Genomic DNA, 56,312 nt, shown 5'->3' with positions numbered 1-56,312 from the left:
GTTGGCGTGGGCGGTGGCCGCGCCGAGCCGTTCGGCCTGGGTGGCGACGCGTACGGCGTCCGGGTGCGCGTCCCACTCCCGTCCTCCCCCGTACGGCCGCAACTGCACGTAGGGACCCTCGTGGCCCATGACGATGCCCAGCCGTCCGGTACGGGTGTCGACGGCGCAGGAGCCGATGGGGAGGTTCATCGCGTTCACCTCACCTGGCTCCCCCGCCCCCGGGAATTTCACGCTTCGCATCACCGGTGTGGCGCTGCGTGCCTAGACTCGGCCGGAGTCTGTCACGTCACGCGCGGAGGGCCGGGGCGGCTCCTACATCAGTCCCGCGCCCGCGAGGTACTTCGCCACGCACTCGGTCTCCTCCTGCGACAGCGGCACCTGCGGCTCGGCGGTGGCCGGGCAGTCGATCACCCCGCGCAGGTGCAGCGCCGCCTTGAACGCCCCCAGCCCCGCCGAGCTGCCGCCCATCCGGGCCGGGTCGCCGACGCCGGTCATCCGGAAGAGGCCGCACAGCCGCTCCTGCTCGGCCCGCGCCCGCTCCCAGTCGCCCGCCCGGCAGAGCCGGTCCAGGCGGACGTAGCCGTCCGGGTCGACGTTGGCGAGCCCCGGCACCGCCCCGTCGGCGCCCAGCGCGAGGGCCGAGTCGACGGTCAGCTCGGACCCCGTCAGCGCGCTGAAGCCGGCCAGGCCCCTGCTGCCCGTGACGACCTCGCGGAAGCCCGCCAGGTCGCCGCTGGAGTCCTTCAGGCCGGCCAGCACCCCCTCGGCGGCCAGTTCGAGCACCAGGCCGGCGGGGAGCTTGCTGTGGACGGCGACCGGGATGTCGTACGCGATCACCGGTACCGGCGACCGGCCGGCCACCAGGCGGTAGTGGCGGGCGATCTCGGCGGGGTGGGTGCGGGTGTAGAAGGGGGCGGTGACGACGACCGCGTCCGCGCCGGCCGCGGTGACGGACGCGACGTGGTCCAGGACCCGGGGGGTCGTCATGTCGATGACGCCCGCCAGGACCGGGAGCCGGCCGGCCACGTGGGCGACCACCGTCTCGGTGACCAGCCTGCGCTGCCGGTCCGTCAGGTACGCCACCTCCGACGTCGACCCCAGCACGAACAGCCCGTCCACCCCGGCCGCCGCCAGATGGTCGACGAGCCTGCGCAGGGAGGCGACGTCCACCTCGCGGTCCGGTGTCAGGGGCGTGCAGACGGGCGGTACGACACCGGTGAGCGGGGTGGGCAGCGTCATCAGGGCTCCCTGGGCAGGCTGTGGCTCGGCTGGTCCTCCTCCACAGGATCCATCGGGTGGTGACAGCGGTAGCGGTGACCGGGCCGTGGCGCGGCCGAGAAGTCAGGCATGCGGACGGCACACTCGTCGTCCGCCCGCCAGCAACGGGTGCGGAACGGGCACCCGGACGGCGGCCGGGTCGCCGAGGGCACCGGCCCCGTGAGCGGGATGGGGTCGATCGGGTTCAGCAGGCCCGGGGTGGCCGAGAACAGGGCCCGGGTGTACGGATGCCGGGCGTGGTCGGTGACGTCGGCGGCCGGGGCGTCCTCGACGATCCGGCCCAGGTACATGGTGATCACCCGGTCGCTCATCCGCCGTACCGTCTGGATGTCGTGGGAGACGAAGACCATGGCGAGGCCGAGGCGTTCGCGCAGGTCGAGCAGGAGGTTGAGGATCTGGGCGCGGACCGAGACGTCCAGGGCGCTGGTCGGTTCGTCCGCCACCACCAGGTCGGGGTCCAGGGCGAGGGCGCGGGCGATCGCGACGCGCTGGCGCTGGCCGCCGGAGAGCTGGCCGGGCAGCGCCTCGGCGAGCGCCCGGGGCAGGCCGACGAGGCCCATCAGCTCCCGCACCCTGTCCTCCCGTTCGGCCTTGCTGCCGCGGTCGTGGACGTCCAGCGGGTCGCGCAGGATGCGGCGTACCGGCAGGCGGCGGTTGAGGGCCGTCGACGGGTCCTGGAAGACCATGCCGGTGCTCGCGCCGACGGTCGTCCGGCGTTCGCCCGGCGGCATCGCCCACAGGTCGCGGCCGTGGAAGGTGACCGTGCCGGCCGTCGGCCGCTGGATGCCGACCAGCACCTTCGCCAGCGTCGACTTCCCGCACCCGGACTCCCCGACCACGCCGACCGTCTCGCCGGGTGCCACGGTGAGGTCGGCGCCGGTCAGCGCGTACACCCGGTCCCGGCCGAACACGCCTCCGCCGCGGGCCCGGTGGACCACGTGGACGCCGGTCAGCTGCACCGCGCTCACGTCACCGCCTCCGTGCTCGCCGCCAGGTCGACGGCCGGGTGGTGGCAGGCCGCGGTGTGGGTGGGGGTGCCGGTGAGGCCGGGTGGTGTCGTACGGCAGATCTCGCTCGCGGCCGGGCAGCGGTCGCTGAAGCGGCACCCTGCGGGGAAGTCGGCGGGGGACGGCACCACGCCGCTGATCTGGGTGAGCCGCTCGGCCCCGGACTCCAGCGACAGCACGCTGCCGAGCAGGCCGCGCGTGTAGTGGTGGGTGGGGGCGCCGACCAGTTCGGCGGTGACGCCGCTCTCGGCGATCTGGCCGCCGTACATCACCACCACCCGGTCGGTGACGTCGGCGACGAGGGCGAGGTCGTGGGAGACGAGGATCAGCGCGAAGCCGAGTTCCTCGCGAAGGCGGAGGAGGAGTTCCATCACCTGGGCCTGGACGGTGACGTCGAGGGCGGTGGTCGGTTCGTCGGCGATGATCAGGCGGGGGTCGCGGGAGAGGGCCATCGCGATGAGGACGCGTTGGCGCTGGCCGCCGGAGAGTTCGTGGGGATGGCTCCGCAGGGTGCGGGTGGGGTCCAGGCCGACGAGGGTGAGGAGTTCGGCGGGTGGGCGGTGGCCGCCGCGCCGGGTGAGTTGCCTGAGCTGGGCGTTGACCGTCATGGAGGGGTTCAGGGAGGACAGCGCGTCCTGGTAGACCATCGCGATCTCGTGGCCGAGGAGGCGGCGGTGGGGGGTGGTGAGGTCGACGGGCGGGTGCGGGTGGTCTGTGGCTGGTCGCGCCCGCGCGGCGGTAGCCGCATATTCAGTACAGCCCCGCGCCCCTGACGGGGCGCTTCGGCCGACGGCGCTGAAGAGGATCCGGCCTGTCGCCCTTGCCGTCTTCGGCTGCAGACCCATGATCGTCAGGGCCGTCAGGGACTTTCCGCAGCCCGACTCCCCCACCAGGCCCAGGACTTCGCCCGGGTGGATGTCGAAGCTGATGCCGTTCACGATGTTCACGCCCCGGTGGCGGTCCGGGAAGGCGATCGTGAGGTTCTCCACGGACAGGACCGGCGGGCCCTCTCGGGAGGGGAGGGGACGGGCACGCCGTCGTAGCCGGTCGGCCGCCTCGGTCAGGGACGGCAGCTCCGGGGCCTCGCCCGGCTCGGGAGCCGCTACGGGGTCCGGGGCCGGCTCCGGCTCCCTCCCCGACGGTGATGCCCACGCGTCCGAGACGCCCTCGGAGAGCATGTTGAGGGAGAGGACGGTGAGGAGGATGAGCAGGCCGGGGAAGAGGGTGGCCCACCAGCCGCCGGTCAGGACCATGTTCTTGCCGTCGGCGATGACGCTGCCCCAGGACGGGTCGGGGGGCCGTACGCCCGCGCCGATGAAGGACAGGGACGCCTCGAAGACGATGGCCTCGGCGACCTGGACGGTGCAGAAGACGAGGACGGGGGCGAGGCAGTTGACCGCCACGTGGCGGACGACGATGTGCGGGGTGCGGGCGCCGATCACGCGTTCCGCGGTGACGTAGTCCTCGCCGTACTGGTCGAGGACGTTCGCGCGGACGACCCGGGCCACCGGCGGGGTGAAGAGGAAGGCGATCGCGCAGATCAGGACCGTGATGCCGCCGCCGAATACGGCTACCAGGACGGCGGCGAGGGCGATGCCGGGGAACGCCATCACCACGTCCAGGCAGCGCATCAGGGTTTCGTCGACGGCCTTGCGGGAGGTGGCCGCGAGGGCCCCGAGGAGGGCGCCGGCGACCAGGGCGAGGCCGGTCGCGCCGAGGCCGATGGCGAGGGACCAGCGGGCGCCGTACATCAGCCGGCTGAGGATGTCCCGGCCGAGGCTGTCCTGGCCCATCCAGTGGCCGGCGGAGGGGTGGCCGGTGCCGTCGGCGGGGGCCTGCTGGGCGAGCGGGTCGTCGGGTGCCAGGAGGGGGGCGAACACCGCCACCAGGACGATCACGGTCAGGAAGGCGAGGGCCGCCTTCGACAGCGGTGGCAGTCTGCGCAGTCGTACGCCGGGGCGGGCGAGGGCGGTGGTGAGGGCCGCGCGGGTGAACGTCGTCATGTGGCCTCCCTCAGCCGTGGGTTGACCAGCAGGTAGAGGATGTCGATGACGAGGTTGACGACGACGAAGCCGGTCGCGGTGGTGAGGACGACGCCCTGGACGACGGCGGGGTCGCCGTTCTGGACGGCGTCGATCATCAGCTTGCCCATGCCGGGCAGGGCGAAGACGGTCTCGATGACGACGGCGCCGCCGAGCAGGTAGCCGACCCGCAGGCCCAGCACGGTCAGGGGGTTGACCAGGGCGTTGCGCAGGACGTTGCGGCCGACGACGACGTGGGGTGGCAGGCCGCTGCCGATCGCGGTGCGGACGTAGTCCTTGTCGAGTTCCTCGACCACCGAGGTGCGGACGATCCTGGTGAGCTGGGCCGCCACCGGGAGGGAGAGCGCGAGGGCGGGCAGGGCCATGGTCCTCAGCCAGCCGGTGACGGAGTCCTCGGGGTTGATGTAGCCGCCGGACGGGAACCAGCCGCGGTCGACGGCGAGGTACTGGATCATCAGCAGGGCCAGCCAGAAGGCGGGGGCGGCGACGCCGACCAGGGAGAGCACGCGGATGGTCTGGTCCGGCCAGCGGTCGCGGTGGATGGCCGCGGTGACGCCTCCGGCGAGGGCCAGGACGACGGCGATGCCAAGGCCCAGGAAGGTCAGCTGGAGGGTGAGCGGCAGGGCGGTGAGGACCTGGTCGAGGACCGGGGTGCGGGTGAGGGCGCTGGTGCCGAGGTCGCCGTGGAGCAGGCCGCCGACGAAGTGGACGTAGCGCAGGGGCAGGGGGTCCAGGAGGCCGTTGCGTTCACGGAAGTCGTGGAGCTGCTGCGGGGTGGGGTTGGCGCCCTGGAAGAACGCGGACGCCGGGTCGACGTCGGAGAACCGCATCACCAGGAACACGAACAGGGCGATGCCGAGCAGCAGCGGCACCAGCAGGGCGGTACGGCGCAGCAGGATGCGCAGGACGGCGGTCATGCGGTCAGGCCCACTTGGCGGTGAGGACGTTGATGCCCGGGTAGGGCTGGGCCCTTATGCCGGTGAGCCTACGCGGGTCCCAGGCGGTGATCAGCTCGTTGTGGACGACCGGGTAGAGGACGGCCTGTTCGGCGACGACGTCGATGTACTCCTGGATCATCGTCCTCTTCTTGTCCGGGTCCGGTTCGCGGGTGGCCGCGTCCATGTCCTTGAAGAGCTGCTTCGCGACAGCGTTGCCGGCCCAGCGGGCGTAGCCCATCCACAGGTTCCGGGGGCCGTAGTTGTAGTGCATGATCAGGTCGGCGTCGAGGCCGAACTGGTTGGGGTTCGAGACGGCGGCGACGACCTGGTAGTCCTGTTTCTGGTCCATCTTGGTGAACACGGCCGTGGTCTCCTGCGGGGACAGGGTCGTGGCGACGCCGATCGCGTCCCAGGACGACTTGATGGTGGGCAGGCAGTCGACGAGCCAGCTCACGTTGGCCGCGAGGATGTTCACCCGCAGGCCGCTGACTCCGGCGGCCCTCAGGAGCGCCTTGGCCCTGTCGGGGTCGTGGTCGTAGACCGTCTTCGCCGGACGGTAGGCGGGGTTGGTCTCGTTCAGGAACGAACTCGCCGGTTTTCCGCGGCCCTTGAGGGCGACCTCGACGATCTTCGCCTTGTCGATGGCGTAGTGCAGGGCCTGGCGGACCCGGACGTCGTCGAAGGGCCTGTGCTGCGTGTTGAACATCAGGAACGCGTTGTTCATCCCGGCGCCGCCGCCGACCGACAGGCCGCCCTGTTCGAGGCGGGGGATGTTGGCGTAGGGGATGTTGTCGGAGATCTGGGCGCCGGCGTCGGTCCCGGAGATCCGCGCCACGCGGGAGGCGGCGTCGACGATCGTCAGCCAGTTCATCTGCCGGAAGGCGGGTCTGCGGGGGCCGTTGTAGCGGTCGTACGCGGCGAAGGTGGTGTTCGACTTCGGGTGGTGCCCGGTCTGCCGGTACGGTCCGGAGCCGACCGCCAGTCCCTTGATCGCGTCGTCCCAGGCGCCGGGCCGGGAGAACACGTGCGCCGGCATGATCTTGGCGAGGGTGAGGCGGGCGACGCCGTCCGGGAAGGGGAACCTCAGCACCAGGTCGACGGTCCGGGTGTCGATCTTCCGGGCCTCCTTCAGCCAGCTCGCGAAGAAGCCCTGGGCCAGGGTCTGGGTGCCCGGGTCGAGGATCCGGTCGAAGACGAAGACCACGTCGTCGGCGGTGACCGGTTTCCCGTCGTGGAAGGTGGCGCCCTGGCGCAGGGTGAACCGCCAGGTGGTGGCGTTCGCGTCGGCGGGCAGCCGGGTCGCCAGCGCCGGGTAGGGGGCGCGGGTGATCGGGTCGGTGTCGGCCAGGCCCTCGTAGATGTGGTTGTTGGCGGCCATCGCGAACGCGGACGCGGTCTGGGTGGGGTCCCAGCTGCCGTCGTTGCCGTAGCCGATCACGGCGGTGAGGGTGCGGTCGGAGCCGCTGCCGCCGAGGTCGATCGTGGACTTGGGGCCGCACGCCGTGAGCGAGGACAGAGCGGCCGCCGCGCCGAGCGCGCCGGTGTGCGCCAGGAACGTCCTGCGGCCGTGGGTCGCCTCGTCGCGCACGGTGCCTCCAGCGTGGGGGAAAGGAGACGTCGGACGTACGGTGTTTCAGCGCGACCATAAGAGGGGGTTCAGGGCCGGTCAAGGCAAGGCGCGCGAATGGCGTAAACCACCAGAGGTGGGACCAATGACGCCACCGCCGCGCCCCGCAGGGGCGCGAGGAACTGCGCGACCAGCCACGACGGCGCCGCGGTCGGTGGGCGGTGGCGCGGGAGCCGGATGGTGGACGCGGCGTCCATATGTCACAGTGAGTGGTCGGCGGACATGACCAGGAGCACGGTCGGGAGGCAGCACGTGGAGCAGCGGACGGAAGGGACGCCGGTGCGGCGGGGGCGCGGGCGGCGGCCCGCGGACGAGGTGCGGGCGGACGTGCTCGCCGCCGCCGGGGCGCTGCTCCTGCGCGACGGCATGGCGGCCTTCACCTTCGAGCGGGTCGCCCAGGAGGCCGGGGTCAGCAAGACGACCCTGCACAAGTGGTGGCCCTCGCGCGGCACACTCGCACTCGACGGCTACTTCCACGCCGTCGAGTCCGTCCTCGCCTTCCCCGACACCGGCGACATCGGGGCCGACCTGACGGCCCAGGTCCGCGCGTTCGTCCGGCTGCTCACCGGGACACCGGCCGGGCGGGTCATCGGCGGGCTCATCGGCCAGGCGCAGACCGACCCCGACCTGTCCGCCGCCCTCCTCCAGCGCTACTCCGGGCCGCGCCGCGAACTGGCCGTGGCGGCGATGCGGCGCGCCCAGGACCGCGGGCAGCTGCGCGCCGACGCCGACCCCCAGATCCTGGTCGACCAGCTCTGGGGGGCCTGCTACCACCGCCTGCTGCTGCCCGACGAACCCCTCACCGAGGAGTTCGCGGACCGGCTGGTGGCCAACCTGCTGCACGGGGTCGGCACCGGCTGAGCCGTCGGCTAGGGCAGCGTCTTCTCGTACGACGCGTCCTGGTCGGAGTCGTAGACGAGCTTGCCCGCCGCGTCGTAGCCCTTCAGGTGCGGGGCCGCGGTGACCTGCTTGGCCAGGGTGCCGGTGGCGACGAACCAGCCGTGGTCGAGGACCACCTCGCCCGCGCTGTCGCCGTAGGAGACCGTCATCGCGGCCACCGAGGCGCGGTAGCCGCCGATGATCCCCCAGCGGAACGGCAGCTTCCAGTTGCCCTTGTCGATGACCGACTGCTGGTAGAGCTTGCCGCTGTTGATGTCCGGGACCACGGGTGTCCCCGCGTCGCCGAAGGGGTCCCCGATGCTGGTGTTCAGGCCGGAGGCCGCGCCGTCCTTGACGCTGCAGATGAGCCGGGCCGCCACCGGCTTCTCCCGCACCGCGACCACGAAGTAGCCGTCGCCGGGGGCGTTGGAGTCCCCGGTGCTCCGCATCGCCAGGATGATCCGGTAGTCGGCCGGCTTGCCGAGGTCGGTGTAGGCCGGGTCCTGGCGCTGCGCCTTGTTGTAGTCGAGGCACTTGCCGAGTCCGGCGGCGGCCTGGTCGAAGGTGATCCCGTCCAGCAGCTGGTGCGCCGCGGACGCCGGGCGCGCCGGCGCCGTGGCGGTGGCCGACGGTGTGGAGGCCGAAGGGGCCGAGGGGGACGTAGGGGCCGCGGGGCCCGTCGGGGACCCGGACGGTGCCGGGGCTGTCGCGGTGGGCGACAGGGTCGGGGCCGGGCTCTCGCTGGCCAGCACGGTGGGGCTGGGCCCGGCCGGGCTCGTCGTGGTGCTGCCGCCGCCCAGCGCGTACGCGCCGACCGGCACCGCCGCCAGCGCCGCCAGCGCCGCCCCGCCCACGGCCAGGCGCCGCCGCCGCTCCAGCACGCCCCGGCGCCGGATCTCCGGGTACGGCACCGGTGACGGCCGGACCAGGGACGCGTCCCCCGCCAGCAGCACCCGCACCCGGTCCTCGAACTCCGGCTCGGGCGCCCCGCCCTGCTTCTGACCGCTCACCTGCTGCCTCCCTGCACGGGCGCCGCGTGGCTCATGGCCTGCGCGAGCCCCGGAACCGTACGCAACTTCGCCAGGCCCTTGGACGCCTGGCTCTTGACCGTGCCCTGGGAGCAGCCGAGCACCTCGGCGACCTCCCCCTCGGACAGGTCCTCCCAGTACCGCAGCACCACCACCGCGCGCTGCCTCGGCGGCAGCCCGGCCAGGGCCGCGAGCAGCGTGCCGCGCTCGTCGGCCCGGGACACGGCGTCGTCGTACCCCGCGCGCTCCGGCGGTGCGTCGGTCAGCGACTCGGCGACCCGGCGCTTGCGGAACCGGTCGCTGTTGCAGCTGACCAGCATGCGGCGGACGTACGCCTCCGGATGGTCGGTCCGGGAGACGCGCCGCCAGGACCGGTAGGCCTTCGCCAGCGCGGTCTGCGTCAGGTCCTCCGCGTGGTGCGGGTCACCGGTGAGCAGATAGGCGGTCCGCACCAGATGCGACCACCGTGCTCTGACGAACTCCTGGAACTGGGACTCTAGTTCGGCCTGCATCAGCCACCCCCTCGCCCTCCAGACCACCTAACCCGTGGATTCGGTTGCCCGGCCGGGAGAAGCGGTCCCGCTCAGGGGGCCGCGATGCGGCGGAACTCGATCGTGTCGTACGCCGTCTTCGTGCCCGTCTCGTACAGCACCCCCACCGTGTCCTTGTCCACCTCTACCAGGTCGGAGTAGGCGGCCTTCAGGTCGGACAGGGTGCGGAACCTGGCGAAGGTGACGCCCTGGTCCGTGCTGGTCCACAGGGCCATGGACCTGCGGGCGGTCGGGACCGAGGGGGCGGAGAAGAGCAACGGCCCGTCGCGGCCCGGGAGCTGGAGTACGGAGCCCTCGACCACCGGGACCCTGGACAGCGTCGGCTGGACGCTGTAGGGGGCGTCCAGGGTCTCGCCGCCGTCGCTCGACCAGGCCTCCAGGCGGTTGCCGGGGCTGGAGCCGTTCTGGTCACGGGCGCTGAAGTAGACGCGGCCGTCGGGGAGTTGGGCTGCCGTGGTCTCGTTGGCGTTGTCGTGGCCGGTGTAGGAGTCGTCGACGAAGCCGAGGTGCCAGCTGCGGCCGCCGTCGTCGCTGTAGATCGCGTGGCCGCCGTAGTACCTGGCCTCCCGGCCGGTGTCGGCGGAGCCGGCGCGCGGGGCGGCGGAGTGGTCGGCGGCGACGATCAGGCGCCCGCGGTGCGGTCCCCGGGTGAGGGCGACGGCGTGCCCGGGGCCGGTGGCGTACCAGCGCCAGCCGGAAGGTTTCACCTGGGCGGTGATCTCGCGCGGGCGGGTGAAGCGGCGTCCGTCGTCGCCGCTGCGCTGCACGTACACCCGGCGGCTCTGCGCCTCGGTGACCCGGCCGCGCATGATCTGGTCCTCGCTCACCGAGCCGTCGTTGTACGAGGTCACCAGGACGACCTCGCCGCTCTTCGGGTCCACCACCGGCGCCGGGTTGCCGCGGGTGTTCCCGCCGCCGCGGGCCACCACCCGGAGCGGGTCCCAGGTGCAGCCGCCGTCGCCGGAACGTCTCAGTACGACGTCGATGTCACCGCTGTCCCCGGTGGTGGTGTGCCGGCCCTCGGCGAACGCGAGCAGGGTGCCGTGCGTGGAGCGGACGACGGCCGGGATGCGGAACTGGGCGTAGCCGCCCTCGCCGGAGACGTACGGCACGGAGGACCCGCAGCCGGCCGCCCAGGCCCGGGGCTCGGCCGTGAACGCCCCGACCAGCAGGGCGGCGGCGAGGGAGATCCGGCTCGCCCGGGTCACAGGAGACACATGACTCACTCTTCCCATGGTGCTCCCGGCCGCCTTCACCGCATCTCCACAACGGCCGAACGGGTCGGCCGGTCTGGCGTGCCGTCAGACCGCGGAGCGGGTCATGTCGAGCTCCCGCGAACCGCGCTGACGTCGTGAATCGCGAGGGCGACCGGTACCGGGAGCGCCAACGGTGGGCGGAGGCGGGGTCGGTGACGATCCGCCAGGCCCCGTACGGCCACCCGGGTGAACGGTTCAGGACGGCATGCGCGCCGCCGCCAGCAGCCGGCTCACGTCGTCGGCGCAGATGGTCAGGGCCGCGCCGACGGTGCCGAGTACCTCGCGTTCGGCGTTGGTGTAGGGGCCGTCGGCGAGCGCGATCCGGGCGCCCTGCAGGAGCACCGCCTCCCGTCCGGCGGGGGCGAGATGCGGGGCCAGCGGGTCGAGGGCCTCGTGCAGCTCTATCGCCAGGCTGGCGCGGTACGGCTGCTCGAAGACCCGCCCGGTGTCGGCGACGAGGGCCTCGACCAGCGCGCTCAGCTGGTCCTCCGTGGCCTCCTCGAAACCGGCGGCGCGGACCGCGCCCGCCGCCGCCTCCAGGGCCGTACGGGCACAGGTGCCGCCGGCCGCCAGGACGGCCAGGGCGACGGTGTGCACCGCGTCGCGGAGCATCGCCGAGAAGCGGGAGGTGGTGGGGTGGTCGAGGACGTCGGTGCCGTAGTGGTGGCGGCAGGCGGCGCACTCCACGACCGGCCCGGTGGTGCCGCGCGGCAGCACAGGCACGCCGAGCAGGGTGAAGCGGCGACGGCCGGTCAGCCGCTGGTAGTTGCGGTCACCGCCGCAGCCGGGGCAGAAGAACTCCCCGTCGCCGACGGGTGTCCAGGCGGTGCGGGTGCCCAGAATGCGGGCAGGCCTGGCGGTTCGGCAGTCTCGTCCCCGTACTGGCAGCACGTCGCACCTCCGTAACGCCGTGGCAACATCGCCACCGCTGGCGTGATGTTAGCCACATGGAGGAGCCTGAGTCAGTACCCCGTACGAGACCAGTCCGTGACCTGCCCGGCGGGATGGCCGGGAAACGACGGGGCCCTGATCGCCACGAGAGCTGATCAGGGCCTCGAAACCGCCGGTCAGAGAGGTTATCGCGTCGCGCGGTTGACGGCGGAGACGACCGCCTTCAGCGACGCACGCGTCGTGTTCGCGTCGACGCCGATACCCCACAGGATCTTGCCGTCGATCGCGCATTCGATGTAGGAGGCGGCCTGCGCGGAGGCACCCTCGCTCATCGTGTGCTCCTGGTAGTCCAGGAGGCGTACGTCGATGCCCAGGCCCTGCAGCGCGTCGAAGAACGCGGAGATCGGTCCGTTGCCGGAGCCGGTCAGCACGGTGTCCACGCCGTCGACGGTGGCCTCGACGGTGAGGGTGTCCACGCCGTCCGTGTCCGTCGTCGACTGGCCCGTCCGCACCTGGATGCGGCCCCAGGGGTTCTCCGGGTTCGGCAGGTACTCGTCCTGGAAGACCGCCCAGATGTCGGCGCCGGTGACCTCGCCGCCCTCGGCGTCCGTCTTGGCCTGGATGAGCTTGGAGAACTCGATCTGCATCCGGCGCGGCAGGTCCAGCTTGTGGTCGTTCTTCAGGACGTAGGCGATACCGCCCTTGCCGGACTGCGAGTTGACCCGGATGACGGCCTCGTAGGAGCGGCCGACGTCCTTCGGGTCGATCGGCAGGTACGGCACCGCCCACTCGATGTCGTCGACGGTGACGCCCTTGGCGGCCGCGTCGGCCTCCATGGCGTCGAAGCCCTTCTTGATGGCGTCCTGGTGGGAGCCGGAGAAGGACGTGTAGACCAGGTCGCCCACGTACGGGTGGCGCGGGTGGACCTCCATCTGGTTGCAGTACTCCCACACGCGACGGATCTCGTCGATGTCGGAGAAGTCGATCTGCGGGTCGACGCCCTGCGAGAACAGGTTCATGCCCAGGGTGACCAGGTCGACGTTGCCGGTGCGCTCGCCCTGCCCGAACAGGCAGCCCTCGACGCGGTCGGCGCCGGCCATCAGCGCCAGCTCGGCGGCGGCGACGGCCGTACCGCGGTCGTTGTGCGGGTGGACGGAGAGCACGACGTGCTCGCGGCGCGACAGGTTGCGGTGCATCCACTCGAAGCGGTCCGCGTGCGTGGACGGCGTCGAACGCTCCACCGTGGCGGGCAGGTTGAGGATGATCTCGCGGCCCGGGCCGGGCTGGTATACGTCCATCACCGCCTCGCAGACCTCCAGCGCGAAGTCCAGCTCGGTGTCGGTGAAGATCTCCGGCGAGTACTGGTAGCCGAACTCGGTCTCGGGGCCCAGCAGCTTCTCGGCGTACTCCATGACCAGGCGGGTGCCGTCGACGGCGATCTGCTTGATGTCGTCCTTGGAGCCGCGGAAGACGACCCGGCGGAAGACCGGGGCGGTGGCGTTGTACAGGTGGACGGTGGCCCGCCTGGCGCCCTTCAGCGACTCGACGGTCCGCTCGATCAGGTCCTCGCGGGCCTGGGTCAGTACGGAGATCGTCACGTCGTCGGGGATCGCGCCCTCTTCCTCGATGATCGAGCGCACGAAGTCGAAGTCGGTCTGGCCGGAGGCGGGGAAGCCGACCTCGATCTCCTTGTAGCCCATCTTGACCAGCTGGTCGAACATCCGGCGCTTGCGCTCGGGCGACATCGGGTCGATCAGGGCCTGGTTGCCGTCGCGCAGGTCGGTGGAGAGCCAGCGGGGGGCTTCGGTGATCCGCTTCCCGGGCCAGGTGCGGTCCGGGATGTCCACCTGCTCGTAGCGACCGTACTTGTGGATCGGCATGGTGCTGGGCTGCTGGCGGTTGGCCATGATTGCGGGGCTCCTAGTGGGTGTCCGGAAGGACGGCCGACGACGCAACGCGAAGCTCCGCGGGGAGGGAGTCGACCTGGACTACAGGCCCTCGCCGCGGCAGCTAAGAAGAAGCAGCCCGAAACGCATGATGCTCCGCATGCTAGCCGAGCCCCTTCGGACGCGGGGCGCCGTATCAGTATGCGGGACCGTGAGGAGAAACAGGACAAAACGTGCGCCATACCACCCTCCCTCACGGAGAGTGGCCAATTGTCACGGTATTTCACCAATCACGGTTGCAGGTAGTGACAGCCGAGTGACTCAATGCGAAGGTGCGGTGCATGACGACCAACGGGGGCTCTGAGCCCGTCATCCGCCGCACGCCCGTCTTCTGCGGGATCGTGCCGCCGCATATCCTCGACCACCTCGCCCAGCACGAGGACCAGGCACTCTCCGACGCGGCGCTGCGCACCCTGCAGCACGACTCCGCGGCCCGGGTCCGCCGCCGGGTCACCGCGGTCCGCACCCTCGCCGCCGTCGCCGCCCCGGCGGCGCCCGACACCGCTCCGCACCGCACGATCTACGACGCCGAGCACCGCACCGACCTCCCCGGCACCGAGGTCCGCGCGGAGGGGACCGAGCCCGGTCAGGACGCCACCGTCAACCGCGCCTACGCCGGCCTCGGCGCCACCTTCGAGCTGTACCTGAAGGCGTACGAGCGGAACTCCATCGACGGCAACGGGCTGCCGCTGAACGCGAGCGTCCACTACGACGTCAACTACGACAACGCCTTCTGGAACGGCGACCAGATGGTGTTCGGCGACGGTGACGGCGAGATCTTCGTCGACTTCACCACCTCCGTCGACGTCATCGGCCACGAGCTCACGCACGGCGTCACCCAGTACACCGCGAACCTGGAGTACTACGGCCAGTCCGGCGCCCTGAACGAGTCGGTCTCCGACGTCTTCGGGTCCCTCATCAAGCAGTACTCCCTCGGCCAGAGCGCCGACCAGGCCGACTGGCTGATCGGCGAGGGCCTGCTCGCCCCGGGCGTGCACGGCGTGGCGCTGCGCTCGATGAAGGCCCCGGGCACGGCGTACGACGACCCGCGCCTCGGCAAGGACCCGCAGCCGGCGACCATGCAGCACTACGTGAAGACCAGCCGGGACAACGGCGGTGTACACATCAACTCCGGCATCCCCAACCACGCCTTCTACCTGCTCGCCACCGCCCTCGGCGGCAACGCCTGGGAGCGGGCCGGACAGATCTGGTACGACGTCCTCACCGGCGGCGAACTGCGGTCGGACGCCACGTTCACGGACTTCGCGAAGCTCACGGTCGCCGCGGCCAAGGCGCGCTACCAGGCGGGCGAGGAGAGCGAGGCGGCCCTCAAGGCCTGGTCCCAGGTGGGGGTGCAGGCCTCCTGACCGTGCGGGGGCGGGGGTGCACACCGCCCGGATCCGTACTACACAGGGACCCATGCGTATTCAGGTGAGGCGCACGGGCGGGTTCGCGGGCATCGAGCGCCGGGCCGAGGTGGACACCTCGGCCCGGCCCGACGCCCCTGAGTGGCAGGCCCTGGCCGAGCGCGCGCTCGCGGCCGGCCGGGGCACGCCACCGCCCGGCGTGCCGGACGGGTTCGCGTACGAGATCACCGTGGACGGACGGACGGTGTACGCGGCCGACCCGCGGCTGTCCGAGGACCAACGCGAACTGATCTCACGGGTCTTGAAGGAAGGGGCGTGACCGGGCCCGGTAACGGGTAGTTCACGCGCGGGCGTTGACTTACGTTACCGGGGGTAAGGATGATCCCGGCCATGGCGACAGACGCGGTCCATCCGCTGCACCCCTTCCCTCGGTTCCCCGACGGCTTCCTCTGGGGCGTCTCGACCTCGGCGCATCAGATCGAGGGCGCGGCCGACCTGCGGGAGCCGTCCGTGTGGGACGTGTTCGAGGCGGAGCCGGGCCGGATCAAGGACGGCTCCACGGCGGCGGTGGCCTGCGACCACTACCACCGCCACCGCGAGGACGTGGCGCTCCTGGCCGGCCTCGGCGTGGACGCGTACCGCTTCTCGATCTCCTGGCCGCGGGTCCGCTCGGCGGGCGGCCTGGACTTCTACGACCGCCTGGTGGACGAGCTGTGCGCGGCCGGCATCCGCCCGGTCCCGACCCTCTTCCACTGGGACCTGCCGGTGGCCCTGCAGGCTGTGCCCAACAGCGGCTCCGCCGCGGGGGGCGGCTGGCTGGACCGGGACACGGCTTCACACTTCGCCGACTACGTCTCCGCCGTCGCCGACCGGCTCGGCGACCGGGTCAAGAAGTGGATCACCCTCAACGAGCCCGCCGAGCAGACCCTGTTCGGGTACGCCCTGGGCGCCCACGCCCCCGGCAAGCAGCTGATGTTCGACGCGCTCCCGGTCGCCCACCACCAGCTGCTCGCCCACGGCCTGGCCGTACGGGCGCTGCGCGCGGCCGGTGCTGCCGACATCGGCATCGCCAACTCCCACGGCCCGACCTGGCCGGCCTCCCAGGAGCAGCCGGACCTGGAGGCGGCCGCCTTCTACGACCTCCTCCTCAACCGCCTGTTCGCCGAGCCGGTCCTGCTCGGCGAGTACCCGGACGGCATGGGCGACCTGATGCCCGGCGACGTCGCCGCCGACCTGAAGGTGATCGCCGAGCCGCTCGACTGGTACGGCGTCAACTACTACGCCCCGACCAGGGTGGGCGCCCCGCAGGGCACCGAGATCGAGTTCGGCGGGCTCACCCTCCCCGCCGAACTCCCCTTCTCCGTCCAGGACATCGAGGACGTCCCGGTGACCGACTTCGGCTGGCCGGTCGTCCCGGAGGGCCTCACCGAACTCCTCACCGGCTTCCGCGAGCGCTACGGAGACCGCCTCCCGCCCGTCGTCATCACCGAGAACGGCTGCTCCTACGAGGGCGTCGACGACCAGGACCGCATCGCCTACCTGGACGGCCACGTCCGGGCGCTGCACAGGGCGGTCGAGGCCGGCGTCGACGTGCGGGGCTACTTCGTCTGGTCGCTCCTCGACAACTTCGAGTGGGCCGAGGGGTACGCGCGCCGCTTCGGCCTGGTCCACGTCGACTACGCGACCCAGGCGCGGACCCCGAAGTCGTCGTACGCCTGGTACCGGGACCTGCTGCGGGCGCAGAGATGACGACGCTCCGGGAACCCGCCGCCGCGCTGGCGGAGCCGGTCGAGCGGGTCGGCCGCGGCTGGACGTCGGCGCTCTCGCTGGCCAACGGGGCGATCTGGGTGGGCTGGTACGGCCCGCTGCAGATCCTGCTCGCCTCCCAGGCCAAGGACTTCGCACCCGGCTCCGGCATGTCGAAGGAGACCATGCTGGCGTGGGTGACCGGCGTCGGCGCGGTGGTGTCGCTGGCCGCGAACCCGGTCTTCGGCGCGCTGTCGGACCGTACGACGTCCCGCTGGGGCCGCCGTACGCCGTGGATCGTCGCCGGCACGGCGGGTGGGGCGCTGTCCCTGCTGCTGCTCGCGGGCGCCGGCGGCATGGGGACGATGATGCTGGGCTGGGGCCTGGTCCAGCTCACCCTGAACGCGGCCTTCGCGGCGGTCACGGCGGCGGTCCCGGACCGGGTGCCGCGGCTCCAGCGGGGCTCCGTGGGCGGCTGGCTGGGGGCCGCGCAGATCCTCGGCGTGGTCGGCGGCACCGGGCTCGCGACGGCCGCCGGAGGCGTCGGGGCCGGCTACGTGGCGTGCGCGGTGTTCACGACGCTGGGCGTCCTGCCGTACGTGCTGCGCCATCCGGACCTGCGGCTGGCGCCGGAGGACCGCCCGGGGTGGTCCTGGCGGGGCTTCCTGGCGGGCTTCTGGCTGAGCCCGCGCCGGTATCCGGACCTGGGCTGGGCGTGGCTGACCCGCTTCCTGATCAACCTCAGCAACGCGCTGGTGCTGCTGTACCTCCTCTACTACCTCCGCGACCGCCTCCACTACTCCGACCCCGACCAGGGCGTGCTGATCCTGACCGCCGTCAACGGGCTGACGCTGATGGCGACGGTCGTGGTCGGCGGGGTCTGGTCGGACCGGGTGGGCCGCCGCAAGCCGTTCGTGATCTGGTCGGGGATGCTGATGGCGGTGGCGACGGCGTTGCTGTCGGTGTGGCAGACCTGGCCCGGGGCGCTCGTGGCCGCGTCGGTGCTGGGCATCGGCTTCGGGGTGTTCACCTCCGTGGACTTCGCGCTGATGACCGACGTCCTGCCGAAGGCCCTCGACCGCGGCAAGGACCTCGGCGTCATCAACGTCGCCAACGCCCTGCCCCAGGTCGCGGCCCCCGCCCTCGCCGCACCGATCGTCACCTACCTCGGCGGCTACCGCGTCCTGTACCTGGTGGCGGCGGTGATCGGGCTGGCGGGAGCGTGGCTGGTGGGGCGGATCAGAGGGGTCGACTAGCCCTCTCCTACAGGGCGCCGGCGTCCCGTGCGGTCCAGACGCTGGGGTAGATGGGCCGGAAGCCGAGGTCGCGGCGGATCTTCTGGTTGGAGACGATCCCGTGCCACGGGTCGCGGTCGCTGTGGGTGTGCATGTCCTCGGGCACCTCGATGCCGTTGAGCCGGTACAGCTCGACGGTCGTGACGGGGGCGTCGTCGGCGATGTTGTAGACCGGGCCGTTCACCGCCGGGGCGTACAGGAGGCGCAGCAGGCCCTGGGCGACGTCCGCGTGGTGGGCCATCTGGAGACGCTGGGCGGGTGCCCAGTTCGCGGCCCAGGCCATGACGTTGACGAGGTGCGGGTCACCTTCGCCGTAGACGAAGGGCAGCCGCCCGATGCGCACCTCCATGTCTGCGCCGAGTGCGAGCAGCTCCCGCTCGGCGGCGATCTTGGACTCGGGGTAGGCGCCCCACATCTCGCCGCCGGGCCGGCTCTCGTCGTCCTCGGTGAGCGGGCGGCCGCGTCCGGTGCCGTACACGTTGTTGGTGCTGACCTGCACGAACCGCCGTACCCCGGCGGTCGCGGCGGCTCGCCCGAGCGCGACGGCCGCGTCCCGGTTGACGGCCCAGGCCTCCTCGTCCGGCACCCCGCGGAAGGCGGCGGCGACGTTCACGACGGCGTCGGCCCCGGCGGCGGCCTTGTCGAGCGCCTCCTCGTCCCGCAGGTCGCCGACGACGACCTCGGCGCCCAGCGCGGCGAACGGCTCCGCACGGGCCGCGTCCCGCACCAGCACCCGTATCCGCTCGTCCCCCTGGGCCTGCGTGATCAGCCGCGGCACGAACCGCCGCCCGACCTGCCCGGTCGTACCGGTGACGAGAGTGATCATGACCTTCTCCTTCGCTCTGGTCCCACCACCCTCGCCCCGGCCCTCGGCGACCGGGAGAGACCTCCCGATCAGGGGACCGGCAGTCCCTGGATAACCCGGACGCCCCCGGCGACCCTGGAGGCATGAACCGCTCCGAGCTCGCCGACTTCCTGCGCCACGCCCGCGCCCGTCTGGACCCCGCCGACGTGGGCCTGCCCCCCGGCGCCCGGCGGCGCACCCCGGGGCTGCGGCGCGAGGAGGTGGCGTCGCTGGCCGGCATGTCCGCCGACTACTACACGCGCCTCGAACAGTCCCGGGGCCCGCGCCCGTCCCGCCAGATGCTGACGGCGCTGGCCCGCGCGCTGCGCCTGACGACGGACGAACGGGACCACCTGTTCCACCTGGCCGGCGAGGAACCCCCGCGCCGGGAGGCGACCGGCACCCACGTCGGCCCGGGGCTGCTGCTGGTCCTGGACCGGCTGCACGACACCCCGGCGCTGGTGACGACCGACTGCGGCGAGGTCCTGGCCCAGAACGCCCTGTCGCGGGCGCTGAGCGGCGACCTGCTGGACCGGCCGGCCGGGGACCGCAACCTGATCCGCCGCTTCTTCCTGGACCCTGCGGCCCGCCTGCTCTGCCCGCCCGAGGACCGCCCGCTGCGGGCCCGCGAACACGTGGCGAACCTCCGCGCGGTGGCCGCGGCCCGCCCCGCCGACCCGGTCCCCACCGCCCTCGTCGCCGAACTCATGGCCGGCAGCGAGGAATTCGCCCGGCTCTGGGCCGAACACGAGGTGGCGGTACGCCGCGCGACCACCAAGCGCTTCCTGCACCCCACGGTCGGTCTGCTGGAACTGGACTGCGAGATCCTCGTCAACACCGGCACCCACCAGCAGCTCGTCATCCACACGGCCCGCCCGGGCACGGAGTCGTACGAACGCCTGCACCTGCTGCGCGTGGTGGGGCTGCAGGACATGACCCCGAGCCGCACTTGACCCACCGGGTACGCGAGCCAGGCCGGCGACCTCCCGCTGATCGCGGACAAGATCGCGGCGCACGGCGACATCAAGAAGCGGGGCATCCCGGGCGTGGACGACCTGGACGTGCCGGAGCACCTGGAGGACAGGATGACCGGCTCCCCGGGGCTGCGGATGCGCGGCACCCCGTCGGGCGTCCCCCGCTTCGCCTGGTGGGACGGTGCCACCGGGACGATGCTGGTCCGCGAGGGCGACAAGGGCACGTTCATGCAGCCGGACGACGGCTACGAGTACTTCCTGAAGGAGTAAGGGAGCAAGTGGACCGTGGGTGACGTGTTCTGGGGCGCTCCGGAGAGCAGGGCCGTGTGGGAGGTGCTTCCACGGCCGGTGCTGGAGGCGGTCGCGGGTGTCGACGCGCGGCGGCTGGAGGTGGAGCGGGCACGGGTCGCGCCGCATCTGCGGGAGCGGATCACGCGGCCCGTGTACTCGGTCGCGGACCGCTTCGCGTCCTGGGAGCGCCTGGTGGGAAGGATGGCGACCGGACGGCCGGGCGGCGACGACTTCTATCCGATCAGCGCCTACGGCAACGACCTCGACTCCCGGGACAGCCTGGACGAGGTGATGGACGCCCTGCCCGCGGCGGCGCGTGAAGGGGCCCTCGGCACGCTGCTGGCCGCGCTGGACTCCCGCTTCGACGCGGCGAGCGTCCCCGACCCGGAGGGGTCCCTGCGCCCCCGGGTCCGGCCGACGAAGGACCACACACAGCTCCCCGACCGCTGGCGCCGCAAGCCGCTGCGCACCCCTTGGGACGACCGAGCGACGATCCGGGATGCGGCGCACGTGAGCGGCGAGGACATGTGGGAAGCGGCGAAGCGGCGAAGCGGCGGTACCCCCTGGGGAGCGCCGCTCGGGGAGACGTGAGCGCCCCTAGAACCCCAGCCGCCGCAGCTGCTTCGGGTCCCGCTGCCAGTCCTTCGCCACCTTCACGTGCAGGTCGAGGAAGACGGGCGTGCCGAGGAGGGCCTCGATCTGCTTGCGGCTCTTGATGCCGACCTCCTTCAGGCGCTTGCCCTTGGGGCCGATGATGATGCCCTTCTGGCTGGGGCGCTCGATGAAAAGGTTGGCGTGGATGTCCAGGAGGGGCTTGTCGGCGGGACGGTCCTCGCGCGGGAGCATCTCCTCGACGACGACGGCGATGGAGTGCGGCAGCTCGTCGCGGACGCCCTCCAGGGCCGCCTCGCGGATCAGCTCGGCGATCATGACCTGCTCGGGCTCGTCGGTGAGGTCGCCCTCGGGGTAGAGCGCCGGGCCCTCGGGGAGGAGCGGGACGAGAAGGTCGGCCAGCAGCTTCACCTGCTTGTCGCCGACCGCCGACACCGGGACGATCTGGGCCCACTCGAAGCCCAGCTCCTTGCCGAGCTGGTCGATCGCGATCAGCTGCTCGGCGAGCCTCTTGGAGTCGACGAGGTCGGTCTTGGTGACGACCGCGACCTTCGGGGTCTTGCGGATCCCGGCGAGCTCCTTGGCGATGAAACGGTCACCGGGGCCGATCTTCTCGTTCGCCGGGAGACAGAAGCCGATCACGTCGACCTCGGCCCAGGTGGTGCGGACCACGTCGTTGAGCCGCTCGCCGAGCAGGGTGCGCGGCTTGTGCAGTCCCGGGGTGTCGACCAGGATCAGCTGGGCGTCCTCCCGGTGCACGATGCCGCGTACCGTGTGCCGCGTCGTCTGCGGCTGGTTCGCGGTGATCGCCACCTTCTGCCCGACCAGAGCGTTCGTGAGGGTGGACTTGCCCGCGTTGGGGCGGCCCACGAAACAGGCGAAGCCCGCCCGGTGGACGGCCTCCGACGATTCCGACGGCTCGGTTGACTGGCTGCGAACGCTCATGGCCCCCATTCTCCCTGATCCACGAGGCCCCGCCGCACCGTGAGATTTCGGTAACCCCGACGCAACGAAACGTCACGGAAACACAGCCGTACGCAACCGGAAACCGGGACCGGTGACCCTCTGACGAGCCCCGACCCACGTTGGAGACGCCCGTGTTCCTCTCCGCCGCGCACGCCGACACCGGTGACACCGCCTGGCTGCTCGCCGCCACCGCCCTGGTCCTGCTGATGACCCCGGGCCTGGCCCTGTTCTACGGCGGCATGGTCCGCACGAAGAGCGTCCTCAACATGCTGATGATGAGCTTCGTGTCGATCGCCCTGGTGACGGTGGTGTGGCTGGCGGGCGGCTACTCGCTCGCCTTCGGGGACGACCTCGGGGCCGGGCTCCTCGGCGACCTCGCCCACGCGGGCATGAGCGGCCTCGGACCGGACAGTGTCCAGGGCACCGTCCCCACCCTCCTCTTCGCCACCTTCCAGCTCACCTTCGCGATCGTCACGGCCGCGCTGATCAGCGGGGCGATCGCGGACCGGGCGAAATTCGGCGCGTGGCTGGTGTTCGTCCCCGTCTGGGCGCTGCTCGTATACGTTCCGGTCGCGCACTGGGTGTGGGGCCCCGGCGGCTGGGTCGCGCACCGCCTCGGCGCCCTCGACTTCGCCGGCGGCCTGCCCGTCGAGATCACCTCCGGCGCCTCCGGCCTCGCCCTCTGCCTGGTCCTCGGCCCCCGGCTCGGCTTCAAGAAGGACGCCATGCGGCCGCACAACCTCCCGATGGTGATCCTCGGCGCGGGTCTGCTCTGGTTCGGCTGGTTCGGCTTCAACGCGGGCTCGGCGATGGGCGCGAACGGCCTGGCCGCCGCCGTCTTCCTGAACACCCTCGCCGCCGGCTGCACCGGCCTGCTCGGCTGGCTCTTCGTCGAGCAGAAGCGGGACGGCCACCCCACCACCCTGGGCGCGGCCTCCGGCGCCGTCGCCGGCCTGGTCGCCATCACCCCGTCCTGCGGCTCGGTCTCGCTGCTCGGCTCGCTGGTCGTCGGCCTCGCCGCGGGCGTGGTCTGCTCGTACGCCGTGAGCTGGAAGTTCAGGCTCGACTACGACGACTCCCTCGACGTCGTCGGCGTTCACCTGGTCGGCGGAATCATCGGCACCCTCCTGATCGGCCTGTTCGCCGAGAAGGCCATGACCGGCTCCGCCGAGGGCCTCTTCTACGGCGGCGGGCTCGCCCAGCTCGGCAAGCAGGCGGTGGCCGTCGTGGCCGTCGCCGCCTACGCGTTCGCCGTGACGTACGGCATCGGCAAGCTGCTCGACAAGACGATGGGCTTCCGGGCGGCCGAGGACCAGGAGCACACCGGCCTGGACCTTACGGTGCACGCCGAGACCGCTTACGATCACGGGGTCCTGGGCCACGGCGCCCCGGTCGCCCACTCCGTCGTCCTCACCGCCCAGAAGGTCAAGAGCCAGCCATGAAGCTCATCACCGCGATCGTGAAGCCCTACCGCCTCGACGCGGTGAAGACCGCGCTCCAGGAGGTCGGCGTGCACGGCCTGACCGTGACCGAGGCCAGCGGGTACGGCAGGCAGCACGGCCACACCGAGGTCTACCGGGGCGCCGAGTACCGCGTCGACCTGGTCCCCAAGGTCCGCATCGAGGTCGTCGTCGAGGACGCCGACGCCGAGCCGGCGATCGAGGCGATCGTCAAGGCCGCGCAGACGGGGAAGATCGGGGACGGGAAGGTGTGGGCACTGCCGGTGGAGACGGTCGTACGGGTGCGGACGGGCGAGCGCGGCCCCGACGCCCTCTGAACAACCCGGCGAACGGGTTCCCGCGGCCCCGGCGGGTGCGGGCGAACAGCGCGCCGCCCGCCACGCCGGCGGCGAACACCACCGCCAGGACCAGCCACGGCAGGGCGAGGAACGACGCGCTCGCCGACTCCCTGGTGCCGGTCGCGCTGGCCGTCAGCGTCACCTTCCCCCAGTCGAGCTGGGGTGCGCCCCGCCAGCGCGCGGTGAGCGCGACCCGCTCCCCCGGCAGCAGTTCGGAGGGCACCCCGGTGAGGTCGCGGCTGAGCAGCGTGCGGCCGAACAGGCCCTCGGCACGGAGCCGCACCTTCGGGTCCAGGGTCACGTTCCCGGTGTTGTGCAGGGTGTAGGAGATCGTCGCCGTGCTGGCACCGAGGCCGGGCACGAGCGGCTGGTGATGGGCGATGTGCACGTTCTCGACGGCGAGGGCCGGGAGCGTCGGCCCGCTCACCCGCAGGTAGACCCGGGCGCCGACCGCCCGCTGCACGCCGAGCGCCAGGGACCCGGACCCCGGATCGACCTTCTCGTCCAGCGCGACGATCGCCCCGGGATGGTCACCGGGCTCGGCGCCCTTCGGTACGTGCAGGGTGAACGGAACGGTGACCGTCCTGTGCGGGGGCACGGTGACCCGCGCCTTTCCGAGCTTCGCCCAGGCCCCCACCCCCCGCATCCGCTCCTTCACCGTCCGGACGGCGAAGCCGCCGTCCCGCGCGGTGTTGTAGGCGTCGGCCGCGTACAGCCGGAAGGTCAGCGGCTTGCCGGTCTTGTTGGCGACGGCCACCTTGTCGGCGATCGTCTGACCGGGGTCGAGGGAGAGGTAGAAGTACGGCCGCGCCGCGATCTTCGAGGCGACCGGATAGACGGACCAGCTTCCGTTGTCGGCGGCGCGCGCGGGACCCGCCGTGCAGAGGACGCCGAGGATCAGGCTCAGGAGGAGGACATACGGCTTGGCGCGACGCATGGGTGCGGACCCCCGGTCGGAAGCGGGTCGGGTGGCGACCGGGCCTTCGTCACTGGAAAGCCCGGTCGCCACAGGGGAGTTGGCTCAGGTGAGCGTCAGGGTCAGGACTCCGGAGTACGACCCCGGCGGCGTGAACGCCGGGACGTCCAGGGAGAGTCCGGCGTCGACCGTGAACTCACCGCCCGTGAGCGTGCCGTCCGGCGTCGAGGCGAGGGTCGCCCCGGTACTGCCGACAGTGCCCGCCGAACCGGCCGCACAGGTGCTGGGGCTGCCCGCCTTGGTCGCGCAGGCCGGCGTCCAGCTCAGCTTCCCGGCGTCGATCTTGGCGCCGGGACCGGTGAAGTCGGTGACCTTGCCGGTGAGCGACCAGCCGGCCGGCCCGCCACGGAAGTCCTTGACGGTGACGGTCTGCAGGCTGCCCGTGGACGCCCCGCCCTGCCCGAAGTCGACCGCCGACAGCGCGACGGAGTCCCCGGCCTGGGACATGGACAGCGTCCCCGCCTTGACGGTGGTGGTCAGCTTCTGGCTGCCGGGCGGCACGGGCGTGGTGTCGTTGACGGTGTAGGCGGCCGGTCCGGCCCCCAGGTCGTCGCTCCACGCGCTCCCCTCGTACGCCACGATCCCGGTCGTCGTCTTGTCGTTGACGACGATGGGGGCGCTGAAGGAACCGTCGGAGCCTGCGGTCGCCGTGGCGGTGTCGGCGGTCTGGCTGCTGCCGGACCGCCCGGCCAGCGTCACGGTGGCCCCCGGCGTGAAGTTCTTCCCGCTGACGGTCACGCTGTCACCGGGGTTCCCGGAGGCCTTGTCCAGGCTGATGGCACGGGTGTTGACCGGGGTGGTCGAGGTCGCCGTGACGGTCTCCGACACCGGGGCGGGCGGGTTGGTGACCGTGCACGGGGTGTCCAGCTCCAGGATGTAGCTGGTGTGGATGTTGTAGTCGCCGGGCGAGAGGGTGATGGCGCCCGGCGAGGTCACGGTGAACGTCCCCGTCATGGAGAACGACGGGAAGGTCCCGTACCCCGGCACCGGATCGTTCTTCTTCGGCCCGGTCACCGTCACGTCCCCGGTCTGCGCGCCGCCCAGCGTCACCTTCCCCGTCGGCGTCATGATGTCGGCCGGCAGGGCGAGCGCGGTGGGGTTGTTGGCGGCGGGCGTGACCACGGTGTAGGTCACGGTGACCGTGTCGCCGACCTTCGGGGCGGTGTTGTCCACCGAGATGTTGGCGGTGGTGGTGCCGTCGATCGGCGGGAGGCCCGCGACGGCGGGCGGGATGCAGTGCGTGGCGAAGTCGACGTTCGTCCCGGCGGCACCGGCCGGACAGGCCAGCGCACCGCCCGCCGTGACCGCGAGCGCGGTCGCCCCGAACAGTGAGATCCAGCGCCACCGTCGGGATCTTCGTGATCTTGGGGGTGAACCCATGGAAGCCCCCTCCTGAGGGTTGCGGGCGCAGCGGCTCCTCTGCGCCGACAGGGGGCCATTGATGTGGAGGCCGCGTGAGAAGTCAATGGAGATGCCGCAGAAACCTGACGGTTCATCAGCTTCTGCGGCATCCGGAACGAACCCGTCACTCGGCTCAGAAGACGAACGGGCCGGGGGACTGGGCTGCGCTGGACGTACACGTGACGGTGACACCGAAGATGACCATCTTCAGCGAGCCCTTGTAGAAGTCGAGGCTGTCACCGGAGGCCACGGTGCCCGGGAGCGGGCCGACGGTGACCGGGGAGCCGGCGGCCATGGCCGGGTTCACGGTGCCGCTGAAGACCCGGTTGGCGCCGGTCGAGTTGGCCATGGTCAGCGTGGAGGCGATGGAGTTCGCCGACAGGGCGAGCGGGGTGGTGATCGCGCTGGAGGTGAGCGTGAGGGTGGCGCTCGTGCCGCTCTGGGTCGCGGTGAGGGTGGCCGTGCCGCCGCCGAAGATGCCGCAGCTGGCGGTGACGGTGGCGGTGGTCGGGGTGACGGCGGCGGCCGAGGGCGCGAAGGCCAGCGCCGTGACGGCGAGGCCCCCCGCCGCGAGTGCCGCACCGGTGGCTATGCGTTTCATGGGGATCGGTTCCCTTCCCGTTACGTGGGAATGCCATGTGGGACGGTGACCCCGGTCCGGGTGGGTGCGGACACACCGCGGGGCCGAATCTGACGGTCCGTCGGAACTTACGGTCCCATTGATACGCGAGCGACACACACCGACAAGGTTGAAATTTGGCCGACTGCGCGGAGGGGGGTGGCGGCCGGTGCGTTGGCGACTGCGGGCGCGTGGGGGGCTGGCCGCGCAGTTCCTTCCCCAGCCTTCGGCCGGGGGTACCCCCAGCGCCCCTTCAGGTGGGACCAGCACAGCGCCCCTCAGGGGGCGCGGGGAACTGCGCGAGCAACCACGACGGCGCCGCACCCGCCCGCACACCCCAGCCACCCCCGGTCAACCAACCCCGCCCCTCCCCCGACGGAGTCAGACAAGTCCTCGCTTCTCAGCGGAGCGAGTCGGGTGGGGGTAAAGGACTAGGCAGGGACAGTGAGCCGAACCTCCCCGTCCGCCCCCGCCAGCAGCACCGGCGTCCCCGGCCCCCCAAGATCCCGCACCGCGGCCAGGTCCTCCGCCGAAACCCCCTCCGCCCCCGAAACCACCGCCGCCGCCTCCAGCGACTCCGCCCCCGACGCCACCGCCATCGCCACCGCCGTCCGCAGCGCACTCAGCTTCAGCGAGGCCAGCTCCACGGTCCCCGCCACATACGTACGGCCCGTCGAGTCCCGTACGGCCGCCCCCTCGGGCACCCCGTTGCGGGCCCGGGCCGAGCGGGCCAGGGTGACGATCTTGCGGTCCTCGGCGCCAAGCGCGTTGCTGTCGGTCATGCCCCGAGCATACGAACAACCCTGACCGGCACCCGCTCCTCCCCCGCCGCCGGACGGAGTCAGCCGAGGTGCCGGACGATCTGACTCCGTACGGGCACGGCCGCCGGCGACCGTGGCTACGACCGGTCCAGCCGCAGCCGCTCCGCCCTCGGCAGGCCGGCGACGACGAGGTCGTACGAGTCCTCGATCAGCTCTTTCACGAGCCGGTCGGGGAGGCCGCCGTCGAGGGTCACGGTGTTCCAGTGCCGCTTGTTCATGTGGTACCCGGGCGTGATCAGCCCCTCGTGCTCGTCGCGGAGCCGTACCGCGTCCTCGGGGTCGCACTTGAGGTTGACCTTGAGCGGCTTCGCGTCGATCCAGCTCAGCGCGAACATCTTGCCGAGCACCTTGAAGACCGAGATGTCCGGGTTGAAGGGGAAGTCCTCCTCGGCCGCGTTGAAGGAGAGGCAGAAGGCGCGGAGCTGGTCCGGGGTCACTCGGGGTCGTCCTCCGAGGCGTCGGGCACCGGTACCGGCTCCACCAGCACCGTCACGATCTTGTTGCGGCGGCCGGCGGCCGACTCCGCGGTGAGGGCCAGCCTGCGGCCGTCGGGGAGTTCGACCTGGGCGGAGGCACCGGCGATCGGCACCCTGCCGAGGGCCTTCGCGAGCAGCCCGCCGACCGTCTCCACGTCCTCGTCGTCGTACTCCTCCAACCCGTACAGCTCGCCGAGGTCGGTGATGTCGAGGCGGGCGGTGACCCGGTGGCGGTCGTCGCCGAGGTCGACGACCGGCGGGATCTCCCGGTCGTACTCGTCGGTGATCTCGCCGACGATCTCCTCCAGGATGTCCTCGATGGTGACGATCCCGGCCGTGCCGCCGTACTCGTCGATGACGACGGCGACGTGGTTGCGTTCCTTCTGCATCTCGCGCAGCAGGTCACCGGCGTTCTTGGTGTCGGGCACGAAGAACGCGGGCCGCATCGCGGTGGAGACCAGGTCGGACTCGGCGTCGCGGCTGATGTGCGTCTTGCGGACCAGGTCCTTCAGATACACGATCCCGACGATGTCGTCCTCGCTCTCCCCGGTGACCGGTATCCGGGAGAAGCCCGAGCGGAGCGCGAGGGTGAGGGCCTGGCGGATCGTCTTGTACCGCTCGATGACGACGAGGTCGGTGCGCGGGACCATGACCTCCCGGACGAGCGTGTCACCCAGTTCGAAGACCGAGTGCACCATGCGGCGCTCCTCGTCCTCGATCAGCGAGTCCTTCTCGGCGAGGTCGACCAGCGCCCGCAGTTCGGCCTCGGAGGCGAACGGGCCGCGCCGGAAGCCCTTGCCGGGGGTGAGGGCGTTGCCGATGAGGATGAGGAGATACGGGATCGGGCCCATGATGCGGGCCAGCGGCAGCAGCACGTACGCGGCGGCCGTCGCCGTGTTCAGCGGGTGCTGGCGGCCGATGGTGCGCGGGGAGACGCCGACGGCGACGTACGACACGAGCACCATCACGCCGATCGCGGCGAGCAGCGCCTGCCAGGTGGCCGGGATCTCCCGGAGGCACTCGTAGGTGACCAGGGCCGCGGCGGCCATCTCGCAGGCGACGCGGACCAGCAGCGCGACGTTGAGGTAGCGGGTGGGGTCGGCGGCGAGTTCGGCGAGCCTGGCGCTGCCGCGCCGCCCGGACTTCACCGCCTCCTCGGCCCGGAAACTGGAGACGCGGGCGATACCGGCCTCGGCGCAGGCGGCCAGCCAGGCGACGACGACCAGCGCGACCGCACCGAGGACGATCTGCGGACTCATACGACGACGACCCGCCCGCCTACGAGACCGTCGGCGCCGGCGAGGGCCCGGTCAGGCCCTGCTCCGCACGCCAGCCGTCCACGATGGCCGCCTGCAGGCCGAACATCTCGGCCTTCTCGTCGGGCTCCTCGTGGTCGTAGCCGAGCAGGTGCAGCACGCCATGGACGGTGAGCAGCTGGAGCTCCTCGTCCATGGAGTGCTGGGTCTCGGCCTCGGCCCCCTGCTTGGCGGCGACCTCCGGGCAGAGCACGATGTCGCCGAGCAGCCCCTGCGGCGGCTCGTCCTCGTCCTTCGACGGCGGCCGCAGCTCGTCCATCGGGAACGACATGACATCCGTCGGACCCGGCAGGTCCATCCACTGGATGTGCAGCTGCTCCATGGCGTCGGCGTCCACGACGATCACCGAGAGCTCGGAGAGCGGGTGGATGCGCATCCGTGCGAGCGCGTAGCGGGCGATGTCGAGGATCGCCTGCTCGTCGACCTCGGTTCCGGACTCGTTGTTGACGTCGATCGACATGGCGCTGTGCTTGTCTACTTCCCCTTGTGCGCGGACTTCGAGCGGCCGCCCTTGTGCGTGCCGTTCTCCGTGCCGTGCGTGCTGTCGTACTTCTCGTACGCGTCGACGATACGGCCCACCAGCTTGTGCCGTACGACATCGTGGGACGTCAGCCGGGAGAAGTGCACGTCGTCCACGCCGTCCAGGATGTCCTGCACCTGGCGCAGACCGGACTTGGTGCCGTTGGGCAGGTCGACCTGCGTCACGTCACCGGTGATCACGATCTTCGACTCGAAGCCGAGCCGGGTGAGGAACATCTTCATCTGCTCGGGCGAGGTGTTCTGGGCCTCGTCGAGGATGATGAAGGCGTCGTTCAGGGTGTTGTGCGTCAGCAGGTAGTCCGTGGTGACGTACAGAGAGTCCTCGGCGGCCACCTGGATGCAGACGGTCTCCTCCCGGCCCGCCGGCTCGATCGAGTCGATGAACCGCATCGGGCGTCCGCCGCCTCCGGCCGCGTGGTACTTGTCGCGTTTGCGGGCGAGACGGAAGGGCTCTATGCCTTCGGGCAGACGGATGTCGATGATGTGGGCGTCGCGGCGGTAGGCGACTTCACGCCCGTTCGCCAGGCCCGGCTTGCGGCCGTCGGCGACCCGTCGGCGGGTGTACGCGACCCCGCCCAGCGACTGCACGAGTGCGATCACGTCATCGCGGAGCATGATCGATGTCGTCGTGTACTGGACACGGCAGGTCCGGTCCTTCTGCGTGACGGGACCGCCGTCCGAATCGAGAAGGCCCTGCAGGACGGCCAGACGCACTTCGGCCGAATTGTGCAGATAGGCGTCCGGAACGAACTTTGTGTGCGAGCGCGTGCGCAGCAGATCGAGTTCGCGCAGGACCCCGGTGACCGGGTTCTCCAGCGTGACAACGTCGCCGGGTGACTTGATCCGGTGCAGGACGTAATCCGGTCCGCTCTTGTGCCGTACCTGGATTCCGGGCAGCACCGACTCCAGGGCCACCGCCAGTTCGGGGTCTTCCGTGGCGAAGGCGGGCGTGGTGGTGCCGGTCAGGCAGCCGTCACCCAACAGGAGCCCCAGCGCGTACGGGTCCATGGGGACCTCTTGCTCCGGGAGGCACACCGGTGCGGTGAGCATCGGAAGCTCGTACCGGCGGGCGTGCGCCGCACGGAGGTTGCCGATCATCTCCTGGGTCTCCAGGACTCGCCACGGCTTGTTGCGACGCCTGTCCGAAGCCGTCCGGACCGTCCACAGGTGCTCGCCGCAGCACAGCGTCCAGGAGCCGTCCTGAGCCGTGACCCGGTAGATGTCCCTCTCGCCCTGCGGGTACACGCCCAGAACCGGTGTCGGCTCACCGTTGGAGCCGATGACGAGGTCACCGACCTGAAGGTCACCGATGGGGCGCCAACCGTCCGGCGTCAGAACGTTCGTGAACACTGGCTGGCTACGGCCCCGCATGTATGCCAGCGGCGCCACCTCGATAGTCCCCGAAGCCATCAGTTTCGGGATCGAGTCGGGGTCGAGCATGTCGTGCAGCGCGTCGTACAGCGGGCGCAGGTACGGGTCGATCTTCTCGTAGAGGGTGCCCGGCAGGAAGCCGAGCCGCTCGCCCGCCTCGACCGCCGGCCGGGTCAGGATGATGCGGTTGACCTGCTTGGACTGCAGGGCCTGCACCGCCTTGGCCATGGCCAGGTAGGTCTTGCCGGTGCCCGCGGGCCCGATGCCGAAGACGATCGTGTGCTTGTCGATCGCGTCGACGTACCGCTTCTGGTTGAGGGTCTTGGGGCGGATGGTGCGGCCGCGCGAGGACAGGATGTTCTGCGTCAGAACCTGGGCCGGGGTCTCCTCCGGGCCCTCCCCGTTCTCGCTCGCCCGCAGCATGGCGATCGAGCGTTCCACTGCGTCCTCCGTCATCGGCTGCCCGGTGCGGAGCACCAGCATCATCTCGTCGAACAGGCGCTGTATGAGGGCGACTTCACGGGCATCGCCGACCGCGCTGATCTCGTTGCCCCGGACGTGGATGTCGGCCGCCGGGAAGGCCTTCTCGATCACGCGCAGCAGGGAGTCGCCGGATCCCAGCACGGTGACCATGGGGTGCTGGGCGGGAACCTCGAACTGAGCTCGGGCCTGCTGCTGCGCGGGAGTGTGAGCTGTGGGTGTCTGAGTCATGGGCCGGCGCTTAAGGCCTGCGGTTCCTCCTCGTCACGGCCGCGTAGCTGAGGGCGGCCTCGCGGTATCAAGCGTACGACGCGGGGCTGACATCGCCGTAGGCCTTTTCACAGGGGAAGGCGCCCCCGGTGCGGCCGTGAGCCCTGGATGCGCTCCCGCACGCCGGGGCAGGATCGGGCCGTCACTGCCCTCACGTGGCCGGGGGCCGCGTTCGCTCCACGCCACGTGTCCGCACAGAGAGCAGGTAGCCGTGCTGCTGCGTCTGCCCACGTCGGTGTCCGAGGCCCGCGACTGCCTGGCCGAGGGGGCGATACCCGTCGGCGGGGCGACCCTGATATGGGCCGCGTGGCAGCGGGACGGCTTCCCGGAACAGGCGGTGTCCCTGCGGAAGGTACCGGAGGCGACGGCCATGGGGAACGGAGTGCTGGGCGGCGCGGTGCTGCTGGGTCAGGTGGACGACCGGGTTCCGGAGATGCTGCGGCAGGCGGCGAAGGGCGTCGGCACGGGGGCGGTGCGCCGGGCGGCGACGGTGGGCGGGAACGTCGCCGGGTCCACCCTGCGGGACCTGCTGCCGGCGGCGCTGGCGCTGGACGCGCGGGCCGAGGTGCTCACGGCGGACGGAGTGTACGAAACGGACCTCGCCGAGGTGCAGGCAAAGTCCCCGGTGCTGCTTTCGCTGCGCTGGCGGGAGCCGGTGGCCGGGGCGTACGCGAAGGTGGCCGACCCGGCGGGCGGGGAGGTGCCGACGATCGCCGCGGCCGCGGTGGACACGGAGGGTGTGCTGCGGGTGGCGGTGCGGGAGCGGTACGTGGTGAGCAGCGGGTGTGCGGGGGCCGACGGGGGCGGGGTGGAGGAGCTGTTCGCCGGGGCGTTGTCCGGGGTGTCGGAGGCGGGGCGGTCGCTGGTGCGCCGGCAGGTTGCCAGGGTGCGGGGAGAGTAGGCCGAGGCCGCACCGGTTTCGTCGTCGGCCGCGGGCCGGTGGGGGCTGATCGCGCAGTTCCTCCCCGGCCTTCGGCAGGGTGCCTCCCCCCGGCCGAAGGCCGGGGGGAGGCACCCTGCCGGCGCCGGTAAGCGAAACCCCCCGCCCCCCAGCCCCCACACACCCGCACCCGCACCCGCACCCGCACCCGCACCCGCACCCGCACCCGCGAACGTCACCCCGCCCGCCCGAACCCGATCGTCGGCACAGCCCTCCGCAGGGGCCACGGCCGCACCTGGTCCTCCTCCGGCACCAGGCCCTCCAGGAACGCGTACCGTCGCAGCGCGGCCGGGTCCTGCCCCGCCACCGACTGGACCTTGCGCCACCACGCCCCGATCTCCGACCACCCGGGAGCGGACAGGGAGCCGCCGAACTCCTGGACGGACAGCGCCGCCGTGAGGCCCGCGAAGGCGAGACGGTCGGCCAGCGGCCAGTCCGCGAGCGTTCCGGTGACGAACCCGGCGACGAAGACGTCGCCCGCGCCGGTCGGGTCGAGGGCCTCCACGGCGATCGCCGGCACCTCCGCGGACTCGCCGGTACGCCCGTCGACGGCATAGGCGCCCTCCGACCCGAGGGTCACGACGGCGAGCGGCACGTACGCGGTGAGGGCGTGCGCGGCGGCCCGCGGGCAGTCCTCGCCGGTGTACCGCCGCGCCTCCTCCGCGTTGGGCAGGAACGCCTCGCAGTGCTCCAGGTCGGCGAGGCCCGCGAGGTTCCACGCGCCCGTGTCGTCCCAGCCGACGTCGGCGAAGATCCGGGTCCCCTCGGCGGCCGCCCTGGCGATCCAGGGATTGCGTTTGCCGGGCGTGAGGGAGGCGACGGCGGCGCGTGCGTGGGCCGGGTGGCCGGGTGCGTTCTGCTGGCGGAACAGCAGGTCCGCGGGCGGCTCGTGCCCGTGCGAGACCATGGTCCGCTCCCCCTCGTACGCCATGGAGACGGTGACCGGCGAGTGCCAGCCGCGCACGGTCCGGGACGGGGAGAGGTCGATGCCCTCGCCCTGGGCGAGCGTGTCCCAGCAGTACTCGCCGTAGTGGTCGTCGCCGAAGGCGGCCGCCAGGGAGGTCTTCAGGCCGAGGCGGGCGAGGGCGGTGGCCATGTTGGCGACGCCGCCGGGACTGGAGCCCATGCCCCGGGCCCAGGACTCGGTGCCGCGCACCGGGGCGGTGTCGAGGCCGGTGAAGACGATGTCGAGGAAGACGGTGCCGGTGAGGTAGACGTCCCAGGGCGGATCGTCCGGCGTGCGCAGAGCGGCCAGCGGGTCGACCTGCGCGGCGCAGTGCGGTGTTGTTGCTCCTCCGTCGTCGTCGAGGTACTCCGGTTCCTCTCCGGCGAACGCGTTGGACGCGGTCACGGTGCGCTCCCTGACGTGGTGCGGGTCCGGCCAGTGTGCACCATGTCACGGCAGCGGCGGCCGTTCCCGCCGTACGACCGCCCGATCGGGCGGCGCCTACCAGCGGGGCACGGCCGGTGCCGTCCAGCCCGGCTCGGCCGCCCGCATCGCCGCCGCGTCGTCACGGTCGCGGAGCGTCCCGTCGTCGTCGAGCCACCGCCGGTGCAGCCGTCGTACCTGCTCCCGGTCCAGCTCGACGCCCAGTCCCGGGGCGTCGGAGACGGTGATCCGGCCGCCGTCGAAGGCCAGGCGTTCGGTGAGGACGTCCTCGGACTGCCAGGGGTAGTGGGTGTCGCAGGCGTGGTGGAGGTCCGGGACGGTCGCGGCCACGTGGGTCATCGCGGCGAGGCTGATCCCGAGGTGGGTGTTGGAGTGCATGGAGACGCCGACGCCGAAGGTCCGGCAGACGGCGGCCAGTTCCCGGGTGCTGCGCAGCCCGCCCCAGTAGTGGTGGTCGGAGAGGACGACCTGCACGGCCCCGCGCGTGAACGCCTCCGCGATCTCGCCGAAGGTCGTCACGCACATGTTGGTCGCGAGCGGGACGTCCGTGCCCGCCGCCACGTCCGCCATCGCCGGGGTGCCGAGGGCCGGGTCCTCCAGGTACTCGAGGACGTCGCCCAGTTCCCTCGCCACCTTCAGCGAGGTCTCCACCGACCAGGCGCCGTTGGGGTCCAGCCGCAGCGGGTGCCCGGGGAATGCCTCGGCCAGCGCGCGGACGGCCGCGATCTCCTGCTCGGGCGGGAAGACCCCGCCCTTGAGCTTGAAGGAGGTGAACCCGTACCGCTCGGTGAAGCGGCGGGCCTGCGCCACGACCCCGGCCGGGTCGAGTGCGGCTCCCCAGTCGTCGGGTTCCGCGGGCACGCCCGCCGGGTGCGCGGCCCACTTGTAGAAGAGGTACGCGCTGTACTCGACCGAGTCGCGCACCTTCCCGCCGAGCAGTGCGTGCACCGGCAGTCCGAGCGCCTTGCCGAGGGCGTCCAGGCAGGCGACCTCGAACCCGGAGACGACGGACAGCCGCAGCTTCTCGGCGGTCTGGACGCCCCGCAGCCCGCCGACGTCGGCCTGGCCGGCCACCCGGCCCGCGTCCACGGCGACCTCGTCGGCGACACCGGACAGCCCGTTCAGGTCACCGGCCTGCCGCCCGCGCAGTCTCTCCGCCAACGGCCGGGCCAGCTCCAGGTACTTGGTGTCCCCGTAGGTCTCCCCGACCCCGACCACCCCGTCCGCGGTCTCCACCTCCACGATCAGCCGGGGCGTGTACGGCTGGTGCACGCCCTGCGTGTTCAGCAGCGGCGGGTCGGCGACGAGGACCGGCGTGAGGCGGACGTCGGTGATCGTGAGGTTCACCGGGACGCTCCCACGAGGTCGAGGCCGGTGCCGAGCAGGGCCTCGAGGTCGGCGAGGTCGCAGGCCGAGGGGTCGGTGAGCGGGGCGCGCACGGGGCCCACCGGCCGGCCGCGCAGCCGGGCCGCCGCCTTCACCAGTGACACCGCGTAGCCGGGCACCCGGTCGCGCAGTTCGACGAACGGCACGTAGAAGTCGCGCAGCAGCTTGTCGACGGTGCCCTGCTCACCGTCGCGGAGGGCGGCGAAGAAGGCGTCGGCGATCTCCGGGGCGAAGGCGTGCACGGCGGAGGAGTAGGCGGGGACGCCGACCGTCGCGTAGGCGCGGGCCTGGATCTCGGCGGTGGCGGCGCCGTTGAAGAAGAGGAAGCCGTCGGGGGCGGCGAGGGTGAGCCGCTGGAGCCGGTCGAGGTCGCTGTGCCCGTCCTTGAGGCCGATGACGCCGGGGAGTGCGGCGATCCGCGCCAACGACTCGGCGGTGTACGTGACCTGGCCGCGCTGGTAGACGACGAGCGGCAGCCCGGTCCGGCCCGCGATCGCCTCGACCTGGGCGACGAGTCCGTCCTGCGGTGCGGCGACGAGGTAGTGCGGCAGCACGAGCAGGGCGTCGGCCCCGGCCTCCTCCGCGATACGCGCGAACCGGACGGCCTGCGCCCAGCCGTACCCCACCCCGGCGACCACGGGCACCCGCCCACCGGCCTCCTCGACGGTCACGCGCACGACCTGCCGGTACTCCTCCTCGTCCAGCGAGAAGAACTCCCCGGTCCCGCAGGCCGGGAAGAGGGCGCCGGGGCCGGCGGCCAGCTGCCCCGCCACGTACGCCCGGAACCCGTCCACGTCGAGGGAGCCGTCGGCGCGGAACGAGGTGAGCGGGAACGACAGCACCCCGCCCGCCATCCCCTCCCGCAGCCTCCGCGCCACATGCTCGGGCCGTCCGGCCACCGCACTCATCTCTCGATCTCCCCATGCAGACGACATCTACGTATGAAGACAGAGACTAGATATGCGAACGCATCCCGTCAACGGCGCACACCACCCCCGCCCCCCTACGATCTGCACATGTCCGAGACAGCAGGGGTCCGCGAGGTGAAGTCCGCGGCGCGCACCGTGGAGCTGCTGGAGCTCCTCGCCGCCCGCGGCGACCGACCGGCCCGCCTCCAGGAACTGGCGGACGGCCTCGGCGTCCCGCGCAGCTCGATGTACGCCCTGCTCCAGACGCTGATCGCCCGGGGCTGGGTGCGCACCGACACCACCGGCTCCCTCTACGGCATCGGCATCCGCACCCTGCTGACCGGCACCAGCTACCTCGACTCCGACCCGCGCGTCCGCCTCGTACGCCCCTACCTCGACGAGGCCTCGGAGGCGCTCGGCGAGACGATCCACCTGGCCCGCCTGGACGGCCCGGACGTGGCGTACCTGGCGACCCGGGAGTCCCACGAGTACCTGCGCACGATCAGCAGGGTGGGCCGCCGCCTCCCGGCCCACGCGGGCGCACTCGGCAAGGCGCTGCTGGCGGAACGCCCGGACGCCGAGCTCCCCGCGGGCCCTTACCGGCCCCTCACCCCCCACACCCACACCACCCCGGACGCGCTCTCCGCCGACCTGGCCGGGGTCCGCGCCCGCGGCTACTCGATCGACCGCGAGGAAGGCGTCCTGGGCATCGCCGGCTACGGCTTCGCCCTGCGCTACGACATCCCGGCCCAGGACGCCATCAGCTGCTCGGTACCGGTGGCCCGCCTCACGCCGGAGCACGAGGACCGGATCGTGGCCGTGATGCAGGAAATCCGCACGCGGATCGAATCAGCGACGACAGGCGGCACGGTCAACTGGCGCTGAGCGGCCCGGGGGGCCGCACCCGCCACTCCACCGAACCCCCCACGGCGCGCGGCGCTCCTACCCTCCTCCCCACATCCAAAACCACACCGTGCCCCACATCACACCCCCCACCCTTCTGCTCCTTCCCCCCACTTGATACAAATTCCCCGCGCGTTCCTGTCCCTCGACGGCCTGCGCCCAACCCCCTTCTTGAGCCGCTCCTTTCGCATGCCCTGGGAACGCCCGTGTCCGCCCCCCGCACCACCCCCTGGCCCCTCGTCGCCCTTTTCACGGCCGGGTACCTCGCCCCGTACCTCCTCCCGACCACCGTCGGCCGGCTCGAATCGGGGCTCCCCCTCTCCGCAACCCAGGCAGGCGCCGTCGGCAGTGCCCTGCTGCTGAGTTCGGCGGCGGCCGGCTTCCTCCTCGCGTCCCGGGTCGACCGCATCGGCCCCCGCACGCTCGCCCGCCTCGGCCTCCTGCTCGCGGTTCTCGGCTACGGCGGCGCCGCCCTGACCGCCGCCGTCCCCGCGGTCGTCGCCGGCGCCGTCGTCGGCGGCTTCGGTTCCGGCACGGTCACCGCCGTCGCCGCCACCGGCATCGCCGCACAGCGCGACCCCCACCGCACCACCACCCTCGGCCTCCTCGGCGTCTCCGCCCTCGCGGGTGCCGTCTACCTGACGGTCCCGCACCTCGGCCCCGGCCACGCGCAGCCCCTCGCCGCGATCGCGCTCACCGCGCTCGCGGTCTGGCCGCTCACCGCCCGGCTTTCCCCCCGCACCGCCCCGGCCGTCCCCCGCACCGCCACCGGCTCCCGGCTCCCCCACCTCCGTTCGGGCCTGCTGCTGGCCGCCGCGATGCCGTGCTGGTCGGCCGCGCAGAACTCGCTGTGGGGCGTCAGCGGCCGGATCGGCCTGACGCAGGCGCACCTCGGCGAGGCGACCGTCGGCGCGGTGTTCGCGGTGGCGCTCGGCACCGGCCTGCTCGGCGTGGTCGGCGCGGGCGCCCTCGGCCCGCGGCTCGGGCAGGCCCTGCCCATCGGGCTGGGCACCGTGCTGATCGCGGGCTGCATCGCGCTCAGCGCGTCCGCCACCGACCTGACGACGTTCGCGTCCGGCGAGATCGCCTGGAACCTGCTCTACCCGGTCGTCCTGTCGTACGTCATCGGGCTCGCCGCCGCCCTCGACCCGCGGGGCCGCTGGGCGGTGCTGGTCGGGTCGGCGTCGTCGCTGGGGACGGCCGTCGGCCCGATGACCGGCAGCCTGCTGGCGGCGCGGGCCGGATTCCCGGCGATGGGAACGGTCCTCGCGGTGGGCCTGCTGGCGGTCGCGGTACCGCTGACGGCGGTGGCACTGCGACGCAGGACCACCACCGTCACGACCGGCCCGGCACTCACCGACGGCACGACCGTACGACTGGACGTCGCGGCCTGAGCAGCAGCGCCCCCGAAGGGGCGCTGGGGGTACCCCCAGGCCGAAGGCTGGGGGAGGAACTGCGCGACCGGCCACGACGGCGCCGCGGACGGCAGACGGCACATCGCGGCGCTTCCGGCGAAGCGAACCGCTCAGCCGTGGGCCTGCCCGAACTCGTAGGCGTCGACCTCGGCGAGGTAGCGGGCCCGCAGCTCCTCGTCGTCCTCGAGGAAGGACGCGAGGAAGGAGTTGCGGGCCAGTCCCCGCATCTGCTCCCTGGACAGGCCCAGGGTGTCGCGCACGGCGTGGTAGTTGTCGGCGACGTAACCGCCGAAGTAGGCGGGGTCGTCGGAGTTGACCGTGCACAGCAGCCCGGCGTCGATCATGGCCGGAAGCGGGTGTTCGGCGAGCACGTCGACCGCGCGCAGCCGGACGTTCGACAGCGGGCACAGCGTCAGCGGGATCCGCTCCCGCACCAGACGCGCCACCAGCTCCGGGTCCTCCATGCAGCGCAGCCCGTGGTCGACGCGCTCGACGCCGAGCACGTCCAGCGCCTCGGTGATGTATTCCGGCGGCCCCTCCTCACCCGCGTGGGCCACCCGCCGCAGCCCCAGCCCGGCCGCCGCCTCGTACACCTCGCGGAACTTGGCCGGCGGATGCCCGACCTCCGCGGAGTCGAGCCCGATACCGGTGATCCGGTCGAGGTACGGCTTCGCCGCCTCCAGCGTCGCCATCGCCGACTCCGCGGACTCGTCCCGCAGGAAGCACATGATCAGGCGGGTGGAGATCCGGTGGCTCTCGGCGCTCCGGCCGAGCGCCCGCCACAGGCCCTCGACGACCGTCCCCATGTCCACGCCCCGCGCGAGGTGCGCCTGCGGGTCGAAGAAGATCTCGGCGTGCCGCACGCCCTGCGCGGCGGCCCGCGAGAGGTACGCGTCGGCGAGGTCGTCGAAGTCCTGCTCGGTGCGCAGGACGGCCATGAGCTCGTAGTAGAGGTTCAGGAAGGACTGCAGGTCCTCGAACTGGTAGGCCTTGCGCAGCGCGTCGGTGTCCGCGTAGGGCAGCTCGACGCCGTTGCGCGCGGCCAGCAGGAACGCCAGCTCGGGCTCCAGGGTGCCTTCGATGTGGAGGTGCAGTTCTGCTTTGGGGAGGGGCATCAGAGCATGGTACGGCCGCTTCACCTGCGCTTCGGGACCGGCACTCGGAGCAGGTCGTGGGCGACGGTCAGTTCGCCCTCGTAGCCGACGGCCCGCGCCTGCCGTTCGAAGTCTCCCCCGGACTCCGTCCGGGAGGTGCCCCCGGGTTCGGAGTAGCGCTGGCTGAAGTGGGTCAGCACGAGGTGCCGTACCCCCGCGTCGCGGGCGACGGCCGCCGCCTGACCGGCGGTCAGGTGGCCGTGGTCCGCAGCCAGCCGGGCGTCCTCGTCGAGGAACGTCGACTCGATGACGAGCATGTCGCAGTCCTCGGCCAGCGCGTGCACGCCGTCGCAGAGCCTGGTGTCCATCACGAACGCGAACCGCTGACCGCGGCGCACCTCGCTGACCTCGTCGATCGTGACGTCCCCGAGGACGCCCTCGCGCTGGATCCGGCCGACGTCGGGGCCGGTGATGCCGTACGCGGCCAGCCGTTCGGGCAGCATGCGGCGGCCGTCGGGCTCGGTGAGCCGGTAGCCGTACGACTCGACGGGGTGGGAGAGCCTGCGGGCCTGAAGCCGGTACGACCGCGTGACGGCGAGGTCGCCGCCCTCTCCGTCGACCGGGGCCTCGGTGATGCCGACGGTCTCGCGGTAGGCGGTGGCGTACCGGAGCCGGTCGAAGAAGCGCTGCCCGGACTTCGGGTAGTGCGCGGTGACCGGGTGCGGGACCTGGTCGAGGTTGATGCGCTGGATGACGCCGGAGAGGCCGAGGGAGTGGTCGCCGTGGAAGTGGGTGACGCAGATCCGGTTCAGGTCGTGGGCCGCGACCCCGGCCCGCAGCATCTGCCGCTGGGTGCCCTCGCCGGGGTCGAAGAGGATGCCCTCGCCGTCCCAGCGCAGCAGGTAGCCGTTGTGGTTGCGGTGCCGGGTGGGGACCTGGCTGGCGGTGCCGAGGACCACCAGTTCACGTACGGACACGGCTGGCTATCCGGGCGGCCACTGCAGGCCGCGGCCGCCGATGACGTGGGCGTGGGCGTGCCAGACGGTCTGGCCGGCGCCGCTGCCGGTGTTGAAGACGAGCCGGTAGCTCTCCAGCTTGTCCTCGTCGGCGACGGCCTGAGCCTCGCGCAGTATGTCGGCGGCCACGGCGGGTTCGCCTGCGGCGAGCTCGGCCGCGGTCCTGTAGTGGACCTTGGGGATCACCAGGACGTGGGTGGGTGCCTGGGGGTTGATGTCCCGGAAGGCGACGGTGGTGTCCGTCTCCCGGACGATCGTCGCGGGGACGTGGCCTGCGACGATCTTGCAGAACAGGCAGTCGTCCTGGGGTTCCCCTGCCACGTTTTCTCCTCGACCGGTGATCAGTTCCGGGGGCATCGTATCGTCGTCGGGTGCGGGTCCGGTGGGGACTTGTCGCGCAGTTCCTCCCCCAGCCTTCGGCCGGGGGTCCCCCCGGCGCCCCTCAGCTCGGCAAGGCCGGCGGGGTTTTCGCGGGACTGTCCTCCAGTGCCTCCAGCGCGAGTCGGACGGCCTCGTCCAGCTGGGGGTCCCTCGCCGCCCCCCAGTCCTGTGGGGTCTGGACGACCTCCACGTCCGGGTCGACGCCGTGGTTCTCCACGCCCCAGCCGTAACCCTCCAGCCAGAACGCGTACTTCGGCTGGGTGACCAGTGTGCCGTCGACCAGGCGGTAGCGGCTGTCGATACCGATCACGCCGCCCCAGGTGCGGGTGCCGACCACCGGGCCGATGCCCAGCGCCTTGATCGCCGCGTTGACGATGTCGCCGTCCGAGCCGGAGAACTCGTTCGCGACGACCACGACCGGTCCGCGGGGCGCGTCCCGCGGGTAGCTCTGCGGCCGCATGCCGCGCGGCAGGTCCCAGCCGACGATCCGCCGGGCCAGCTTCTCCACGACCAGTTGGGAGGTGTGCCCGCCGCGGTTCTCGCGGACGTCCACGACGATGCCCTCGCGGGCCATCTCCACGTTCAGGTCGCGGTGGATCTGGGCCCAGCCGGGCGCCTGCATGTCGGGGACGTGGAGGTAGCCGAGGCGGCCGCCGGACAGCTCGTGGACGTGGGCCCGGCGGTCGGCCACCCACGCGTGGTAGCGGAGCGGTTCCTCGTCGGAGACCGGGACGACGACCGGGTGCCGCAGGTCGCCGCCGCCCGCCGGGGACACGGTCAGTTCGACCGCCTTGCCGGCCGTGCCGACGAGGAGCGGGCCGGGGCCGGTCACCGGGTCGACGGGGCGGCCGGCGACGGCCACGATCGCGTCGCCGGGGCGTACCGCGGCGCCGGGTGCGGCGAGCGGGGAGCGGGCGCCGGGGTCGGAGGTCTCGGCGGGCAGGATCCGGTCGATGCGCCAGCTGCCGTCGGCGTGCCGGGAGATGTCGGCGCCGAGCAGGCCCTGCCGGGCGCCGCCGCCGTGGCCGCCGCGCGGGGTGACGTAGGCGTGCGAGGTGCCGAGTTCGCCCTGGACCTCCCAGAGCAGGTCGACGAGGTCGTCGTGGGTGGCGCAGCGGTCGACGAGCGGGCGGTAGCGGTCGAGGACGCCGTCCCAGTCGACGCCGCCGAGGTCGGGCCGCCAGAACTGGTCGCGCATGATGCGGCCGGTCTCGTCGAACATCTGCCGCCACTCGGCGGCCGGGTCGACGGTCTGCCGGACCCGGGACAGGTCGACGGTGATGTTGGTGTCGCTGTCGTCGTCGTTCGAGGCGCGGCGGTCGCTGGGTACGACCTTGAGCTTGCCGTCGGCCCAGAGCAGGACGCGTTTGCCGTCGCCGCTGACCTCGAAGTGGTCGGCGTCGGAGGCGAGGTACTCGATGCGCTGCTGGGCGAGGTCGTAGCGCTCCAGCTCGGTCTTGGGCGCCGGGTCCTCGGGGTGGGCGCGGGAGGCGCCGAGGACGCCGCGGACCGGGTGGCGCAGCCAGAGGACGCCGTCCTTGGCGGCGCGCAGCGTGGAGTAGCGGCCGGCCTCGACGGGGAAGGGCACGATCCGGTCGGCGAGGCCCTCCAGGTCGATGCGGGTGGCGGGAGTGCCCTCGGCGTCCGGGGTCTCGTCCTTGTCGGGGGTCTCGAAGGGACGGCCGTGCCGCTGCGGGCCGAACGGCGAGGGGGTGGTGGCCGCCAGGGTGATCAGGTGCGGGCGGTCGCCGACCACGAAGGCCAGGTCGAAGACGTGCTCGTCGTAGACCGGGTCGAAGGAGCGGGTGGAGAGGAACGCGAGGTGTTTGCCGTCGCGGGTGAAGGCGGGGTCGTAGTCCCGGAACCGCAGCGGGGTCGCCTCGGTGACGGTGAGGTCGGTGGTGTGGGCTATGCGGAGCTGGCAGAGGCCGCCGGCGCCGGGGTGGGACCAGGCGAGCCAGCCGGAGTCGGGTGAGAAGGCGAGTCCGGAGACGTCGCCGTCCTCGCTGCGGTCGACCTCGCGGACCTCGCCCGTCTCGCGTTCGACGAGGAGCAGGCGTCCGTCGTGGGCGGCGACGGCGACCCGGCCGCCGTCGGGGGCGACGGCGAGGTCCAGGACCCGGCCGAGCTGTCCGGCGGCGATCCGGCGCGGGGTGGCGCCGGGCACGAGTCCGGTGGCGGGGGCGAACTCCAGGGCGTCGTCGCCCTCGGCGTCCGTCACCCACACCACCCATTCCTCGGCGTCCGCGCGGAAGGTGACGGGCAGCCGGGCCCGCACCCCGGGCTGGGCCGCGAGGGCCCGCGCCGGGCCGGACCGGTGGGTCACCCAGTGCACGCCGCCGCGCACCAGGACGGCGCTGCCGCGCGCGGTGTGGTCGGGCGAGGCCGAGCCGAACCAGCGGGCCGCGTTGACCGGGTACGGCTGCCGGTCCACCCGCTGTCCGCCGAGCCTGATGTCCAGGCAGCGCGGCTCGGCGCCCTCCAGGTCGTCGAGGAGCCAGAGTTCACCGGCCGAGGCGTAGACGACGCGGGTGCCGTCGCCGGACGCGTGCCGGGCGTAGAAACCGTCGAGGGGGGTGTGCCGGCGCAGGTCGGAGCCGTCGGCGAGGGAGGAGTACAGCGCGCCCGTGCCCTCGTGGTCGGAGAGGAACGCGATCCGGTCGCCGGCCCACACGGGGTACTCCAGGTTCCCGTCCAGCTCCGCGTGCAGCCGTACGAACTCGCCGGCACCCTCCCGGTCGATCCACAGCTTGCCCGCCGTACCGCCCCGGTACCGCTTCCACCAGGCCGCCTCCCGCCCCATCGGCGCGGACAGCAGCACGGTGTGCGGGCCGGGGGCGACATGGCCGACCGGGCCGTACGGCAGGACGGTGGACGGGCCGCCGTCGAGCGGGACGGTGTGGGCCCAGCTGCGCCGGAGGCTGGCCTGGCCGTGGGTGGAGATGGCGAGGACCTGCCCGTCGGCGGTCCAGCCGCGTACCTGGGTGCGGGAACTCCCCCAGTGCGTCAGGCGGGTGGACGGACCGCCGTCGACGGGGGCGAGGTGGATCTCGGGGGCGCCGTCGCGGGTGGAGGTCCAGGCGACCGTGGTCCCGTCGGGCGAGATGCGCGGCAGCGTCACGGGGACGTTGTCGGCGCTGACCCGCCAGGCCCGGCCGCCGTCCAGGGGCGCGAGCCACACGTCGTCCTCGGCGGTGAAGGCGACCAGATCGCCGTGGACATGGGGAAATCGGAGGTAGGACCGCGGTCCTGTCGCTGCACCCTGAGTCACCCGCTCAGCCTATGCACCGGGGCGTGCTCCCGGTGGCCGATTTCGATCACTTGCCCTGCACCGGCCAGCACGTGGGGTCGCCCTGGCACCAGATGGTCTTCGTGACGGTCACGGTGGGGCCCGGCTGCTGTCCGTAGGTGGGCGGGCGGTAGGTGCTGTACGTCGGCCCGGGCGTGGCGTCGCAATTGCCCAGCCCGTTCACCCGGAACCACTCCTTGCCGCCGACCTTGGCGACGAGGCTCCCGCGCACGCAGGCGCCGCTGACGGCCTTGGTGACCCGGCCGGTGACGGTGATGTTCCGGCCGTCCGTGGTCCGGCCCTGGCAGTCGACGGAGACGACGGTGGTCGAGGTGGCCGACGGCGTCTTCGTGCTCTTCGTGGCCCCCGCCGACGACCCGTAGTTGCCGGTGCAGGTGAGCCAGTCGACGTCGACGTGCTGGCGTTTCAGCTCGGCGGTTGCGGTCCGGTCGGTGGTGTAGGCGACCGTCGCGGTGTTCAGGTCGCTCGGCTGACACGCCACCGCACCGCCCACGGCGAGCACCGCGAGCCCTGCCACGGCCGCCACCCTGGTCCCGCGCGGCCGGCCCCAAATCCGCCTCAATACCCCCATGGAGGGCAGCCTGCCACCGTCGTGCCGGTGGCGGTAGGGGACATACGGCCACTCACGTGTTCGGAGAGGTCACCCGTGCCGGTGCACCGTCCCTCAGGTGCGCAGCAGCAGCCACTCCTGCAGTTCCACCAGGTTGCCCTCGGGGTCCTTGAGATGGGCGACCCGCATGCGTTCCGTCATCTCCGCCGGCCCGTGCAGGAGGACCGCCCCCCGTCCGACGATCTGCTCGCAGTAGGTGTCGAGGTCGTCGACGCGCAGCACCACCAGCGAGCGGTGCCCGGTCGCCGCGTCCCCCAGCTCGTCCAGTATCGCGGCCATCATCGCCCGGTCCTGCAGGGCGATCCCCGCCGATCCGGCGTGCGGGCTGAACTTCTCGTACGGCCCCTCGCTCGCCCCGGACTGCGGCTTCAGTCCGAGCACTTCGGCGTAGAAGCGGTAGCAGGCGGCGAAGTCGGTGACCAGGAGCCGGACTTGGGCGAGTTCCACGGCGTGTTCCCCAGGGTGTGGTGCGGTCGGTTCAGGACCACCGGCCGGTGCGGCCCAGCAGCAGGGCCGTGGCCGCCGTCCCGGCGGTCGACGTGCGCATCACGGTAGGCCCCAGGGTGTACGTCTTCGCACCCGCCTCCTCGAACAGCGCCACCTCGTCCCGCGCGACGCCCCCCTCGGGCCCGACGACCAGCACGATCTCGCCGTCGGCGGGCAGTTCGGCCGCGGCGAGCGGCTCGCTGCCGTGCCCGAAGTCGGAATGCAGCACGGCGGCGAGGTCGGCCTTGGCCAGAAGTGCCGCGACCTGCCTGGTCGTCGCCGCGTCCGCGACCTCCGGGAACCGCACCCGGCGGGACTGCTTGCCGGCCTCGCGGGCGGTGGCCCGCCACTTCGCCAGCGACTTGAGACCCCGTTCGCCCTTCCACTGGGTGATGCAGCGGGCGGCCTGCCAGGGCACGATCGCGTCGACGCCTACCTCGGTCATGGTCTCCACGGCGACCTCGCCGCGGTCGCCCTTGGGGAGAGCCTGGACGACGGTGATGCGCGGAGCCGGCTCCGGCTCCTCCGAGACCGACGCCAGGTGGACGACCAGCCGGTCCTTGCCCTCGGCGGCCACCACGTCGCAGACCGCGTAGCGGCCGGCGCCGTCGGTGAGGACGACCTCCTCGCCGGGCTGGAGCCGCTTCACGGAGACCGCGTGCCGTCCCTCGGGCCCGTCGAGGACGTACTGTCCGCCGGCGTCCGTACGGAAGTGCTCGACGACGAAGACGGGGGCGGTCATCGCTTCTCCCCCTCCTTGGTGGACAACGCTGTCGACGCGGCGGCGAGTTCGGCCGCGAGGGTCTCCACCAGCTGTCCGGCGGGCAGCTCGCGGGCCATCCGGTGCCCCTGCCCGGCCCACAGGGCCATGCCCTGCGCGTCCCCGGACCGGGCGGCGGCCTTGCGCAGCGGGGAGGTGAGGTGGTGGACCTCCGGGTAGGCGGCGGGCGCGTACGGGCCGTGCTCGCGCATGAACCGGTTGACCAGGCCGCGGGCGGGCCGCCCGGAGAACGCCCGGGTCAGCGCGGTCCGCGTGAAGAGCGGGTCGGTGAGCGCCTGCTTGTGCAGGCCGGCGGCGCCGGACTCCGGGGTGGCGAGGAAGGCCGTCCCCAGCTGGGCGGCGCTCGCCCCCGCCGCCAGTACGGCCGCGATCTGGCCGCCGCGCATGATCCCGCCCGCGGCGACGACCGGGATGCCCACGGTCTCGCGCACCTGGGCGACCAGCGACAGCAGCCCGATGCCGGACCCGTCGTTCTCCGGCAGGTCCCGGTGGGTGCCCTGGTGTCCGCCGGCCTCCACGCCCTGGGCGATCACCGCGTCCGCCCCGGCCCGCTCCACGGCGAGGGCCTCCTCGGCGGTGGTGGCGGTGACCAGCGTGACCGTCCCGGCCCGCCGCAGCGAGTCCAGCACCTCCCGCGTCGGCACGCCGAAGTGGAAGGAGACGGCGGCGACCGGGTTGTCCAGCAGCACGGCCAGCTTGGCCTCGTACCCGTCGTCCCGGCCGCTGTCCGGGTCGCCGAGCTCGGTCTCGTACCAGGCGGCCTCACCGGCCAGCTGATGCGCGTAGACCTCCACGGCACCGGACTCGCCGTACTCGGGCTGCGGCATGAAGACGTTCACACCGAAGGGACGGCCGGTCAGCCCCCGCAGCTGCTTGATCTCCTGATACATCCCGTCGGCGGTCTTGTACCCGGCGGCGAGGAACCCCAGCCCGCCCGCCTCGGACACGGCGGCGGCAAGCTGCGGGACGGAGACCCCGCCTGCCATGGGGGCCTGCACGATCGGAAGAGGGAAGAGATCGGTCAGTGCGGAGGACATGACGGCATGTTGTCACGTCCTCCGAACAAGACCGAATCGGGCCGCCCCTTTGGCACATGCCACAAATCTCCCCCCACCGACCCGACCGGTCCAGGGCGAGCAACCCCACCCCTCGACCACCCGAACCTGGCGAGCAACCCCACCCCTCGACCGACCGAGCCGGGCGAGCAACCCCACCCCTCGACCGACCGAGCCGAGGGGCGACCGCACCTGTTGACGGACCGAGTCGGGTGGTGGGTGGGCATAGGTCCCGGGGGTCCAGGGGGCGGAGCCCCCTGGCGGGGTCGAAGGGGCGGAGCCCCTTCACGGCACCCCGTCAACGCCCGTTGAACGCGTCCTTCAGCCGGCTGAACAGCCCTTGCTGACCGGGCTGGAACTGCCCCTGCGGCCGCTCCTCCCCGCGCAGCTTCGCCAGCTCCCGCAGCAACCGCTCCTGCTCGGGATCGAGCTTGGTCGGCGTCGTCACCTCGACGTGGACGATGAGATCACCGCGCCCCCCGCCCCGCAGATGCGTGACCCCACGCCCGTGCAGCGGAATCGACTGCCCGGACTGCGTGCCCGGCCGGATGTCGACCTCCTCCAGCCCGTCCAGCGTCTCCAACGGCACCTTCGTACCGAGCGACGCCGCCGTCATCGGAATCGTCACCGTGCAGTGCAGGTCGTCCCCGCGCCGCTGGAACGTGGAGTGCGGCAGCTCGTGGATCTCGACGTACAGGTCACCGGCGGGACCGCCACCCGGCCCGACCTCACCCTCACCGGCCAGCTGGATCCGCGTGCCGTTGTCGACACCGGCCGGGATCTTCACGGTCAGCGTCCGCCGCGACCGCACCCGCCCGTCACCCGCGCACTCCGGGCACGGCGTCGGCACGACCGTCCCGAAGCCCTGGCACTGCGGGCAGGGCCGCGAGGTCATGACCTGGCCCAGGAACGACCGCGTCACCTGCGAGACCTCACCACGGCCCCGGCACATGTCACACGTCTGGGCGGAGGTGCCCGGCGCCGCGCCCTCACCGTTGCAGGTGTTGCAGACGATCGCCGTGTCGACCTGGATGTCCTTGGTCGTGCCGAAGGCCGCCTCGTCGAGCTCGACCTCGATCCGGATCATCGCGTCCTGGCCGCGCCGCGTACGCGACCGCGGCCCGCGCTGGGACGCCGTACCGAAGAACGCGTCCATGATGTCCGAGAAGTTCCCGAACCCGCCGGCCCCGAAGCCGCCCGCGCTCGCGCCGCCGCTCTGCGAGAGCGGATCCCCGCCGAGGTCGTAGACCTGCTTCTTCTGCGGGTCGGAGAGCACCTCGTAAGCGGCGTTGATCTCCTTGAACCGCTCCTGGGTCTTCGGATCCGGGTTGACGTCCGGGTGCAGCTCGCGCGCGAGCCGACGGAAGGCCTTCTTGATCTCTTCCTGCGACGCGTCGCGGCGCACGCCGAGAACGGCGTAGTAGTCCGTGGCCACTTACGACTCCGCCAGGATCTGTCCGACGTACCGTGCCACCGCTCGTACCGCTCCCATCGTTCCCGGGTAATCCATGCGGGTCGGTCCGACCACGCCGAGTTTGGCGACTGCCTCGCCGCCCGAACCGTAGCCGACCGACACCACGGACGTGGAGTTGAGTCCCTCGTAGGCGTTCTCGTGACCGATGCGTACGGTCATGCCCGAATCCCCTGCCTCGCCCATGAGCTTGAGGAGCACGACATGCTCCTCCAGCGCCTCCAGGACGGGCCGGATCATGAGGGGAAAGTCATGTCCGAAGCGGGTGAGATTGGCGGTGCCGCCGATCACCAGCCGCTCCTCGTTCTCCTCGACGAGCGTCTCCAGCAGGGTGGAGAGCACCGCCGAGACCGTGCCGCGGTCCTCGGCCTCGAACGCTTCCGGCAGGTCCTCCACCAGCCGGGGCACGTCCGAGAACCGGCGCCCCGCGACCCGGCTGTTCAGCCGCGCCCGCAGGTCCGCCACAGACGTTTCCCCGAAGGGCGCCGGGCAGTCGACCATCCGCTGCTCGACCCGCCCGGTGTCGGTGATCAGCACCAGCATCAGCCGGGCCGGCGCGAGGGAGAGCAGTTCCACGTGCCGCACGGTCGACCGCGTCAGCGACGGATACTGCACGACCGCCACCTGCCGGGTCAGCTGGGCCAGCAGCCGAACGGTCCGCGCCACCACGTCGTCGAGGTCTACGGCGCCGTCGAGGAAGTTCTGGATGGCCCGCCGCTCGGGCGCGCTCATCGGCTTGACGCCGGCCAGCTTGTCCACGAACAGCCGGTACCCCTTGTCGGTGGGGATCCGCCCCGCGCTGGTGTGCGGCTGGGCGATGAACCCCTCGTCCTCCAGGGCGGCCATGTCGTTGCGCACGGTTGCCGGGGAGACCCCGAGGTTGTGCCGTTCGGTCAGCGCCTTCGATCCGACCGGTTCCTCGGTGCCGACATAGTCCTGGACGATGGCGCGCAACACCTGAAGCCTGCGTTCACTCAGCATCCGGCGCCACACCTCCAGAAAGTCGTCACCGCGGCCTTTCGGTCCCTTCGGGCCTTTCGTCTGGCACTCTGCGAACGCGAGTGCCAGCATCCCCGGCCCAGTGTACGGCCGTGGGGTACTGACTGGGCAAGGTCGGTCAGGACCCACGGCCTTCTACGGCTAGCGTCGCGGCATGACGGTGACTTGGGAAGAGCTGGGCTGGGAGCGGGTGGCCGAAGGGGTCGGCCGGTGCCGGCTGCCGGGCTGGGACTGCACGGCGGGTCTGGTCCTGGGCGCGGGCACGGCCCTGATGGTGGACGCCGGGTCGAGCCTGGCGGAGGGCGCGCGGTTGCGTACGGAGGCGCAGGCGCTGGCCGACCGCCGTGTGACCCATCTCGCGCTCACCCATCCCCACTTCGACCACGTCTTCGGCGCGGCCGCCTTCGCGGGTGCGGACCTGTACGCGGCGGTGGGCACGGAGGCCGTCCTCGCGTACCACCGCGAGGAACTCCGCCTGGACGCGATCCGCAACGGCCTGCCGGCCGCGGAGGCCGAGGAGGCGGCCGACGCCCTCCCGCTCCCGCGCCATCTGGTCTCCGGCGAGTGGACCCTCGACCTGGGCGACGGCCGCCAGGCCCTGCTGGCCAACGTGGGCCCCGGCCACACCCCCCACGACCTCGCCGTCCTGGTCCCCGGCGACCCGGAGGTGGTGTTCTGCGGCGACCTGGTGGAGGAGTCCGGCGATCCGCAGGCCGGCCCCGACGCCGTACCGTCCCGCTGGCCCGCGGCCCTGGACCGCCTCCTCTCGCTCGGTGGTGATCGCGCCCTGTACGTCCCCGGTCACGGAGCGGTCGTCGACGCGGCGTTCGTACGGGCCCAGCGCGACGCCCTGGCCGCCCGTTTCGGCGTGTCGTAGGCGCACCCGTTCGGCTTCTCCTATCGTCATCCGAATGCGCCAGTACTCCGCCGACCTGACCCCGCCCTGGAAGAAGCCGAAGCCGGTGCCCGAGGTGGCCGCCGAACCCGGTCTGGTGGTCGAGGAGCCGGGTACCGGTTTCTGCGGCGCGGTGATCCGCTGCGAGGCGGGCACGGTCACCCTGGAGGACCGCTTCGGCAAGCACCGCGTCTTCCCGCTGGAGCCGCGCGGCTTCCTCCTGGAGGGCCGGGTCGTCACCCTCGTACGCCCCACGTCAGGGGGGCCGGTACGTCCCTCCCGTACCGCATCCGGCTCGGTCGCCGTCCCCGGCGCACGCGCGCGTGTCGCCCGTGCGGGCCGCATCTACGTGGAGGGCCGCCACGACGCGGAACTGGTCGAGAAGGTCTGGGGCGACGACCTGCGCATCGAGGGCGTGGTCGTGGAGTACCTGGAGGGCGTCGACGACCTTCCCGCCATCGTCGCCGAGTTCGCCCCCGGTCCCGACGCCCGCCTCGGCGTCCTCGTCGACCACCTGCTCCCCGGCACCAAGGAGTGGCGCATCGCGCAGTCGGTCACCAGCGACCACGCCCTGGTCGTCGGCCACCCGTACATCGACATCTGGGAGGCGGTGAAGCCGTCGTCCCTGGGCATCGGCTCCTGGCCCCGCGTCCCGCACGGCCAGGACTGGAAGACGGGCGTCTGCCGGGCGCTGGGCTGGCCCACGGACAGCACGGGCGCGGTGTGGCAGGCGATCCTCGCGCGCGTGGGCTCCTACAAGGACCTGGAGCCGGAGCTGCTGGGCCGGGTGGAGGAACTGATCGACTTCGTCACGGGCAGCGGTGGGGCCTGACCGTGATCAGTCCACCAGATCACGCACCACCGCATCCGCCAGCAACCGCCCCCGCAGCGTCAGCACGGCCCGCCCCCCGTCATACGGACCCTCCTCCAGCAAGCCCTCCCCCAGCGCCCGCCGCGCGGCCTTCAGCCCCTCCTCCTTCAGCAGCGCCAACGGCAACCCTTCCCGCAGCCGCAGCTCCAGCAGGATCCGCTCCACCCGCCGGTCCTCGTCCGACAGGACCTCCCGCCCGGCGCCCGGCGACCGCCCCGACGCCAGCGCCGCCGCGTACGCCCCCGGGTGCTTGACGTTCCACCACCGCACGCCCCCCACGTGCGAGTGCGCCCCCGGTCCGGCGCCCCACCAGTCGGCGCCCCGCCAGTACAGCTCGTTGTGCAGGCAGCGGCCCGCCTCCGAGGTGGCCCAGTTGGACACCTCGTACCAGTCGAAGCCCGCCTCCGACAGCACCGAGTCGGCGATCAGGTACCGGTCGGCGTGGACGTCGTCGTCGGTCATCGGCACCTCGCCCCGGCGGATCCGGCGGGCCAGCTGGGTGCCCTCCTCGACGATCAGCGCGTACGCCGAGACGTGGTCGGGCCCGGCGCCGATCGCCGCGTCCAGCGAGGCCCGCCAGTCGTCGTCGGACTCGCCCGGGGTGCCGTAGATCAGGTCGAGGTTGACGTGCTCGAAGCCGGCCGCGCGGGCCTCCGCGACGCACGCCTCGGGCCGCCCGGGGGTGTGGGTGCGGTCGAGGACCCGCAGGACGTGCTGCCGTGCGCTCTGCATGCCGAAGGAGATCCGGTTGAAACCGCCCTCGCGCAGGGCCGACAGGTAGGCGGGGCCGACGGACTCCGGGTTCGCCTCCGTCGTGACCTCCGCGTCCGCCGCGAGCCCGAACTCGTCCCGGATCGCGCCCAGCATCCGTACGAGATCGGCGGCGGCCAGCAGGGTCGGCGTACCACCGCCGACGAACACGGTCCGCACCTCGCGCGGATCGTCGCCGAGGACCTTCCTGGCCAGCCTGACTTCGTCGATCAGGGTGTCCGCGTAGTTGTCGCGGGAGGCGAGGACACCGCCCGTGCCGCGCAGCTCGGTCGCCGTGTACGTGTTGAAGTCGCAGTAGCCGCAGCGGGTCGCGCAGTAGGGGACGTGCAGGTAGAACCCGAGGGGGCGGGCGGCGGCACCGGCGAGCGCGGAAGCGGGGAGCGCGCCGTCGTCGGGGACGGGCTCGCCGTCGGGGAGTGCGGAAGGCATGTCCTCCATTGTCCCGTACGGATGTCCCGTACGGCTGTCCCGTGCGACAGTCCCGTACGGCTGTCCCGTGCGACAGTCCCGTACGGCTGTCCCGTGCGACAGTCCCGTACGGCTGTCCCGTGCGACGCGGGTCACTCCGCCTGGAGGACGAGCAGCGCCAGGTCGTCCTCCGGCTGTCCACCGCCGAACTCGTGGACGAGCCGTCTGATGCGTTCGGCGATCAGGTCGGCGTTCAGCCCCGCGCAGCCGGCCAGCGCCCGCGCGAGCCCGTCGCCGTCGTCGAACTGGCGGCTGCCGGAGCGCCGCTCGGTGACCCCGTCGGTCACGCACAGCAGGCTGTCGCCGGGCGCGAGCTCGATGGTCTCGCTGGTGTAGGTCTCGTCCTCGACGACCCCGAGCAGGGTCTGCGGGCGGGCGGCGGTGCGGACCTCGCCGTCGGGGCCGAGGAGCAGCGGCAGCGGGTGCCCGGCGGAGGCGAGGGTGCAGCGGATGCCGCCGCCGTCGAGGGGGGTGAGTTCGCCGTAGAGGAGAGAGAGGAAACGGGTCTGCGGGCCGTCGCCGGGCGGCAGGGCGCGGCCGCCGGCGGCGACCAGGGCGCGGGCGGCGGCGTCGGCGGCCTCGGTGGCGTCGTCGAGGAGGAGCTGGTTGAGGCGGTCGAGGACGTCGGCGACCCGGTAGCCCTCGCGGGCGAGGAGCCGCAGCCAGGGCCGGGCGAGGCCGATGACGACGGCGGCCTCGGGGCCCTTGCCCTGGACGTCGCCGACGGCGAAGCACCAGCGGCCGTCGCCGGCCGGGAAGAGGTCGTAGAAGTCGCCGCTGGGACCGCCCTTGTCGCAGGGTTCGTAGACGAGCGCGCTGCGCACGCCCGGGATCTCGGCGACCGCGCCGGGCAGCAGACCGCGCTGCAGGACGGCGCTGATGGTGGCCTGGCGGGCGTACTGGCGGGCCGCGCCGATGGCGAGGGCGACCCGGCGGCCGAAGTCCTCCACGAGGCCGGTGATCTCGTCGGGGATGCCGTCCGGGCCGGACCGCCCGATGACGAGCGTACCGAGCGGGCGGCCACCCGCGATCAGCCGGTAGGCGAGCGCCGAGCCGTGCACGCCCTGCGGGCCGAGCGCCGCGCCGGGCCAGGGATACGGCTCCGGCCCGGACCGTAAGCCGCTGCTCGGGCACGGCGGGTCCTTCTCCAGGGCGTGGCGCAGCTCCTCGATGCGGTTCTCGCTGCCGTGCCAGACCCGGGCCAGCCGCGGGCCGCCCGCACCGCCCGCACCGCCGGGGTCGCCCCAGCCCCCGCCGCGTACGGTCGCCTCGTCCTCCAGCCACACCGCGCACCAGTCGGCGAGCCTGGGCACGATCAGCTGGCCGGTGAGCGCGGCCACCAGATTCTCGTCGAGCTGGCCGGCCAGCAGGTCGGAGGCCTCGGCGAGGAAGGACAGCGCGCCCCGGTTGAGCCAGTCCCGGTCGCGCTCGGGGCGGTGGGAGCATCCTCCTTCGCGCTCCGCCGCGACCGCGACCGCGGCCGCGTGCGCGTGCGCGTGCGGGGGCGGAGGCGGTTCGGGGGCGAGGATCTCGGCGACCTTCAGCTGCTGCTCGTCGGGGAGCGTGCCGCCGCGGCCGGTCAGCCGCGCCCACACCGACTTGGCGCCGGTGCGGTACGTCACCCCCCAGGACTCGGCGAGCGAGGCGACCAGGCGCAGCCCGCGCCCGAACTCCGGTGTCTCGTACGGCGTCTCGCCCGGGTGGTCGCGGGGCGCGCGGGAGGGATGGTGGTCGGTGACCTCGACGACGAACGCCGTCTCCTCCCGCTCCTCCAGCCACCAGTCGACCTCGAGGTCCGTACCGGCGTGCACGACGGCGTTGGTGACGAGTTCGCTGACGACGACCATGGCGTCCTCGGCGACCCGCTGCTGCTCCGGGCGGAGGAGCCCGCACTCGGTCCATTCGTCGAAGGAGGCGCGCACCAGGGCGCGGGCGGAACCGGGCGCGAGGGGGCCTCCGGGCAGGCTCGCGCGCCCCTGCGCACGCGGGCCCGCGGTGTCGTGCGCGGGCGCCGCGTCGTGCGCAGGCGCCTCACGGACCCGGGAGACGGTCTCCCGTTGCGTGGGTATGGCCCCCATGTCCAGCTCCCCGAGCAGTTCGGACGAATACATCCCGATCGATGCGGACAGAGTGACAGACTGACTGCGCCCATAAGCACCGAGTTACCGAAGTGGGCCGCCATGAGTGAGAACAGTGCTACGCGTGTGCTCGAAGACGGACAGAAACCGGAACAACTCCGAGCATCCGCACTGCGCCCTCTGCTCGCCGCGATGACCGCCGCCCGCGACGGCGACTTCACGAAAGTCCCGGAGACCGGGACCGACGGGGCCACCGGGGAGGGGATCGTCGCCGAACTCACCGCGGTCTTCAACCAGATCATGGACCGCGGCATCCACTTCAACACCGAAGTACGACGCGTGAAACGGGAGCTGGTGCGCCACGGCCGGCTGGACGAGCGGCTGTCGGCGAGTCCCGGCCAGGGCGCCTGGACGACACGCGTCAACGACGTCAACCAGGTCCTCGACGCCCTGGTCGCGCCCGCGGCGAACGCCACGCGCGTGCTCGACGCGGTGGCCGGCGGCGACCTGACCCAGCGGGTCGACCTGCACGACGGCAGCCGGCAGCTCCGCGGTGATCTGCGCAGACTCGCCCGCGCGGTGAACACGATGGTCGACCAGCTGTCCCTGTTCACCGGCGAGGTGACCCGGGTCGCGCGCGAGGTCGGCACCGAGGGGCGGCTCGGCGGCCGGGCCAAGGTGCAGGGTCTGTCGGGCAGCTGGCGGGACGTCACCGAGGCCGTCAACACCATGGCGTCCCGGCTGACCGCGCAGGTCCGTGACATCGCCCTGGTGACGACGGCGGTGGCACGCGGCGACCTGACCCGCACGGTGACCGTCGAGGCGACGGGTGAGCTGCTGGAGCTGAAGCTCACCGTGAACACCATGGTCGACCAGCTGTCCGCGTTCGCCGGCGAAGTCACCCGCGTGGCCCGCGAAGTCGGCACGGAGGGCCGGCTGGGCGGCCGCGCCCAGGTACGGGGCGTGTCGGGCGTCTGGAAGGACCTGACCGACAACGTCAACTTCATGGCGTCGAACCTGACCTCCCAGGTCCGCAACATCGCCCAGGTGACGACGGCCGTCGCCAACGGCGACCTCTCGCAGAAGATCATGGTCGACGCGCAGGGCGAGATCCTCGAACTGAAGTCGACGATCAACACGATGGTCGACCAGCTCTCCGCGTTCGCCGACGAAGTCACCCGCGTCGCCCGCGAAGTCGGCACCGAAGGAAACCTCGGCGGCCGGGCGCAGGTCAGAGGCGTGTCCGGCGTCTGGAAAGACCTGACCGACAACGTCAACTTCATGGCCGACAACCTGACGTCCCAGGTCCGCAACATCGCCCTCGTCTCCACGGCCGTCGCCCAGGGCGATCTCGGCAAGAAGATCACCGTGGAGGCGAAAGGCGAGATCCTCGAACTGAAGTCGACGATCAACACGATGGTCGACCAGCTCTCCGCGTTCGCCGACGAAGTCACCCGCGTCGCCCGCGAAGTCGGCAC

The 56,312-nt window shown here is 72.4% G+C and carries 52 protein-coding genes (1 of these 52 cut by a window edge); 16 read left to right on the top strand and 36 right to left on the bottom strand.

Translation table 11 applies throughout. The features are described from left to right. From ACFY6U_RS21070 to ACFY6U_RS21045, 6 genes are all read right to left on the bottom strand, one after another. A protein-coding gene (locus tag ACFY6U_RS21070) for a hypothetical protein (RefSeq protein ID WP_351490511.1) crosses the window boundary here: on the bottom strand, positions 1–189 show its 5' portion. 27 nt of this gene lie to the left of the window's left edge; the window shows 189 of its 216 coding nt (coding positions 1–189); the start codon lies at positions 187–189; its stop codon lies off the left edge, out of view. Between the two features lie 123 nt (positions 190–312). Next, positions 313–1,239 (bottom strand): dihydrodipicolinate synthase family protein, encoded by a 927-nt coding sequence (locus ACFY6U_RS21065; protein WP_390040244.1) that lies wholly within the window; start codon positions 1,237–1,239, stop codon positions 313–315. Further along, positions 1,239–2,246 carry an oligopeptide/dipeptide ABC transporter ATP-binding protein gene (locus ACFY6U_RS21060; RefSeq protein WP_390040242.1) on the bottom strand — a complete coding sequence of 336 codons (1,008 nt, stop codon included), beginning with the start codon at positions 2,244–2,246 and terminating at the stop codon, positions 1,239–1,241. The genes ACFY6U_RS21065 and ACFY6U_RS21060 overlap by 1 nt, the downstream gene beginning before the upstream one ends. Further along, a complete protein-coding gene (locus tag ACFY6U_RS21055) occupies positions 2,243–4,288 on the bottom strand; it encodes a dipeptide/oligopeptide/nickel ABC transporter permease/ATP-binding protein (protein WP_390040240.1) in 2,046 nt (681 codons plus the stop codon). The genes ACFY6U_RS21060 and ACFY6U_RS21055 overlap by 4 nt, the downstream gene beginning before the upstream one ends. Further along, positions 4,285–5,244 carry an ABC transporter permease gene (locus tag ACFY6U_RS21050; RefSeq protein ID WP_351490519.1) on the bottom strand — a complete coding sequence of 320 codons (960 nt, stop codon included), beginning with the start codon at positions 5,242–5,244 and terminating at the stop codon, positions 4,285–4,287. The genes ACFY6U_RS21055 and ACFY6U_RS21050 overlap by 4 nt, the downstream gene beginning before the upstream one ends. Positions 5,245–5,248: 4 nt before the next feature. Next, positions 5,249–6,853: an ABC transporter substrate-binding protein gene (locus ACFY6U_RS21045; protein WP_390040237.1), complete on the bottom strand. Its 1,605-nt coding sequence runs from the start codon at positions 6,851–6,853 to the stop codon at positions 5,249–5,251. 261 nt (positions 6,854–7,114) lie between these two features. Between ACFY6U_RS21045 and ACFY6U_RS21040 the strand changes: the two genes are divergently transcribed. After that, positions 7,115–7,753, top strand: a complete 639-nt coding sequence (locus ACFY6U_RS21040; protein WP_390040235.1) for a TetR/AcrR family transcriptional regulator C-terminal ligand-binding domain-containing protein — start codon at positions 7,115–7,117, stop codon at positions 7,751–7,753. 8 nt (positions 7,754–7,761) lie between these two features. On the opposite strand, the gene ACFY6U_RS21035 is transcribed toward ACFY6U_RS21040, so the two are convergent. The 5 genes from ACFY6U_RS21035 to leuA all read right to left on the bottom strand — a co-directional run bounded on the left by ACFY6U_RS21035 (position 7,762) and on the right by leuA (position 13,404). Beyond that, positions 7,762–8,781 carry a hypothetical protein gene (locus ACFY6U_RS21035; protein ID WP_390040233.1) on the bottom strand — a complete coding sequence of 340 codons (1,020 nt, stop codon included), beginning with the start codon at positions 8,779–8,781 and terminating at the stop codon, positions 7,762–7,764. Then, positions 8,778–9,311, bottom strand: coding sequence for a SigE family RNA polymerase sigma factor (locus ACFY6U_RS21030; protein ID WP_351490529.1), 534 nt, complete (start codon positions 9,309–9,311; stop codon positions 8,778–8,780). The genes ACFY6U_RS21035 and ACFY6U_RS21030 overlap by 4 nt, the downstream gene beginning before the upstream one ends. 71 nt (positions 9,312–9,382) lie before the next feature. Next, a complete protein-coding gene (locus ACFY6U_RS21025; RefSeq protein ID WP_390040462.1) occupies positions 9,383–10,558 on the bottom strand; it encodes an exo-alpha-sialidase in 1,176 nt (391 codons plus the stop codon). A 243-nt stretch (positions 10,559–10,801) separates the two neighbouring features. Then, complete coding sequence (locus tag ACFY6U_RS21020; protein ID WP_390040231.1) at positions 10,802–11,497, bottom strand: TerB family tellurite resistance protein; 696 nt, start codon at positions 11,495–11,497, stop codon at positions 10,802–10,804. Between the two features lie 185 nt (positions 11,498–11,682). After that, positions 11,683–13,404, bottom strand: coding sequence for a 2-isopropylmalate synthase (leuA, locus tag ACFY6U_RS21015; protein WP_390040229.1), 1,722 nt, complete (start codon positions 13,402–13,404; stop codon positions 11,683–11,685). 320 nt (positions 13,405–13,724) lie between these two features. Between leuA and ACFY6U_RS21010 the strand changes: the two genes are divergently transcribed. The 4 genes from ACFY6U_RS21010 to ACFY6U_RS20995 are packed head-to-tail and all read left to right on the top strand — an operon-like array spanning position 13,725 to position 17,812. After that, positions 13,725–14,810 carry a M4 family metallopeptidase gene (locus ACFY6U_RS21010; protein WP_390040227.1) on the top strand — a complete coding sequence of 362 codons (1,086 nt, stop codon included), beginning with the start codon at positions 13,725–13,727 and terminating at the stop codon, positions 14,808–14,810. Between the two features lie 52 nt (positions 14,811–14,862). Further along, entirely contained in the window at positions 14,863–15,129 is a 267-nt protein-coding gene (locus tag ACFY6U_RS21005; RefSeq protein WP_351490539.1) for a protealysin inhibitor emfourin, read from the top strand. 59 nt (positions 15,130–15,188) lie between these two features. Beyond that, complete coding sequence (locus tag ACFY6U_RS21000; protein WP_390040225.1) at positions 15,189–16,559, top strand: GH1 family beta-glucosidase; 1,371 nt, start codon at positions 15,189–15,191, stop codon at positions 16,557–16,559. After that, on the top strand, positions 16,556–17,812 hold the full coding sequence (locus tag ACFY6U_RS20995) for an MFS transporter (RefSeq protein WP_390040223.1): 1,257 nt from the start codon (positions 16,556–16,558) through the stop codon (positions 17,810–17,812). Before ACFY6U_RS21000 ends, ACFY6U_RS20995 begins: the two co-directional genes overlap by 4 nt. Before the next feature lie 7 nt (positions 17,813–17,819). Here the strand turns inward: ACFY6U_RS20995 and ACFY6U_RS20990 are convergent, their stop codons facing one another. After that, positions 17,820–18,677, bottom strand: a complete 858-nt coding sequence (locus ACFY6U_RS20990) for an NAD-dependent epimerase/dehydratase family protein (protein ID WP_390040221.1) — start codon at positions 18,675–18,677, stop codon at positions 17,820–17,822. A gap of 122 nt (positions 18,678–18,799) precedes the next feature. Here ACFY6U_RS20990 and ACFY6U_RS20985 point away from each other — a divergent pair, with 122 nt between their 5' ends. From ACFY6U_RS20985 to ACFY6U_RS20975, 3 genes are all read left to right on the top strand, one after another. Beyond that, a complete protein-coding gene (locus ACFY6U_RS20985) occupies positions 18,800–19,648 on the top strand; it encodes a helix-turn-helix transcriptional regulator (RefSeq protein ID WP_390040219.1) in 849 nt (282 codons plus the stop codon). 93 nt (positions 19,649–19,741) lie between these two features. Then, a complete protein-coding gene (locus tag ACFY6U_RS20980; protein ID WP_390040217.1) occupies positions 19,742–19,939 on the top strand; it encodes a hypothetical protein in 198 nt (65 codons plus the stop codon). 15 nt (positions 19,940–19,954) lie between these two features. Continuing rightward, positions 19,955–20,551 carry a hypothetical protein gene (locus tag ACFY6U_RS20975; RefSeq protein WP_390040215.1) on the top strand — a complete coding sequence of 199 codons (597 nt, stop codon included), beginning with the start codon at positions 19,955–19,957 and terminating at the stop codon, positions 20,549–20,551. Positions 20,552–20,557: 6 nt separating this feature from the next. Here ACFY6U_RS20975 and era read toward each other — a convergent pair whose 3' ends face one another. Beyond that, entirely contained in the window at positions 20,558–21,526 is a 969-nt protein-coding gene (era, locus tag ACFY6U_RS20970) for a GTPase Era (protein WP_390040213.1), read from the bottom strand. Positions 21,527–21,669: 143 nt separating this feature from the next. On the opposite strand from era, the gene ACFY6U_RS20965 reads away from it, so the two are divergent. Together ACFY6U_RS20965 and ACFY6U_RS20960 are read left to right on the top strand one after the other, a co-directional pair. Further along, positions 21,670–22,980 (top strand): ammonium transporter, encoded by a 1,311-nt coding sequence (locus tag ACFY6U_RS20965; RefSeq protein WP_390040211.1) that lies wholly within the window; start codon positions 21,670–21,672, stop codon positions 22,978–22,980. After that, positions 22,977–23,315: a P-II family nitrogen regulator gene (locus tag ACFY6U_RS20960; RefSeq protein ID WP_390040209.1), complete on the top strand. Its 339-nt coding sequence runs from the start codon at positions 22,977–22,979 to the stop codon at positions 23,313–23,315. The genes ACFY6U_RS20965 and ACFY6U_RS20960 overlap by 4 nt, the downstream gene beginning before the upstream one ends. On the opposite strand, the gene ACFY6U_RS20955 is transcribed toward ACFY6U_RS20960, so the two are convergent. The 8 genes from ACFY6U_RS20955 to ACFY6U_RS20920 form a co-directional block, all read right to left on the bottom strand. Continuing rightward, entirely contained in the window at positions 23,209–24,273 is a 1,065-nt protein-coding gene (locus tag ACFY6U_RS20955; protein WP_390040207.1) for a WxL protein peptidoglycan domain-containing protein, read from the bottom strand. The genes ACFY6U_RS20960 and ACFY6U_RS20955 overlap by 107 nt on opposite strands. A gap of 84 nt (positions 24,274–24,357) precedes the next feature. Next, positions 24,358–25,692 (bottom strand): beta-xylosidase, encoded by a 1,335-nt coding sequence (locus tag ACFY6U_RS20950; protein ID WP_390040205.1) that lies wholly within the window; start codon positions 25,690–25,692, stop codon positions 24,358–24,360. 154 nt (positions 25,693–25,846) lie between these two features. Continuing rightward, positions 25,847–26,314 carry a hypothetical protein gene (locus ACFY6U_RS20945; RefSeq protein WP_388911285.1) on the bottom strand — a complete coding sequence of 156 codons (468 nt, stop codon included), beginning with the start codon at positions 26,312–26,314 and terminating at the stop codon, positions 25,847–25,849. A 449-nt stretch (positions 26,315–26,763) separates the two neighbouring features. Continuing rightward, positions 26,764–27,114 (bottom strand): cytidine deaminase, encoded by a 351-nt coding sequence (locus tag ACFY6U_RS20940; protein WP_351490560.1) that lies wholly within the window; start codon positions 27,112–27,114, stop codon positions 26,764–26,766. Positions 27,115–27,230: 116 nt separating this feature from the next. After that, complete coding sequence (locus ACFY6U_RS20935; protein WP_390040202.1) at positions 27,231–27,590, bottom strand: MmcQ/YjbR family DNA-binding protein; 360 nt, start codon at positions 27,588–27,590, stop codon at positions 27,231–27,233. Continuing rightward, the gene (locus ACFY6U_RS20930) at positions 27,587–28,888 is read right to left on the bottom strand and encodes a hemolysin family protein (RefSeq protein ID WP_390040200.1); all 1,302 of its coding nucleotides are present in this window, start codon (positions 28,886–28,888) and stop codon (positions 27,587–27,589) included. The genes ACFY6U_RS20935 and ACFY6U_RS20930 overlap by 4 nt, the downstream gene beginning before the upstream one ends. Before the next feature lie 19 nt (positions 28,889–28,907). Then, positions 28,908–29,405 (bottom strand): rRNA maturation RNase YbeY, encoded by a 498-nt coding sequence (gene ybeY / locus ACFY6U_RS20925; protein WP_234539372.1) that lies wholly within the window; start codon positions 29,403–29,405, stop codon positions 28,908–28,910. A 14-nt stretch (positions 29,406–29,419) separates the two neighbouring features. Then, a complete protein-coding gene (locus ACFY6U_RS20920; RefSeq protein WP_390040198.1) occupies positions 29,420–31,567 on the bottom strand; it encodes a PhoH family protein in 2,148 nt (715 codons plus the stop codon). Between the two features lie 250 nt (positions 31,568–31,817). On the opposite strand from ACFY6U_RS20920, the gene ACFY6U_RS20915 reads away from it, so the two are divergent. Continuing rightward, a complete protein-coding gene (locus tag ACFY6U_RS20915; RefSeq protein ID WP_390040196.1) occupies positions 31,818–32,507 on the top strand; it encodes an FAD binding domain-containing protein in 690 nt (229 codons plus the stop codon). 214 nt (positions 32,508–32,721) lie between these two features. Here ACFY6U_RS20915 and ACFY6U_RS20910 read toward each other — a convergent pair whose 3' ends face one another. The 3 genes from ACFY6U_RS20910 to ACFY6U_RS20900 form a co-directional block, all read right to left on the bottom strand. After that, the gene (locus ACFY6U_RS20910) at positions 32,722–33,897 is read right to left on the bottom strand and encodes a carbohydrate kinase family protein (RefSeq protein ID WP_390040194.1); all 1,176 of its coding nucleotides are present in this window, start codon (positions 33,895–33,897) and stop codon (positions 32,722–32,724) included. Between the two features lie 96 nt (positions 33,898–33,993). Beyond that, positions 33,994–35,283 carry a glucarate dehydratase family protein gene (locus ACFY6U_RS20905; protein ID WP_390040192.1) on the bottom strand — a complete coding sequence of 430 codons (1,290 nt, stop codon included), beginning with the start codon at positions 35,281–35,283 and terminating at the stop codon, positions 33,994–33,996. After that, complete coding sequence (locus ACFY6U_RS20900) at positions 35,280–36,230, bottom strand: 5-dehydro-4-deoxyglucarate dehydratase (protein ID WP_390040190.1); 951 nt, start codon at positions 36,228–36,230, stop codon at positions 35,280–35,282. The genes ACFY6U_RS20905 and ACFY6U_RS20900 overlap by 4 nt, the downstream gene beginning before the upstream one ends. Positions 36,231–36,338: 108 nt before the next feature. Between ACFY6U_RS20900 and ACFY6U_RS20895 the strand changes: the two genes are divergently transcribed. Together ACFY6U_RS20895 and ACFY6U_RS20890 are read left to right on the top strand one after the other, a co-directional pair. Then, positions 36,339–37,115 carry an IclR family transcriptional regulator gene (locus ACFY6U_RS20895; protein ID WP_390040188.1) on the top strand — a complete coding sequence of 259 codons (777 nt, stop codon included), beginning with the start codon at positions 36,339–36,341 and terminating at the stop codon, positions 37,113–37,115. Between the two features lie 224 nt (positions 37,116–37,339). After that, entirely contained in the window at positions 37,340–38,527 is a 1,188-nt protein-coding gene (locus ACFY6U_RS20890) for an MFS transporter (RefSeq protein ID WP_390040186.1), read from the top strand. A gap of 131 nt (positions 38,528–38,658) precedes the next feature. Here the strand turns inward: ACFY6U_RS20890 and ACFY6U_RS20885 are convergent, their stop codons facing one another. From ACFY6U_RS20885 to hrcA, 10 genes are all read right to left on the bottom strand, one after another. Next, entirely contained in the window at positions 38,659–39,663 is a 1,005-nt protein-coding gene (locus ACFY6U_RS20885; protein ID WP_390040184.1) for an adenosine deaminase, read from the bottom strand. Positions 39,664–39,683: 20 nt separating this feature from the next. Further along, complete coding sequence (locus ACFY6U_RS20880) at positions 39,684–40,619, bottom strand: ribonuclease Z (protein WP_390040182.1); 936 nt, start codon at positions 40,617–40,619, stop codon at positions 39,684–39,686. A gap of 6 nt (positions 40,620–40,625) precedes the next feature. Further along, complete coding sequence (locus ACFY6U_RS20875) at positions 40,626–40,979, bottom strand: histidine triad nucleotide-binding protein (protein WP_390040181.1); 354 nt, start codon at positions 40,977–40,979, stop codon at positions 40,626–40,628. 121 nt (positions 40,980–41,100) lie between these two features. Continuing rightward, on the bottom strand, positions 41,101–44,310 hold the full coding sequence (locus ACFY6U_RS20870; RefSeq protein WP_390040179.1) for a S41 family peptidase: 3,210 nt from the start codon (positions 44,308–44,310) through the stop codon (positions 41,101–41,103). Between the two features lie 46 nt (positions 44,311–44,356). Further along, on the bottom strand, positions 44,357–44,920 hold the full coding sequence (locus ACFY6U_RS20865; RefSeq protein WP_390040177.1) for a hypothetical protein: 564 nt from the start codon (positions 44,918–44,920) through the stop codon (positions 44,357–44,359). 93 nt (positions 44,921–45,013) lie between these two features. Next, the gene (locus ACFY6U_RS20860; RefSeq protein WP_390040175.1) at positions 45,014–45,406 is read right to left on the bottom strand and encodes a VOC family protein; all 393 of its coding nucleotides are present in this window, start codon (positions 45,404–45,406) and stop codon (positions 45,014–45,016) included. Positions 45,407–45,437: 31 nt separating this feature from the next. Beyond that, positions 45,438–46,187 carry a 16S rRNA (uracil(1498)-N(3))-methyltransferase gene (locus ACFY6U_RS20855; RefSeq protein WP_390040173.1) on the bottom strand — a complete coding sequence of 250 codons (750 nt, stop codon included), beginning with the start codon at positions 46,185–46,187 and terminating at the stop codon, positions 45,438–45,440. Continuing rightward, on the bottom strand, positions 46,184–47,263 hold the full coding sequence (locus ACFY6U_RS20850; protein ID WP_390040171.1) for a nitronate monooxygenase: 1,080 nt from the start codon (positions 47,261–47,263) through the stop codon (positions 46,184–46,186). Before ACFY6U_RS20850 ends, ACFY6U_RS20855 begins: the two co-directional genes overlap by 4 nt. Before the next feature lie 316 nt (positions 47,264–47,579). Then, positions 47,580–48,716 (bottom strand): molecular chaperone DnaJ, encoded by a 1,137-nt coding sequence (gene dnaJ, locus ACFY6U_RS20845; protein ID WP_390040169.1) that lies wholly within the window; start codon positions 48,714–48,716, stop codon positions 47,580–47,582. After that, a complete protein-coding gene (gene hrcA / locus ACFY6U_RS20840; protein WP_390040167.1) occupies positions 48,717–49,733 on the bottom strand; it encodes a heat-inducible transcriptional repressor HrcA in 1,017 nt (338 codons plus the stop codon). It lies immediately after the preceding gene. 172 nt (positions 49,734–49,905) lie between these two features. Between hrcA and ACFY6U_RS20835 the strand changes: the two genes are divergently transcribed. Next, complete coding sequence (locus ACFY6U_RS20835; protein ID WP_351490600.1) at positions 49,906–50,628, top strand: MBL fold metallo-hydrolase; 723 nt, start codon at positions 49,906–49,908, stop codon at positions 50,626–50,628. Between the two features lie 34 nt (positions 50,629–50,662). Next, the gene (locus tag ACFY6U_RS20830; RefSeq protein WP_390040165.1) at positions 50,663–51,478 is read left to right on the top strand and encodes a DUF3097 domain-containing protein; all 816 of its coding nucleotides are present in this window, start codon (positions 50,663–50,665) and stop codon (positions 51,476–51,478) included. Positions 51,479–51,484: 6 nt separating this feature from the next. Here ACFY6U_RS20830 and hemW read toward each other — a convergent pair whose 3' ends face one another. Both hemW and ACFY6U_RS20820 read right to left on the bottom strand, forming a co-directional pair. Next, positions 51,485–52,717 carry a radical SAM family heme chaperone HemW gene (gene hemW, locus ACFY6U_RS20825; RefSeq protein WP_390040163.1) on the bottom strand — a complete coding sequence of 411 codons (1,233 nt, stop codon included), beginning with the start codon at positions 52,715–52,717 and terminating at the stop codon, positions 51,485–51,487. Between the two features lie 131 nt (positions 52,718–52,848). Then, complete coding sequence (locus ACFY6U_RS20820; protein WP_390040161.1) at positions 52,849–54,834, bottom strand: SpoIIE family protein phosphatase; 1,986 nt, start codon at positions 54,832–54,834, stop codon at positions 52,849–52,851. Positions 54,835–55,026: 192 nt separating this feature from the next. Between ACFY6U_RS20820 and ACFY6U_RS20815 the strand changes: the two genes are divergently transcribed. Then, positions 55,027–56,312: HAMP domain-containing protein (locus ACFY6U_RS20815; protein ID WP_390040159.1), on the top strand; the 1,286-nt coding region annotated here is incomplete at its 3' end.

Origin of the sequence: Streptomyces sp. NPDC013157 (assembly GCF_042899865.1) — a bacterium.
In the GTDB taxonomy this organism is placed as follows: Bacteria; Actinomycetota; Actinomycetes; order Streptomycetales; family Streptomycetaceae; genus Streptomyces.
The sequence above is the reverse complement of the archived record's forward strand: the minus strand, read 5'-3'. Positions and strand labels throughout refer to the sequence as shown.

Excerpts from the sequence above, each read along its gene's own strand:
- ACFY6U_RS20895 (WP_390040188.1), top strand. The coding sequence starts at position 36,339 with ATGTCCGAGACAGCAGGGGTCCGCGAGGTGAAGTCCGCGGCGCGCACC.
- ACFY6U_RS20855 (WP_390040173.1), bottom strand. The coding sequence starts at position 46,187 with ATGACCGCCCCCGTCTTCGTCGTCGAGCACTTCCGTACGGACGCCGGC.
- ACFY6U_RS20835 (WP_351490600.1), top strand. The coding sequence starts at position 49,906 with ATGACGGTGACTTGGGAAGAGCTGGGCTGGGAGCGGGTGGCCGAAGGG.
- ACFY6U_RS21010 (WP_390040227.1), top strand. The coding sequence starts at position 13,725 with ATGACGACCAACGGGGGCTCTGAGCCCGTCATCCGCCGCACGCCCGTC.
- era (WP_390040213.1), bottom strand. The coding sequence starts at position 21,526 with ATGGGGGCCATGAGCGTTCGCAGCCAGTCAACCGAGCCGTCGGAATCG.
- ACFY6U_RS20945 (WP_388911285.1), bottom strand. The coding sequence starts at position 26,314 with ATGAAACGCATAGCCACCGGTGCGGCACTCGCGGCGGGGGGCCTCGCC.
- ACFY6U_RS20885 (WP_390040184.1), bottom strand. The coding sequence starts at position 39,663 with ATGCCCCTCCCCAAAGCAGAACTGCACCTCCACATCGAAGGCACCCTG.
- ACFY6U_RS20960 (WP_390040209.1), top strand. The coding sequence starts at position 22,977 with ATGAAGCTCATCACCGCGATCGTGAAGCCCTACCGCCTCGACGCGGTG.
- ACFY6U_RS20900 (WP_390040190.1), bottom strand. The coding sequence starts at position 36,230 with ATGAGTGCGGTGGCCGGACGGCCCGAGCATGTGGCGCGGAGGCTGCGG.
- ACFY6U_RS21040 (WP_390040235.1), top strand. The coding sequence starts at position 7,115 with ATGACCAGGAGCACGGTCGGGAGGCAGCACGTGGAGCAGCGGACGGAA.
- ACFY6U_RS20920 (WP_390040198.1), bottom strand. The coding sequence starts at position 31,567 with ATGACTCAGACACCCACAGCTCACACTCCCGCGCAGCAGCAGGCCCGA.
- ACFY6U_RS21030 (WP_351490529.1), bottom strand. The coding sequence starts at position 9,311 with ATGCAGGCCGAACTAGAGTCCCAGTTCCAGGAGTTCGTCAGAGCACGG.
- hrcA (WP_390040167.1), bottom strand. The coding sequence starts at position 49,733 with ATGCTGAGTGAACGCAGGCTTCAGGTGTTGCGCGCCATCGTCCAGGAC.
- ACFY6U_RS20850 (WP_390040171.1), bottom strand. The coding sequence starts at position 47,263 with ATGTCCTCCGCACTGACCGATCTCTTCCCTCTTCCGATCGTGCAGGCC.
- ACFY6U_RS20995 (WP_390040223.1), top strand. The coding sequence starts at position 16,556 with ATGACGACGCTCCGGGAACCCGCCGCCGCGCTGGCGGAGCCGGTCGAG.
- leuA (WP_390040229.1), bottom strand. The coding sequence starts at position 13,404 with ATGGCCAACCGCCAGCAGCCCAGCACCATGCCGATCCACAAGTACGGT.
- ACFY6U_RS20865 (WP_390040177.1), bottom strand. The coding sequence starts at position 44,920 with ATGGGGGTATTGAGGCGGATTTGGGGCCGGCCGCGCGGGACCAGGGTG.
- ACFY6U_RS20930 (WP_390040200.1), bottom strand. The coding sequence starts at position 28,888 with ATGAGTCCGCAGATCGTCCTCGGTGCGGTCGCGCTGGTCGTCGTCGCC.
- ACFY6U_RS20950 (WP_390040205.1), bottom strand. The coding sequence starts at position 25,692 with ATGGGTTCACCCCCAAGATCACGAAGATCCCGACGGTGGCGCTGGATC.
- ACFY6U_RS21005 (WP_351490539.1), top strand. The coding sequence starts at position 14,863 with ATGCGTATTCAGGTGAGGCGCACGGGCGGGTTCGCGGGCATCGAGCGC.
- ACFY6U_RS20820 (WP_390040161.1), bottom strand. The coding sequence starts at position 54,834 with ATGGGGGCCATACCCACGCAACGGGAGACCGTCTCCCGGGTCCGTGAG.
- ACFY6U_RS21000 (WP_390040225.1), top strand. The coding sequence starts at position 15,189 with ATGATCCCGGCCATGGCGACAGACGCGGTCCATCCGCTGCACCCCTTC.
- ACFY6U_RS20985 (WP_390040219.1), top strand. The coding sequence starts at position 18,800 with ATGAACCGCTCCGAGCTCGCCGACTTCCTGCGCCACGCCCGCGCCCGT.
- hemW (WP_390040163.1), bottom strand. The coding sequence starts at position 52,717 with ATGCCTTCCGCACTCCCCGACGGCGAGCCCGTCCCCGACGACGGCGCG.
- ACFY6U_RS21050 (WP_351490519.1), bottom strand. The coding sequence starts at position 5,244 with ATGACCGCCGTCCTGCGCATCCTGCTGCGCCGTACCGCCCTGCTGGTG.
- ACFY6U_RS20830 (WP_390040165.1), top strand. The coding sequence starts at position 50,663 with ATGCGCCAGTACTCCGCCGACCTGACCCCGCCCTGGAAGAAGCCGAAG.
- ACFY6U_RS20990 (WP_390040221.1), bottom strand. The coding sequence starts at position 18,677 with ATGATCACTCTCGTCACCGGTACGACCGGGCAGGTCGGGCGGCGGTTC.
- ACFY6U_RS20940 (WP_351490560.1), bottom strand. The coding sequence starts at position 27,114 with ATGACCGACAGCAACGCGCTTGGCGCCGAGGACCGCAAGATCGTCACC.
- ACFY6U_RS21065 (WP_390040244.1), bottom strand. The coding sequence starts at position 1,239 with ATGACGCTGCCCACCCCGCTCACCGGTGTCGTACCGCCCGTCTGCACG.
- ybeY (WP_234539372.1), bottom strand. The coding sequence starts at position 29,405 with ATGTCGATCGACGTCAACAACGAGTCCGGAACCGAGGTCGACGAGCAG.
- ACFY6U_RS20955 (WP_390040207.1), bottom strand. The coding sequence starts at position 24,273 with ATGCGTCGCGCCAAGCCGTATGTCCTCCTCCTGAGCCTGATCCTCGGC.
- ACFY6U_RS21055 (WP_390040240.1), bottom strand. The coding sequence starts at position 4,288 with ATGACGACGTTCACCCGCGCGGCCCTCACCACCGCCCTCGCCCGCCCC.